Source organism: Deltaproteobacteria bacterium, assembly GCA_026129095.1.
Classification (GTDB): domain Bacteria; phylum JAGRBM01; class JAGRBM01; order JAGRBM01; family JAHCIT01; genus JAHCIT01.
In genome coordinates, this window is record JAHCIT010000014.1 from 1 (window position 1) to 43,297 (window position 43,297).

General features: G+C 62.2%; 33 protein-coding genes, 1 tRNA gene and 1 CRISPR repeat array. Of the genes, 25 read left to right on the top strand and 9 right to left on the bottom strand.

Going from position 1 to position 43,297, the window contains the following annotated elements; genetic code table 11:
- Window positions 1-541: chaperonin GroEL (groEL, locus tag KIT79_15145; GenBank protein MCW5830642.1), on the top strand; the 541-nt coding region annotated here is incomplete at its 5' end.
- A 137-nt stretch (window positions 542-678) separates the two neighbouring features.
- Window positions 679-1,299 (top strand): carboxymuconolactone decarboxylase family protein, encoded by a 621-nt coding sequence (locus tag KIT79_15150; GenBank protein MCW5830643.1) that lies wholly within the window; start codon window positions 679-681, stop codon window positions 1,297-1,299.
- Window positions 1,300-1,591: 292 nt separating this feature from the next.
- Here the strand turns inward: KIT79_15150 and amt are convergent, their stop codons facing one another.
- Window positions 1,592-2,971 carry an ammonium transporter gene (gene amt / locus KIT79_15155; protein MCW5830644.1) on the bottom strand — a complete coding sequence of 460 codons (1,380 nt, stop codon included), beginning with the start codon at window positions 2,969-2,971 and terminating at the stop codon, window positions 1,592-1,594.
- A 1,062-nt stretch (window positions 2,972-4,033) separates the two neighbouring features.
- Here amt and KIT79_15160 point away from each other — a divergent pair.
- The 23 genes from KIT79_15160 to KIT79_15270 all read left to right on the top strand — a co-directional run bounded on the left by KIT79_15160 (window position 4,034) and on the right by KIT79_15270 (window position 36,982).
- Window positions 4,034-4,372: a P-II family nitrogen regulator gene (locus KIT79_15160; protein ID MCW5830645.1), complete on the top strand. Its 339-nt coding sequence runs from the start codon at window positions 4,034-4,036 to the stop codon at window positions 4,370-4,372.
- 164 nt (window positions 4,373-4,536) lie between these two features.
- Complete coding sequence (gene glnA, locus KIT79_15165; GenBank protein ID MCW5830646.1) at window positions 4,537-5,955, top strand: type I glutamate--ammonia ligase; 1,419 nt, start codon at window positions 4,537-4,539, stop codon at window positions 5,953-5,955.
- A gap of 133 nt (window positions 5,956-6,088) precedes the next feature.
- Window positions 6,089-7,138 (top strand): glycosyltransferase, encoded by a 1,050-nt coding sequence (locus tag KIT79_15170; protein MCW5830647.1) that lies wholly within the window; start codon window positions 6,089-6,091, stop codon window positions 7,136-7,138.
- Window positions 7,122-7,646, top strand: coding sequence for a chemotaxis protein CheW (locus KIT79_15175; GenBank protein MCW5830648.1), 525 nt, complete (start codon window positions 7,122-7,124; stop codon window positions 7,644-7,646). Before KIT79_15170 ends, KIT79_15175 begins: the two co-directional genes overlap by 17 nt.
- Complete coding sequence (locus KIT79_15180) at window positions 7,643-8,089, top strand: hypothetical protein (protein MCW5830649.1); 447 nt, start codon at window positions 7,643-7,645, stop codon at window positions 8,087-8,089. Before KIT79_15175 ends, KIT79_15180 begins: the two co-directional genes overlap by 4 nt.
- 102 nt (window positions 8,090-8,191) lie before the next feature.
- Complete coding sequence (locus KIT79_15185; GenBank protein MCW5830650.1) at window positions 8,192-9,433, top strand: response regulator; 1,242 nt, start codon at window positions 8,192-8,194, stop codon at window positions 9,431-9,433.
- A gap of 95 nt (window positions 9,434-9,528) precedes the next feature.
- Window positions 9,529-12,183: a valine--tRNA ligase gene (locus KIT79_15190; GenBank protein ID MCW5830651.1), complete on the top strand. Its 2,655-nt coding sequence runs from the start codon at window positions 9,529-9,531 to the stop codon at window positions 12,181-12,183.
- A 27-nt stretch (window positions 12,184-12,210) separates the two neighbouring features.
- A complete protein-coding gene (locus tag KIT79_15195) occupies window positions 12,211-13,206 on the top strand; it encodes a biotin--[acetyl-CoA-carboxylase] ligase (GenBank protein MCW5830652.1) in 996 nt (331 codons plus the stop codon).
- A gap of 36 nt (window positions 13,207-13,242) precedes the next feature.
- Entirely contained in the window at window positions 13,243-14,013 is a 771-nt protein-coding gene (locus tag KIT79_15200; protein ID MCW5830653.1) for a type III pantothenate kinase, read from the top strand.
- A 71-nt stretch (window positions 14,014-14,084) separates the two neighbouring features.
- Window positions 14,085-14,546, top strand: coding sequence for a hypothetical protein (locus tag KIT79_15205; GenBank protein MCW5830654.1), 462 nt, complete (start codon window positions 14,085-14,087; stop codon window positions 14,544-14,546).
- Between the two features lie 233 nt (window positions 14,547-14,779).
- Complete coding sequence (locus KIT79_15210; GenBank protein MCW5830655.1) at window positions 14,780-15,904, top strand: SPOR domain-containing protein; 1,125 nt, start codon at window positions 14,780-14,782, stop codon at window positions 15,902-15,904.
- 219 nt (window positions 15,905-16,123) lie between these two features.
- The gene (locus tag KIT79_15215; GenBank protein ID MCW5830656.1) at window positions 16,124-17,257 is read left to right on the top strand and encodes a hypothetical protein; all 1,134 of its coding nucleotides are present in this window, start codon (window positions 16,124-16,126) and stop codon (window positions 17,255-17,257) included.
- 27 nt (window positions 17,258-17,284) lie between these two features.
- A complete protein-coding gene (locus KIT79_15220; protein MCW5830657.1) occupies window positions 17,285-18,322 on the top strand; it encodes a GTPase domain-containing protein in 1,038 nt (345 codons plus the stop codon).
- Window positions 18,323-18,448: 126 nt separating this feature from the next.
- Window positions 18,449-20,257, top strand: coding sequence for an aspartate--tRNA ligase (aspS, locus tag KIT79_15225; protein MCW5830658.1), 1,809 nt, complete (start codon window positions 18,449-18,451; stop codon window positions 20,255-20,257).
- A gap of 565 nt (window positions 20,258-20,822) precedes the next feature.
- Window positions 20,823-27,350 (top strand): hypothetical protein, encoded by a 6,528-nt coding sequence (locus KIT79_15230; protein ID MCW5830659.1) that lies wholly within the window; start codon window positions 20,823-20,825, stop codon window positions 27,348-27,350.
- Complete coding sequence (locus KIT79_15235; protein ID MCW5830660.1) at window positions 27,347-28,666, top strand: outer membrane protein transport protein; 1,320 nt, start codon at window positions 27,347-27,349, stop codon at window positions 28,664-28,666. The genes KIT79_15230 and KIT79_15235 overlap by 4 nt, the downstream gene beginning before the upstream one ends.
- Before the next feature lie 11 nt (window positions 28,667-28,677).
- Window positions 28,678-30,621, top strand: a complete 1,944-nt coding sequence (locus KIT79_15240; protein ID MCW5830661.1) for a hypothetical protein — start codon at window positions 28,678-28,680, stop codon at window positions 30,619-30,621.
- 86 nt (window positions 30,622-30,707) lie between these two features.
- Complete coding sequence (locus KIT79_15245) at window positions 30,708-32,633, top strand: arginine--tRNA ligase (GenBank protein ID MCW5830662.1); 1,926 nt, start codon at window positions 30,708-30,710, stop codon at window positions 32,631-32,633.
- Window positions 32,634-32,654: 21 nt separating this feature from the next.
- Window positions 32,655-33,497, top strand: a complete 843-nt coding sequence (locus KIT79_15250; protein ID MCW5830663.1) for an SPOR domain-containing protein — start codon at window positions 32,655-32,657, stop codon at window positions 33,495-33,497.
- A gap of 139 nt (window positions 33,498-33,636) precedes the next feature.
- Window positions 33,637-35,436, top strand: a complete 1,800-nt coding sequence (gene lepA, locus KIT79_15255) for a translation elongation factor 4 (GenBank protein MCW5830664.1) — start codon at window positions 33,637-33,639, stop codon at window positions 35,434-35,436.
- A 172-nt stretch (window positions 35,437-35,608) separates the two neighbouring features.
- Window positions 35,609-36,337, top strand: a complete 729-nt coding sequence (gene lepB, locus KIT79_15260; protein ID MCW5830665.1) for a signal peptidase I — start codon at window positions 35,609-35,611, stop codon at window positions 36,335-36,337.
- 82 nt (window positions 36,338-36,419) lie between these two features.
- On the top strand, window positions 36,420-36,866 hold the full coding sequence (locus KIT79_15265; protein MCW5830666.1) for a nucleoside deaminase: 447 nt from the start codon (window positions 36,420-36,422) through the stop codon (window positions 36,864-36,866).
- 26 nt (window positions 36,867-36,892) lie between these two features.
- Window positions 36,893-36,982: transfer RNA gene (locus tag KIT79_15270), tRNA-Ser, on the top strand.
- On the opposite strand, the gene KIT79_15275 is transcribed toward KIT79_15270, so the two are convergent.
- From KIT79_15275 to KIT79_15310, 8 genes are all read right to left on the bottom strand, one after another.
- Window positions 36,950-38,452 carry a recombinase family protein gene (locus KIT79_15275; protein ID MCW5830667.1) on the bottom strand — a complete coding sequence of 501 codons (1,503 nt, stop codon included), beginning with the start codon at window positions 38,450-38,452 and terminating at the stop codon, window positions 36,950-36,952. The genes KIT79_15270 and KIT79_15275 overlap by 33 nt on opposite strands.
- 55 nt (window positions 38,453-38,507) lie before the next feature.
- On the bottom strand, window positions 38,508-38,702 hold the full coding sequence (locus tag KIT79_15280) for a hypothetical protein (protein MCW5830668.1): 195 nt from the start codon (window positions 38,700-38,702) through the stop codon (window positions 38,508-38,510).
- 84 nt (window positions 38,703-38,786) lie between these two features.
- A complete protein-coding gene (locus KIT79_15285) occupies window positions 38,787-39,008 on the bottom strand; it encodes a hypothetical protein (protein ID MCW5830669.1) in 222 nt (73 codons plus the stop codon).
- A 16-nt stretch (window positions 39,009-39,024) separates the two neighbouring features.
- Window positions 39,025-39,288, bottom strand: a complete 264-nt coding sequence (locus KIT79_15290) for a hypothetical protein (protein MCW5830670.1) — start codon at window positions 39,286-39,288, stop codon at window positions 39,025-39,027.
- Window positions 39,275-39,730, bottom strand: coding sequence for a hypothetical protein (locus tag KIT79_15295; GenBank protein ID MCW5830671.1), 456 nt, complete (start codon window positions 39,728-39,730; stop codon window positions 39,275-39,277). The genes KIT79_15290 and KIT79_15295 overlap by 14 nt, the downstream gene beginning before the upstream one ends.
- Window positions 39,731-40,007: 277 nt before the next feature.
- Window positions 40,008-40,370: a hypothetical protein gene (locus tag KIT79_15300; protein MCW5830672.1), complete on the bottom strand. Its 363-nt coding sequence runs from the start codon at window positions 40,368-40,370 to the stop codon at window positions 40,008-40,010.
- 33 nt (window positions 40,371-40,403) lie between these two features.
- Complete coding sequence (locus KIT79_15305; GenBank protein ID MCW5830673.1) at window positions 40,404-40,874, bottom strand: ASCH domain-containing protein; 471 nt, start codon at window positions 40,872-40,874, stop codon at window positions 40,404-40,406.
- Window positions 40,874-41,467: a hypothetical protein gene (locus KIT79_15310; GenBank protein MCW5830674.1), complete on the bottom strand. Its 594-nt coding sequence runs from the start codon at window positions 41,465-41,467 to the stop codon at window positions 40,874-40,876. Before KIT79_15310 ends, KIT79_15305 begins: the two co-directional genes overlap by 1 nt.
- An 89-nt stretch (window positions 41,468-41,556) precedes the next feature.
- Window positions 41,557-43,296: a CRISPR direct-repeat array (repeat unit 36 nt; unit sequence GTGTCAGTTGATCAGGTCCGCGTCGGCTCCGGCGGC).
- The last annotated feature ends 1 nt before the right edge of the window (window position 43,297 follow it).

Consider the following 43,297-nt stretch of genomic DNA (forward strand, 5'->3'; position numbering starts at 1 on the left):
AGGCGGTGTGGCTGTGATCCGCGTCGGTGCAGCCACCGAGGTCGAGATGAAGGAGAAGAAGGCCCGCGTGGAGGATGCGCTTCATGCAACCCGCGCGGCGGTGGAGGAAGGCGTCGTTCCCGGCGGCGGTGTCGCGCTGCTCCGCGCCCTGCCGGCGGTCCGCAAGGTCACGGCCAAGGGCGACCGCAAGTTCGGCGTGTCGATCGTCGAGCGTGCCCTTGAGGAACCGGCCCGGCAGATCGCCCAGAACGCCGGCGTGGACGGCTCGATCGTCATCTCCAAGATCATGGAGGGCAAGGACGACTTCGGCTTCGACGCACAGGAAGAAACGTACGGCAACCTTATCCAGAAGGGCATTCTGGATCCGACCAAGGTTACCCGCCAGGCGATCACCAATGCCTGCTCGGTGTCGGGGCTGATGCTTACGACCGAGTGCATGATCAGCGAAATCCCCAAGAAGGATGACGGCCCGCCGATGGGTGGCGGCATGGGTGGAATGGGCGGCATGGGCGGCATGGGTGGAATGGGCGGCATGATGTAAGCCGTCGGTTAGCCTGCGACCGTAACCCCGCCAGCGCCCGCGCCTTCCAGGAGGCCCGCGGGCGCTGGCTTTCGGATAGGCGGGGTACGGGATGGGCGGTTTGCCCAGCCGCTGTGTTTCCGTTCATCCTTGTGTCCATGCCTTTTAGCAAGCGCACTCCAGGCTCCCTCCGTGAATACGCATACTGGCTGTGGGAAACGGCGCAGCGCGTCCCGTCTCTGGTCCGGACCGAATCTGGGGCAGACGGGATTGACGGCCGGTTCCGCGAGGAGGTGATGCTCGCGGTGACGGCGGTGAACGACTGCCGCTATTGCCGCTTTGTGCACGGCTCGCTGGCGGAGTACGAAGGCGTCGAACTGGACGAGATCCAGAAGATGATGAAAACGGACTGGGAGCCGGGGGATCAGCGCCTGGCGGCTGCCGTCCATTATGCCCGGGAATGTGCCGAAGCGGGGAAACTGCCGCCTTCGAAGGCGAGCCGTGCGGCACTGGGCAGGCTGTTTGATGAAAAGGAAGTTCGCGCCATTGAGGCATCGATTGCCGGGATCATGGTGGGGAATCTGACCGGCAACACATTCGATGCCCTTCTTGCCCGCTTTACCGGTGAGCGCCGGTTTCGCGAGGAAGGCTGGGTCAGGGAGGCCGTCATCGCCAGCGCGGCACTCGCTGGTGGCCTGTCCGCCCTGGCCATGGGCGCGGCGGCCCGGGGTGCCGCCCGGCTGCCATTCCGCCGCCGGCTCCGTGCGGCGCAACGCTAGCAGTCAGGAAAACGGAGGGCCGGAACCCGGTCAGGGATTGGGAAATCCGGGCGCAGTGCCGTCTGTGGGTCTTGCCAGCCAGGTCTGCCAGCGGCAGGCCTGGCGATCCCGTGGCTATCCCCGGCACCGGCTCCCGGAGGAGGAAACCCGCCGCCGGGTTCCGGCTTCTCCGAGCATTGTAACCGCGGGCCGGACAGGCCGAGGCTCCCGGGGTGCCGGACCGGCGATATTTGTATCGAACGCCGGATCCGGAACCCATGGGAGCCTCTCCCCCTTCCCGGGTGAAACGTGGTCAGCGGTTGGCGTGGATTGTGTCGCCTACGTAGGCCTCGACGCCGATTTCCATGTAGTCGAGACCCTCGACCTCTTCTTCCTCGGTAACCCGGGCACCGATCGTCACCTTGATGACCGTCCACAGGATGAGGCTTGCAGTCAGGGTGAACGCTCCTACCGAGACGATGCCGATGATCTGGGGTATCACCTGCCCCATGCCGCCGCCATAGAACAGCCCAAGACCGGGCTGAGCGTCGCCTCCGGCAAAGCCGGGTGCGGCGAACAGGCCCACGGCGAGTGTGCCCCAGATGCCGTTCACCAGATGAACGGAGAGTGCGCCCACGGGGTCGTCAATCTTGATCTTGTCCCAGAACAGGATGCTGAAAACGCAGAGCACGCCGCCAATGGCGCCGATCAGGAAAGCGCCGCCCGGAGTCACCCAGGCGCAGGGCGCAGTAATGGCGACCAGGCCTGCCAGGGCGCCGTTCAGCGACATGTTGATGTCGGGCTTGCCGAACTTCAGGGCGGCAACTCCGGTTGCGGCCAGCAGGCCGGCGGCCGCGGCGATATTGGTTGTCATGGCGATGTGGGCGATGGCGTTGAAGTCAGCTCCCATCGTGGAGCCCGGGTTGAACCCGAACCAGCCGAGCCACAGGATCAGCGTTCCCAGAACGGCGAGCGGGATCGAGTGGCCGGGGATTGGATGTACCTTGCCATCGGTGCCGTATTTGCCGATGCGCGGTCCGATGATGAGAATGCCCGCCAGACCGGCCCAGCCGCCCACCGAGTGAACTACCGTCGAGCCGGCGAAATCCCAGAAGCCCTTGTCAGCCAGCCAGCCGGCGCCCCAGATCCACTTGCCGGGGAACGGATAGACGAGAATCGTCAGCAGGAACGAAAACACGATGAAGGAGCCGTACTTGTTCCGTTCGTCCACACAGCCGGAGACAATCGTGGCGGCGGTGGCGGCGAAGGCGAGCTGGAAGAAGAACTTGGCCTCAATGGGTATGGAGGTCCAGCTCAGTGATTCGTAGAGTGATGCATCGCCGACAAATGGTGACAGCGCGCCCAGGAAGCTGCTCCCGTTTCCGAACATGAGCGAAAACCCCAGCAGCCAGTAAGCGATGGTTGCCGCTCCGAATACCGTGAAGTTCTTGCCAAGGATTGTCGCGGCATTCTTCTTCCGGCACAGGCCGCTCTCGAGGAGAGCAAAACCGGCGTTCATGAAGAAAACCAGAAAGCCGGCGATCATCGTCCAGATGGTATCGGCGGCGATCTTCAGGTCGGCGGCCTGCTGCTCCAGGGCAGCCAGCTTGTCTTCAGCGCCGCCTGTCCCGGCTGCTTCAGCTTCGGGCGGCGGTGCTTCGGGAGCCGGGACTGCTTCGGTTGCGGCCGGCATTTCATCGGCTACCAGGACCGATGGCGCGGCGACCGCTACCGCGAAGAACAACAACATGGACCAGCTCAAAATTTTTCTCATGGCTTTCCTGCCTCTCCCATATTCATATTTGTTCAGCTCCGGTTCGCATGTGTCCCGTACCTTGTTGCCGGAACATGTGCGGACGGAACGCCAATTGGAGCCGTTAGCTCTCAAACGAGGTTTGTCTCTCAGGCGAGACGGGCCGGGCCCGGTGGATCAGACGGCACGGCAGTCTTTCCCGCATGGCGTTGTGCATCACGCGGGCCAACTTGGGATGGTCCATCAAAGTTTGGTCTGGAACCACGAGATCTGGAGGCCGGGAAGAAGCATATCAATGGAGTTCCGGAGCGAACATGCAAACCGGGGATAGTCTATTGAGATTACAGGGCTTACTGCGGGTTTAGCCGGATCACTTCTGGCGTCAGCCATGCCATGAGGGAAAGAGACTTCTTCAGCGGTTGCTTCTGGTATACGCCCGTACCTGATCTCCACCCTGGTGCCCACTCCTGAGGCGACTAGCGAACGAACTGCCTAATCCGTAGGCGCGCCTGGTTGGCAATCACGGGCTAATTCCCCGTCAAGGGTATTGGTGTCATCTGTGGATAAGCGGGAAATCACAATAAAATAAGCGGGTTATTTGCATGATGCAGTCATTGGGCAGTTTCGGGATGTCGCTTGGTTTCTTCCTTGCAGTCAACCGGGCGTCTTGGCTGGAAACGGCCACACCAGATGAACTGGTGGCCCCATTGGGGTGGATGGCCAAGGCTCCGTATGGGGCCGTAGCCAGCAGGGCATTACGTAATGTGACGGATTGCCGCAGGCGGGAAGGGTTCCTGCCGGTGGCAGGTGGATCCCGCCAGACTACCTGTAGCTGCCTTGTGCATGTGCGGCCTGGATCTCATGTGGGGTTCCGGCCGGGACTGGATACTAGAAGAAATATTTTTCCCCGGGCCGGTTCCGTCCGGTTTTCCCGTAGCAACCGGCAAATCCGATGGCTAGGGTAAGCGCCGCCTGGGGTCGTTTGGATACTGGAGCTGATGCATGAAAAAAGTCGAAACGATCATCAAGCCATTCAAGCTCGATGAAGTGAAGGAAGCCCTTTCGGGTATCGGTATCAAGGGGATGACCGTGGGAGAAGTGAAGGGGTTCGGCCGCCAGAAGGGGCATACCGAACTGTACCGCGGCGCCGAATATGTCGTCGATTTCCTGCCGAAAGTACGGCTGGAAGTCGTCGTTGATGACGAGAAGGTTGATGAAGTCGTGGATACGATCAAGCGTACGGCCAATACCGGACGTATCGGCGACGGCAAGATTTTCGTGACTCCCCTGGAACAGGTGGTCCGTATCCGCACCGGCGAGACCGGAAAGGACGCCATCTAGCCGGCGGGAGTCAGCAATAAGGAATTCAGGTGGGCGGACGCTGGATCCCGGGCGGCCGCCAGCCGGAAAAGAGGGGAAGTGGCGCCTTTAACACAGGCCCGGCTTCCCTGAAGCGCAGGAAACCAAAGCAGGGAAAATAACACCCAAGGAGAATTGGTGTCACCATGACGACAGCCAAAGATGTTCTCAAGATGATCAAGGACCACGGGGTTGAGATGGTTGATCTCAAGTTCGTGGACTTTCTCGGGACCTGGCAGCACAAGTCCCATCCCATCAACATGATCGATGAAGATGTATTCGTGAGCGGCCTCGGTTTCGACGGCAGCTCGATCCGCGGATGGCAGGGTATCCAGGAGTCTGACATGCTTCAGGTTCCGGACCCGGCGACGGCACGGATTGATCCGTTCATGCAGCACCCGACGCTTTCGATGATCTGCGACATCGTGGATCCGATCACGAAGGAGCCCTATTCACGGGATCCGCGCAACATCGCCAAGAAGGCTGAGGCATATCTCAAGGCTTCCGGCGTGGGCGATATTGCCTACTTCGGTCCCGAACCCGAGTTCTTTATCTTCGATGATGCCCGTTACGAAGTGCAGCATCACAAGGCGTCGTTCTCGGTCGATTCGGGCGAAGCCCACTGGAACTCGAACCGGGACGAGGGCGGAAACCTTGGCTACAAGATCCGCCAGAAGGAAGGGTATTTCCCTGTAGCTCCGTACGATACCCAGCAGGATATCCGGACGGAGATGTGCCTGGTTATGCAGAAGGTCGGCATCGCCATCGAAACGCATCACCACGAGGTGGCCACCGCTGGCCAGGCCGAGATCGACATGGTGTTCGACCAGATGCTTCCCATGGCCGACAAGGTCATGTGGTACAAGTATATCTGCCGCAACGTGGCGCGCCGGCACGGCAAGGTCGTGACCTTCATGCCGAAGCCGATCTCGGGCGACAACGGATCGGGCATGCATACCCACCAGTCGATCTGGAAGGGCGGGAAGAACCTGTTTGCCGGCGACGGCTACGGCGGACTCTCCCAGTTCGGCCTGCACTACATTGGCGGCATCCTGAAGCATGCCAAGGCGCTCAACGCCTTCACGAACCCGACGCTGAACTCCTACCGGCGTCTGGTTCCGGGCTTCGAGGCGCCGGTGTCCCTGGCGTACTCGTGCCGTAACCGGTCGGCTTCCTGCCGTATCCCGATGTACAGCCAGAACCCGAAATCCAAGCGGGTCGAGGTGCGGTTCCCCGACGCCGCCTGCAACCCGTACATTGCCTTCGCGGCGATGCTCATGGCTGGACTCGATGGCGTGCAGAACAAGATCGATCCGGGTGACGCGCTCGACAAGAACCTCTACGACCTGCCGCCGGAGGAACTGGCCAACGTGCCGCAGGCCTGCGGCTCGCTGGAAGAGGCGCTCGAGGCGCTTGAGAAGGACCACAAGTTCCTGCTCAAGGGCGACGTGTTCACCAAGGACGTGGTCGAAACGCAGATCGCCTGGAAGCAGCAGAACGAACTCGATACGGCCCGCTTCGCGGTGCCGCCGATCGAGCACAAGCTGTATTTCGACGTGGGCTGATTTTCAGTCTCCCGTCCGGCCTTTTAGGGGCCAGGTTCGTGCGCCCTTCTGGAAACAGGGGGCGCGCGGCCTTTTTCGGGTCCATGTCCACCCCTTTTCCTGCCCGTCCCCGGACCGGCTACGCTGCCGGTCTATGCCGGAAGTCTCGGTCCTTATTCCTGTCTATAATGGTGAAGCACATGTCGAGGTGGCGCTGGAGACCGTACTTGCCCAGCGGGGACCGTCGTTTGAGGCCGTGGTGGTTGATGACGGCTCCACCGACTCCACGCCGGCCATACTGGAACGGTTCGGTCGGTACCCCAGGGTCCGGGTCCTGACCGTTCCGCATGACGGAATTGCATCGGCGCTCAGGTCCGGAATGCAGGCATGCAGTGGCGAGTTTATCTGCCGGATGGACTCCGACGATCTCATGCCGCCGGACCGTATCGCCGTCCAGACGGACTACCTGCGGTCGCACCCGGAGATCGGCCTCGTCGGCGGACAGGTCCGGCACGAACCGGCAGAGGGGGGGGCGGGTTTTCCTGCCGGTTTGGACGGCATGGCTCGCTATGTGGACTGGATGAACAGCCAGCGGACCCATGACGAGATGTTTGAGGCCATCTGGACCGATTCGCCGCTTGCCCATCCTTCGGTGATGTTCCGCAAGCCGCTGGCCGAACAGGCAGGGGGATACCGGATGGTCCCTTGGGCCGAAGATACGGACCTGTGGTACCGGCTCTTCCTTGCCGGAGCTGGATTTGCCAAGGTCGATGCCGAGACGGTTGTCTGGCGGGACCGTCCGGACCGGCTCACCCGGACCGATCCGGACCACTATGGACAGGAACGGCTCGCCGTGATGAAAGCGCACTATCTCCCCCGGTTTTTCCGGCGGGCCCGGCAGGGTGGTGTGACGTTGCTCGGTGCGGGACCGTTCGGCCGCCGGATCGCCCGTGCGCTCCGGTCGGAAGGCGTTGCAGTCAACCGGTTCGTGGATGTTGATCCCGCCAAGATCGGCCGGACCCGGTCGGGAGTGCCGGTCGTGCCCGTGACGGAACTCGGTGCAGGAGACAGTGACCTGCTGGTGGCGGCGGTTGGCCAGCGCGGTGCCCGTCAGGAAATCGTTGCCGCGCTGGGGAACCGGGGTATTCCTTACCCGGAACCCGGCCGGCCCAGGGAGGAGACCCGCGTTGTCTTCTGCCACTGATGCCACTGAAATGACCGGGGGAGCGAGGCAGTCCCGTGATGACCGGTGGCTCGTGGTCGAGACTGCCGGTTTCCAGTTTGCCATACCGATGGAAATCCTCGATGCGGTGGTGGAAATACAGTCATCGCGGATCAAGCGGAGCCAGGGCCGCCGCCGGCCGGGTTATCTGGGAATTGTCGAATGGGCGGGTGATGAACGCGAACTCCGCTCGCTCGCCGAACAGGTCGGCCTCCAGTCACGGGTAGCGGAAGCCTATCCGACGCTCGTGACGACGATCGAAGGGGTGGGCGCAGGCGGCGGTACCGGTGAGCCATACTTCTGGGCAGTCGAGAGGGTTGTGGCATCAGTGGAAAACGGCTCCGTGCAGGTCGAGCCGGCTCCGGCCAGGTGGTGGGCCGGCGGCGAGACGGTTTTTACCGGTTTGTGGTGGCATGGGGGGGCACCCGTGTGGGTCGTGGACCTGGCGCGAGTGGTACGCCGGGCGGGCGGGGGAGAATCGGCCGCATGAGCAGCATCCGCGGTTATTCCGATCCGGGCCGGGCGATCGAAGGGCTCGATGTGCTGGTTTCCGGCGGCGGGGTCCGGTGGGTATTTCCGCTTACCGGCGCAGCGGTCTTCTTCGAGATGGAGCGCCTGTTTCGGCTTCCTCCTCCCGCCGCATGGGATGGAATTACCCGTGTTGAAGGCCGTACCTATTGCGTCCGGTACCTGCGTCCGTCACCGGATATGCAGCTCCCGATGACCAGGCCGGGTTCGCCGCTCCGGGGCTGCGTGGTCAGTGCGGGCGATTTGCCGGTGGCGCTGGTATTCGACCGGTTCCTGACCGGCTCCAGGCGGCCGGAATTCGAGCCCTTGGGACAGTCCAGTGCCCCGTTTCCCGGTGTCACCGGGCACGGGCAACTGGACGGTGTCGCCTGCTACCGGGTCGACACGGCCAAACTCATCGTTTAAAGTCCCCCGTGGTCCAGCCTTCAGCAGGTGAGCGACGCCGGTTGCCCCCAGCCAGCGCCGGATGCTACGGACGGGAAAAGCCGGGAATTCAGGTAGCTACGCATGCCCAAAAAAGTTCTGGTCGCTGACGATTCAATTACCATCCAGCGGGCCGTACAGATTTCCTTTGCGAATCATCCGGATTTCGTTCTGGAGTTCGCCAGGGATGGCGACGAAGCGCTTGCCAAGGCCAAGGCGGCGAAGCCTGATGTCGTGGTAGCTGACGTCGTGATGCCCAAGAAGTCCGGTTATGATGTGGCGGACGCGCTGAAGGGGCAGGGAATCCCGGTTGTTCTGCTCAAGGTCGGCTCTGAGGCCTATAATGAGGCCCGTGCCACCGCCGCCGGTGTGGCGGGCGCCATCCAGAAACCATTTGAAACGACCGCGCTTGTTGAATTGGTCACTGCCGCTTCATCCGGCACTGCCCCCAAGGCTGCAGCCGCACCAGCAGCGGCAAAGCCGGTGGCTGCCCCGAAACCGGCGGCTCCACCACCGCCCAAGGCCGCGCCGGTATCCCTGGAAGACGAAACCGACTCATGGGATCTGGGTGAACCAGAAGCCGCTCCAGCTCCCGTGAAGGCTTCGCCGCCGCCAGCCCCGGCGCCCAAGCCTGCGGCGGCACCTGTAGCGCCGAAACCGCCGCCTGCTCCGGCACCGAAGGCACCTCCCGCCCCGCCGCCAGCCGCGGTGGAGGAAGAGGCGTGGGATCTGGGAGAACCCGAAGCGGCTCCTCTGTCTGCCACCTCGCTGGAGGCCGACGTGGAAGTTTCGGTCGAGACGGCTTCCGAATCGGAAGCATGGGATATGGGTGAACCGGAAGCGGCTCCCGCCACCGTCGAGGTCGAAGCCGAGTCTGCCGGAGAAACCTGGGATCTGGGCGAACCGGAGGCGGCTCCAGCCGCGGCAGCCGAAGCACTGATGGCTGGTGGCGGTTCCGAGATCGAAGTGGAACTGTCCGCCGACTCCGGAGATGCGTGGGATCTGGGAGAGCCCGAAGCGGCTCCGGCAAGCACTCCACCGCCGGCAGTAAAGATTCCGGTCACGGCTCCTCCTCCCCCTCCGGCTCCGAAGGCTGCCCCGGCTCCTTCCATGCCTCCGCCTGCAATTGCCGCACCGGCTGCTCGGGCTCCGGCTCCGGTCGATCCCGCACAGATCGAAGCGGCCGTCCGGCAGGCAGTCGAGCTGGCCCTGCGGCCCATGATCGACGAATCGGTGAAGCGGATCGCCAAGGCGATTTCCGAGGAGTTCCCGAAGATCGCCGAGCGCCTTATCCAGAACGAAATCGACCGTCTCAAGGAAGGGTGACAGGCGGGGGCAGAGCCCCGGTCTGACCGGGGGACAGCCCCGGCCCGGTTTCTGTTTGCCTCCCTGTCCGGTTCGCGTTAGCCACTCTGCCGGATATGAGCACGACCCACGAAATCCCCACGACCTTTGACCCCGGCACCTATGAGGAAAACTGGCTCAGGCGCTGGCTTGAGTCCGGCATTTTCGCAGCCGATCCCGGTGCGCCCGGCGAGCCGTTTTCCATCGTGATCCCTCCACCGAATGTCACCGGCGCGCTGCATATGGGCCATGCGCTGAACAACACGGTCATGGACATCCTCTGCCGGTATCACCGGATGCGGGGACGCAACGTGCTCTGGCTTCCCGGCACCGACCACGCCGGTATTGCCACGCAATCCGTGGTTGAGCGCGAACTGGCGAAGGAGAAAAAAACCCGCCATGACATCGGGCGCGAACAGTTCGTCATCCGTGTCTGGAAGTGGAAGGAAGAGTACGGCTCGCGGATCATCCATCAGCTCAAGCGGCTGGGATCATCCTGCGACTGGTCACGCGAACGGTTCACGATGGACGAGGGCCTGAGCCTCGCCGTCCGGGAAGTATTCGTCCGGCTCTACCGGGAAGGCCTGATCTACAAGGGCGAGTATCTTGTCAACTGGTGTCCGGCGTCGCGGTCGGCCATCAGCGATCTCGAAGTCGAATACCGGGAAGAAAACGGCAATCTCTGGCATATCCGGTATCCCCTGGCTGACGGTTCGGGCCATCTCGTCGTGGCGACCACCCGGCCTGAGACGATGCTCGGCGACACAGCCGTTGCCGTGAATCCCGAAGACGACCGCTATCGCCATCTCCACGGGAAAAGCGTCCGGCTTCCGCTCATGGACCGGGAGATTCCCGTCATCACCGACGGGATGGTGGACCGGGAGTTTGGTACCGGCGCCGTGAAAATCACCCCGGCGCATGATCCGAACGACTACCGCGCTGGGCACCGCCACAAGCTGCCGATGATCAACGTGATGAACCCCGATGGTACGATCAACGGGAACGGCGGGCCGTACCAGGGGCTGGATCGCTATGAGGCGCGAAAGCGGATCGTGGCTGACCTGGAAGCGCAGGGGCTTCTGGAAAAGGTCGGGAAGCACCGGAACCGGGTGGGCTACTCCCAGCGTCATGGTGTGCCGGTGGAACCACTTATCTCGGAACAGTGGTTCGTGAAAACGGGGCCGCTGGCCGCCGAGGCGCTGAAGGCCGTCAAGGACGGGCGGACCACGTTTCATCCGGCCCAGTGGGCCAATACCTACTATGCCTGGATGGAGCGTATCGAGGACTGGTGCATTTCGCGCCAGCTCTGGTGGGGTCACCAGATCCCTGCCTGGTACTGCGGGGACTGCGGACACATCAACGTCGAGATGTCCGCGCCGGTAAAATGCACCAAATGCGGGTCGAAGAACCTCCGGCAGGACGAGGACGTTCTGGATACCTGGTTTTCGTCAGGGCTCTGGCCGTTTTCGACGATGGGATGGCCCGACGAAACCGAAACGTTGCGGAAATACTACCCGACCTCGGTTCTGGTCACGGCCCACGACATTATCTTTTTCTGGGTTGCCCGCATGATGATGATGGGTCTGCACTTCATGGGCGAGGTGCCGTTCCGCAATGTTTATATTCATGCACTGGTGCGGGATGCCGAAGGGCAGAAGATGTCCAAGACCAAGGGGAACGTCATTGATCCCCTGTCGGTCGTCGATGAGGTCGGAGCCGATTCGGTCCGGTTCACGCTGGCGGCATTTGCCGCGCAGGGGCGGGATATCCGGCTCTCGCGGGACCGGATCGAGGGCTACCGGAAATTCATCACCAAGCTCTGGAATGCGGCCCGGTTTGTCCAGATGAAGCTGGGCGGACCGGTGCCGGAACTGGTGCCGGAATCGAAAATGTCGCCGGCTGACCTGTGGGTCCGCCGGGAGCTGGGCATTGCCTCCAGGGAAGTCGCCCGGGCCATCGAGGCATACGAGTTCGACAAGGCCGCGCTCGCCGCCTACCACTTCGTCTGGGGTACCTACTGCGACTGGTACATCGAGTTCGTGAAGCAGGATCTGGCTGAAGGCGCCGACCCGGCACGCAGCGAGGTGGCCAGAAGCGTCCTGGGCAACACGCTGCTGGATACACTGAAACTGCTGCACCCGTTTGTCCCGTTTGTGACGGACGAACTGGCCTCACGCCTGAAACCCGGCGGAGAGTTCCTGATGAAGGGAAATTTCCCCGCCACGGAAGTCCCCGAAGCGAGCGAGGCCATCCGGCAGGTCGAGAACCTGCGGCTGGCCATTACCGCCGTCCGGAACATTCGTGGCGAGCTGAACGTGAAGCCCTCCGGGTTTGTCGATGTGCAGGTCCGGGGCGAGGGCGCGGCGCTTCTTCTTGGACAGTTCCGGGGCCAGTTCACCGCGCTTGCCCGCATACGCACCCTGTCGGAGCTTGCCGCCGGTGCCGCCCGGCCAAAGGCGTCAGCGCAGGCGGCCGTCGGCAGGCTGGAAATCATTGTTACCTTCCCCGATGGTATCGAGGTGGAGAAGGAGCGTGACCGGCTGGTGAAGCAGATCGCAGGCCGCGAGGATGAACTGAAAAAGCTGACCCAGAAACTGTCGAACCAGGGATTTGTGGCCAATGCGGATCCGGACCTTGTGGACGAATACCGCGAGCGGGAATCCGGACTGAAGCTGGAACTGGAAAAACTGAAGCAGTCGCTCGCCCGGCTGGCTGATTTCGGGGCAGCCTGATGCACTGATTGCCGCTGATTATCACCGATGGCCGGCCTTACCCACACGGAACTGTCCATGCTGGACCTGCTGAGAAGCGGCGGGGGATTCCATTCGTCGGCGGAGCTGACGGAAAAGCTGGGCGTCACGCGGGCGGCGATGTCAAAGGCCGTGGCGCGTCTCCGGGACCGGGGCTATGGCATAGAGTCAAAGGCGTCGGTCGGTTATGCGCTGGAGAGTCTTCCCGACCGGCTGTACCCAGAACTGATCCAGCACGGCCTGGAGACCCAGTTTGCGGGGCAGGAGATCGTCTGGTTCGAGAAGACCGACTCCACCAATACCCAGGCCGCCCGGCTCGCAGACAAGGGTGCAGCCGAGGGGGTTCTCGTCGTGGCCGAATCCCAGTCGGCCGGTCGCGGACGGCTCGGCAGATCCTGGGTATCTCCGGCCGGGCTCAACTTTTACGGCAGTTTCGTGTTGCGCCCTTCGCTTGCGCCGGTGGCTGCCGCGCAGGTGACGTTGCTGTCGGGGCTCTGCGTGGCCCGGTCGATCGAGGCGGTGTCCGGCGTGCGCCCCCGGATCAAATGGCCCAATGACGTGCTGATCGGTGACCGGAAAGTGTCCGGCGTGCTGACCGAATCGTCCAGCGAGCTGGACCGGATCAACTGGATCGTGCTGGGCATTGGCGTGAACCTGAACGTGGAAAAGTTCCCTGCCGAACTGAAGGATATCGCAACGAGTGTGCGGATCGAGTCGGGAAACCGGGTGGACCGGGCCGCCTTCGCCCGGCGGCTCTGCATGGAACTGGAGGCCCACTATCTCCGGTTCGTGACGCAGGGGTTTGCGCCGTTCCGTGACGACTGGGAGCGGTTCGCACGGATGGCGGGCGAGGAGGTCCGGGTCGGTACCGGGACAGAGACTGTTGAGGGCCGGTCGCTCGGTCTTGATTCGGACGGATTCCTGCAAGTAGAAACGGCGGAGCGCCGCGTGGTGCGGATCGTCGCCGGTGACGTCACGCTGATCCGGGGTCAGAACCGGCGCTAGTTTTCCGGTCCGCACTGCAATTCAGGTGAAACATCCATGCTGCTAGTGATCGATGTCGGCAATACCAATATCGTTTTCGGCGTTTATGACGGCGACGAGCTGGCCGGGCACTGGCGGATTGCCACCAATCCCGACCGTACGACCGATGAGACTGGCATCCTGCTTCACGAGATTTTCAACTTCGCGGGAATCGATATCCGCAAGATCCGGGGTTCGGTAATCTCGTCGGTCGTGCCGCCTGTGCTCCACCCGGTGACGCGCATGTGCGAACGCTACTTCCGCCATGCGCCGCTGGTGGTGGGACCGGGCATCAAGACCGGTATCAGCATCCTGTACGACAATCCCAAGGAGGTCGGGGCTGACCGGATCGTTAATGCCGTAGCCGCGCACCACATGTACCCCGGCGACAACTGCGTCGTGGTGGATTTCGGGACGGCGACGACTTTCGATTACGTGACGCGCAAGGGAGAGTATCTGGGCGGGGTGATCTCGCCGGGCCTTCAGGTGGCCCTGAACGGCCTCTTTTCGGCGGCCTCAAAACTGCCCCGCGTCGAAATCGCCAAGCCAACGAAAATACTGGGGAAAAACACTGTTCACGCGATTCAGGCGGGGATTTTCTATGGCTACGTCGGCCTTGTGGACGGGATCGTCAACCGCCTGCGGGAAGAGCAGGGTGATCTCAAGGCCCGGGTTCTGGCTACCGGGGGGCTTTCGTCGCTGATTGCCCAGGAATCGAAGACAATTGAAGAAGTAGATGCCTTCCTCACGCTTTTTGGGTTAAAATTGATCTACGAAATGAATCGTTGAACTGCGGCCTCCAAGCCCGTCTTCTGGATGCCGCACGCCCGGATTGCCGGATGAGGGTGAGTGGCATGGACATGGACGATCTGAGACGCCGCCGGAAGGCAGCGGTCGAGATGCTCGACGCCGGGCGGGTGGAAGATGCACTCGTTGAACTGAAGAAACTGAAATCCGAGGCTCCCGAGGACATGCTTGTGCTCTCGTATCTCGGACTCGCGCTTGCCCGGGAAGGGGCCGATACCGGCCGTGCGATCGAGGCGTGCAGCAAGGCCGCCCAGATCGAGTTTTTCCGCCCGGAATGTTTCCTGAACATGGCGAAGGTCTATCTCCAGCTTGGGAAAAAACCTCAGGCCATTGAGGCGATCTACAAGGGGCTCACGGTGGATCCCGAGCACGATGAACTCCGGCAACTGGCCTATTCGCTGGGTATCCGGCGCAAGCCGGCCCTGGGATTTCTCCCGCGAAACCATCCTGTAAACAAGTGGATTGGAAGACTGACCTGGTGGTTGTCCGGCGAAAGCCACGCTTCAGCCGGGTAAGCTCCGCTGGCCCGCGGCGATGCTTATGGAACTCCCCTGCTCTTGACAGTCTGTTCCGTTAACCGCAAAATGGCGAAAATGTTGAGCTTTCCGGCTGTCCCACACAGCATGATCCGGTAGCTCCGCCTGGCACCTCGTCCGTTGTTCCCGGGAATCAGGAATAACAGATCAAGGATGAAGTGGCCCTAAGCGCGGTCCCAGGCGGCATCCGGTCAAGGGAGTTCCTCTCCAACATGGCGAAAGATGGCAGCGGCGGCGACGGAATGGATGAAGCGTCGCTGGACGATTTCTTCCAGCCCCCCACGCAGGATGAAGGCGGCGATGTAGTCGACGCGGAACTGTTTGCTCCGCCAGCACCTCTTCCTGCAGCGAAAAAAAATGCGCCGGCTGGCGCGAAAAAGACCCCGGTGCTTCAGGACCACGAGGCGGTTCAGCCATTCGGTACGGCTGAAGAAGCTCCCCTTGAAATGACGCCGGACGATGATGTGACCGACCTATTCGGTGATACGTCCGGTCCGGGTGAACCGGCCCAGGCGGTTGAAGACCTCGATTTTTCCGATGGAGCGCCGGACAAGGCCAAAAAACGGAAAAAGATGATACTGATTGGCGGCGCCGTCCTCGGATTGCTGCTGCTCATCGGTGCCGGCTTCATGCTGTTTGGCGGATCAGCGACTCCGCCTCCTCCTCCGCCCCGGCCGGTCGCAGCCGAGCCGTCTCCGCCGGTGGAGGCTCCGCCGCCCGCGCCGAAGATTGTGGATCCGTTTCCGGGTCCGTTTGCCATGCTGGGCGACATAGATCGCCGGCCCGATGGGGCGAACGTGCTGACGCGGACACTGTTCAACGCTTCCGGCGATGCCGATGAAGCGGCCCGCTCGGCGCTTCCCCGGCTGGCCAAAAACCAGTTCCTCAGTTTCTATTTCGGCACCTACGTCGTGCCGGCCCATCTGGATGGAGCCAAGGAACGGGTCCGCCAGTGGGGCATCAAGCCCATCCAGCGCACCGCCGATGCCCGCATCGACATGCTGCGGCTCAGGGTGGCCGAGTTCCCCCAGCGTGCGACCTCGGAGAAGCTGGCCCGCGAACTGAAAGGCAAGGGCTTCGACGCCTTTGTCATCAAGAACTCGCCATCCAGCTATACGGTCTATGCAGGCAGCTTTTTCACCCAGGCCAAATATGCCGAATATGCCGCAAAGCTGGGGCCTGCGGGATATCCACCGGGCACCCAGGAACGGGTTCAACTAACCAAGCGGGTATATGATCTCTGGGGTGGCCAGTACAAGACCGTTCCCGAAGCCGAAACGGCCATGACCAGCATGTTGAAGGCCGGCTGGAATCCCCGGCTGTATCTGGCGGACTGACGTTTTTTGCCAATCTAAAGGCCCTGCTTCTTTTTCCATCGTGGCATGACTGGCTAGACTGTGTGCCGGAAGGTTTAGCCAGCAGGGGGCATTCGCCCCATGCGGCCTGCCCGGTGCACTGCAGGCCATGATCGGAAATGAGTGCCGTGTCATGGGCACGGTGCATGGAAACCGGTCCCATGAGCGGGACGCGGCGCTGTTTTTGGGACGAGGGCAGACGTGGAAATTCCCCAGGTACTCCGGAAATTCGTCGGGCCTGACGCCCCGGAGAAAACACGTCTCATGGCGGCCAGGGGGCTGGTGCCGCTCAAGCCCGAAGACCTGCTGATCGCCCTGTATTTCCTGTCGAGCGATCCGGTGGATGCCGTCCGGGAGGCTGCGGCCAAGGCGGCCGGCGAACTTCCGGCGCCGATGGTCGCCTCCACTGTTTCAAAAATCGAGGCCCCTGAAGTGCTCGATTACCTGGCGAAGATTGGGCTGCCGGACGAAGTCATGGAGCGGATCATCACTTCCAAGCGAATATCCGACGAGACGTTGATGCATGTGGCGCGGACAGGCGACCGCATGCTCGTGGATATCATCTCGCAGAACCAGGAACGGATGATTGATAACGCCCAGATCACTGTTGCGCTGCTGGAAAACCCGAAGCTGGATATCGACATTCGCGCCCGGGTGATCGAGTTCCGTCACATCTTCCTCGGGATCAAGGACGAAACTCCCCCCGGTCCCGTGGCCCGGACAGCCACACTTGCGGACGCCGGTGGTGACGTCGAGATGCTCGAACTGGATGACGATGCCATTTCGGATGCTCCCAAGGCTGATGAATTCGCCGACATGGACTTCCCTGAAGAATGGCTGAGCGATGCACCGGCCGAGGGCGGGGCCGAAGAAGAAGCCAATCTGTTCGAGCTGGCCAAGACCAATGTCTATGCTGCCATCGCCAAGATGTCGATCGCCCAGAAGATGCGGCTTGCTTCGCAGGGAAACAAGGCTGTCCGGGCCCTGCTGGTCCGCGACCCAAACCGGCTGGTGTCGATGTCGGTCATGAAAAACCCGCAGCTCACCGAACCGGAAGTCGAGGCATTTGCCGCGGACAAGAACATCGACGCATTCGTGCTGGGATCCATTGCCCAGAGCAAGACCCACTCGAAGCTGTATGGGGTTCGTTACTCCATCGTGAACAATCCGAAGGCTCCGCTCGACCAGGCCATGAAATTTCTTGCAACGCTGATGCCTTCCGACCAGAAGGAAGTCAGCAAGAACAAGAATGCCTCGGCATCGGTCCGGGGTGCTGCACGCCGGATATTGCAGCTCCGCGAGGAAGAAGAACGGCGCAAGAAAGAAAAGAAATAGCGCGAAAGGCAGTCCGGACTCCGAAACGTGGCAACCTTCAACAACACCACCCGCGACATTCGCGCGAAGATTGTCTATTACGGGCCGGGGCAGTCCGGGAAAACCACGAATATCCAGTACATCCACGCCAAGCTGAAGGAAGACCTGCGTGGCGACCTGATGACGCTGGCGACCGAACAGGACCGGACGCTGTTTTTCGACTATCTGCCGGTGGACCTTGGGGAGATCAGCGGGTTCAAGACCCGGATACAGGTCTACACCGTACCGGGCCAGGTTTTCTACAATTCGACGCGGAAACTCGTCCTGAAGAACGCCGATGGAATAGTGTTCGTTGCCGATTCCTCGCGCCGGTTCCTCAAGGACAACCTGGAAAGCTTTCAGAACCTTATCGACAACCTGCGGGACTATGGACTGAAGGTGACGGACCTGCCGCTGGTTGTCCAGTTCAACAAACGTGACGCTCCCGACGCAATGCCGGTCGCCGAGTTGCAGGAAAAACTCAACCGTGCCGGGTTTCCGCAGTTCGAGGCGGTGGCCAGTTCGGGCCAGGGAGTGCTTCCGACCTTTCAGGGGCTCACCAAGCTGGTCCTGAAGCACATCAAGGATACCACCATCGGGGGAATGCCTCCGCTTCCAGGGAGCCAGCGCCCGGTTCCGCGGCCGGCGCTTCGGATCTCACCCGCGCCTTCCGCGCCGGTTCCGTCGCTCGAAGGCGAGCAGCAGCTTGACGCCGACGAGGAGGCCCTGCTGGACAGTCTGGGGCCGCCGTCGACCGGGTCTGTGGCACCAGCAGCCTCCGCGCCACAAAAACCTGATGCCGTGCCGACGGCGGCGATACTGGCTGCTGCCGGCATCCCGGCGCCTGCGGCGAAGAATGTCGCGCCGGAAACGGTTTCCAAGATCGATCCGGTTCCCACGCGGCTTGCTGTAACCGGAATTGGTTCCATCGAGACCGCGCCCGGTGGCGGTATTCTGGTCACGGTCCGGCTCAAGGATCCCCTTACCGGAAAGACCTACGAGGCCAAGATCGACCTGTCGGTCCGGGCTCCTGCCGGAGGGAAATAGGCCCGCTTTTGCCTAAGTGTATCATAATGCTAGGCTCGCTGCCCCGCATGGACCTGTTGTGCGGTACCTGAACCGGCGGCCGGATATCCCCGGCGCCGGCATGAAAGCGACTCTGGCCCTAACCCTATGGAACCCTCATCACGCTCCCTCAGGCTGCAGCCCCTTGATGGCTGGCAGCGAACCCACCGTAATCATGAATTGACCGCAAAGGATGCGGGGCAGGAAGTGGTCCTGTTCGGCTGGGCGCATTCAAACCGTGACCACGGCGGCGTCATCTTTATTGATCTCAGGGATCGTTGGGGGATCACGCAGGTGGTGGCTGATCCGGCCCACAGCAAGGAAGCGCATGCCCATGCCGATCTTGTCCGCGGCGAATTCGTGCTGGCGGTAAGGGGCCGTGTCCGGTCCCGGCCAAAGGACATGATCAACCCGCGCCTTCCGACCGGCGAGATCGAGGTGCTGGTGGACGAACTCCGGATCCTGAACACCAGTGCGCCGCCGCCGTTCCAGATAGACGACAAGAGCGAGGTGAACGAGAACACTCGTCTCAAGTACAGGTATCTCGACCTCCGCCGTCCCGTGGTGCAGAGGCCATTTGTGCTCCGGCACGAGATCATGGCGGCCACCCGGCAGTATTTGAACCGGAACGGGTTTCTGGATCTGGAAACACCGATGCTCACCAAGTCGACGCCGGAAGGCGCACGGGATTTTCTCGTTCCCTCACGGGTCAATCCTGGCCGCTTTTATGCCCTGCCCCAGTCACCGCAGCTGTTCAAGCAGATACTGATGGTGTCGGGCTTCGATGCGTACTACCAGATCGTCAAATGCTTCCGCGACGAGGATTTGCGGGCCGACCGGCAGCCTGAATTTACGCAGATCGATATCGAAAAGAGCTTCCTTACCTGCGAACAGATGTACGCCCTCATCGAGGGGCTCCTGAAGGAACTGGTGAAGGTCTCCCGGGGCTATGACATTTCCACTCCTTTCCCGCGGCTCACTTACGCCGAGGTGATGGAGCGATATGGCTCCGACAAGCCAGACACCCGGTTCGGCCTTGAGCATCTCACGGTGACCGACCTGTTCAGGGGGTCCGGCGTCAAGGTATTCGCCGCGCAGGTGGAGTCTGGCGGCATCGTCAAGGCGATGAATGCCAAGGGCGGCGGCCAGCTCTCGCGGAGCGAGATCGACTCGTTGACGGACCTGGTGAAGATACACGGAGCCAAGGGGCTTGCGTGGATCAAGATCAACGAGGGCGGTGCGTGGCAATCGCCAATAGAGAAGTTCCTCTCGCCTGCCGAGAAGGACGGACTCAGGGAACGGCTGAAACCCGAAGTCGGCGACATCCTTTTCTTCATGGCCGACAAACCGGCGGTTGCTCACGCGGCCCTGTCGGCCGTGCGGCTGCATCTGGGAGCGAAGCTGAACCTCATTGACCAGGCGAAGCTGAACTTCCTGTGGGTGACCGACTTCCCCATGTTCGAATTCGACGAGGCGGAAAAGCGGTATGTGGCGCTCCACCATCCGTTCACCGCGCCGCGGGACGAGGACATTCCACTCCTTGACACCGACCCGCTCAAGGCGACGGCCCAGGCATACGATATCGTGCTGAATGGCCTGGAACTGGGCGGCGGCTCGATCCGTATCCACCGGCAGGATATCCAGCAGAAGGTTTTCAGCGCGCTCGGACTGACGGCCGAGGAGTCACAGGCAAAGTTCGGGTTCCTTCTTGACGCGCTGCAGTTCGGAACGCCGCCCCATGGGGGGCTGGCGCTGGGTCTTGACCGGACCGTCATGCTGCTGGCCGGAATGCACTCGATCCGGGATGTGATCACCTTCCCCAAGACCCAGAAGGGGGTAGATCTCATGACCGACGCCCCGGGGGAAGTAGATGCAAAACAGCTTCTGGAGCTCTCGATCCGTATCCACCGGCCCTGAAATTATTGAGAAAATCCGTTTTTCCCCAGTCAGAGCTATCTGCTGACGTAGCGCGTCATCGTGTTCAGGCTTTATTCGCACACTGAACTTGGGCCAGTCACGGCTCGAAAATCCGTCAGAAACAACCCTGTCCCTGTTGAACGTAAAGAGATGTAAATGCCTGTAATTCAAGGGTAATTTGGCAATATCTCGTTGCGCCCAATGGCCGGTTCTAAGTAGTCTTTAATTCGCATCACGGCACCAAAAACTCGCCCCGCCTGGGGCGGGTTTTTAACGGATCAGAGGGCACTGGCGGGGACCGATCTGGCTCCGCCCGCTGCCCGTGGTCCGTTCGGGGAGTCGGAGAGGGCTTGTCTGTCTCGCGAGCGGACCGGCTTTCTCTCTCTGTTGCGGTGGGGTGATAGCCGAAGCACGCCTGGCTGGGGTGATCCCATGGCCGGTTTGTGGGGTGTGGACGTTGCAGGACGAGGCGAGACGGACAGTTCCCGTGCGGGCGAGTGCGCACCGCCGTGACGGGAGACCGAAGCCGGGGCATGGCAGCGGCCGGAAGCAATTCCTGTCGGCCGTGTTCCGTGCCGTCCTGCTCGCCTGCCTGCTTCTCCCTGCGGCGGCCTGTGAAAACACGAACAAGGCCAAGCCGCTTGCCGACTCAATTCCTCCGGGGGAGCAGTTCACCCGGTCGCCACCGGCAGCAGATATCCTGGTGCAGTTCACGGAACTGGCGCGGGCCGGGCAACTCGACGCGCTGGTGATCTCGTTCCAGCAGATTTACCGGACCGGCGGCCTGAAGGAGCTGGTCGATGCGTTGTCGATCATCCTGAACGCGCAGCGGGTGGAAGAGCTGTCGCGGGTGCTGAACGCCCTGATCGACCGGGGGACGATATTCCAGTTCACGCCGATCTCGACCGACCTGCTGAACGTGCTCGCAGCTGACCGCGATCCTTCCCAGCCGGGCATCCAGTCCTCGTGGGATCTGGTGTCGGTCCTGTTTGAAAGCGGCGCGATTCAGGACTTTCTGCCTGCACTCCGGAACCTGCTGGCGCCGGAGTTTCGCAGCGACGATCCCCGGTTCTCCGATCCGCGTGTGGAAGTGGTCGGGATACTGCTCGAACTGAACGACAAGCTGGGTTCGGATGGCCTGCAGAACATCCTGGACCAGCTCAACCTGGGACTCGTTCCCTACTCCCGGGTCCTTCCTCCGGACCAGGCATTCCTGGACCGCGGCGTGAACGGCGTTTTTGCCGTGCTCGCAGGCACGGGAACGACGCAGGCCTACGCGGCCGATGGAACGCTGAACTCGGCGGCTTCGACGTTCCGCCTCATGAACACAAACCTGATTCCCACGCTGCCGAACGCCTGCACGCCGCAGCCGTCTGTCAACCCGGCCTTCCCGCAGGCGGTCCCGCTGGATAACTACCGGCTCTCGTTCCGGGTCCGGTTCCTTACCGGCCGCAATGCAGGCCGCTCGTTCAACATCGCTTCCGTGAACAGCGTGAACTCGCTGACGATCTGCCAGAACGCCTTTGTCCCCGGTGCCGTGGACATTGCCGAAGTGGGTCCTGTGCTGGAGGATGACACCAACTTCCGGTTCCAGATCCTCGTGCCGACGAATGTCCGCGCAACCGATGTGGAGCTGGACGACTTCAGCGTATTCCCGCCCGTGTTGAACGAGACATTCGACTACGCCGTCGATTCCGCTGCTGCCGGCGGCGTCGTATACAGCTTCCATGATCCGGCGGACTTCACGACCCGCGACTTCGCCGAAGCTGGCATCCAGGCAGGGGACGAGATCCGGTTCAAGAGCGGAGTCAATTCGGGACTCGACTTCAGGGTGGTCGCCCCCGCCCGCCGCGAACTCAAGGTGAAGCCGCGCTTCCTGGTGCAGGAAATGGCTGATGCGCTGGTCTTTGACCAGACCTACAACGACAGTTTTGCCGAGCGGAAGAAGCACCGGCGGCTGTCTGTCCTGTTGCCGGCGACACCGCTCGCGGGCGATATTCTTTATCTGGCACCGCAGTCGACAACGGGCCGGTTCCCGCGCGGCAACGACCTGAATTCCAGCAGCGGTTTCTATATCGCGGACCGGGCGGACACGACCCTGGCATACCGGTTTGGACAGCTGAACATCGTGCGCGATGCCCTGCCGGTGATCGAACGGGTGGTCAGCGGCAAGCTGACGCCCGATTCGCGCACGATTCTTGACCTGTTCCTGCTGACCGATCTCATGCCAGGCAACCGTTTCTACGGCGACGACTTCGTGAGCCCCATCGAGCTGCTCGCGCTGACAAGCGTCCGCACCGACCAGAACCGGGACGGCGTGTTCAACGCCTTCGATAACCTGGACCGCAACGGCGACGGCTCCTGCATGATCGCCAAGGATATCGTCGAGACCATCAATGTCCCGGCCAACCGGCGCATCCAGGTCGCCAAGACCGTGGACTACCAGTTCGACTTCCTGAGCGGAACCCCCCAGTGCCAGCTCGACTTCCTCGACCTGAACAATGACGGCACGGTTTCGGATGGCGAGAACTTCGACGTGAATGGCGACGGCATTTTCGACATCCGGGATTTTTCCTTCGATGTGCTCACGAACCCGCTTTACGCCGCCCGCGCATTCCATTTTGACAAGGATGGCGACGGTTTCCCCGACTGCCGCCTGTTTACCGAGCCGCTGGACTGCCGGCTGTTCGACACCAATCTCGACGGCGTTCTGGACGATCAGGATCTGCTGCCGGCGGTCGTTGACCGGAACGGCCGGGTGAATCTGGTGAACGGGTTCTCGATACAGGACCGGTTCCCGGACGGGGCCCCCGACGGCGTGATCGACTATCGCGACATCCTGAACACCGTCACCATCACGCCTGATAATTTCTACCAGCCCGATGACGCCAATCCGTTCACGCTGAACGACAATCTTCCCCGCCTGCTGGAAGCCACACTGGACGGCGTGGAACTGGCATACAGCTCGGGCCTGGGGCCGTCGCTGGAGCGCGGAGCCTTCGCGCTGGCCGAGGGGTTGCGCAACCCGCTCCGGCTGTTCATCAACCGCGAGGACCAGAATGGCCAGGTCGTCAAGGAAGGCCTGCCGACGGTGATTATCCAGGACATCGGCTATGCGCTGCTGACGCAGGATCTGGTGAGTAACGAGTACGTGCTGGGCCCCGCGATCAAGGCGCTCTACGCGCTGCTGACCGACGGTCCCCTCGGATACCAGTCGTTCCGTGGTTCCTTCGAAACCCGGTACGCTGCTGAACTCCGGAAGGAATACAACCTGACGAGCGGCCAGTTTATCGAGGAGTATTTCGACCGGACGAGAGTTGCCGACGGTTCGACCTTCCTCCAGGCGCAGGCGCCCGTGAACCTGCTGACCCAGCCGGTCACGATCCGGATTCCCAACGATTTCGATAATCCTTTTGGGCGCGTTTTCCCGTATGGCACGCTGGAGTTCATTCTCCGCAATGCGCTGGGCAACATTGCGAACGATCCACTCGCATCGGTGGACGCCCTTTTCATACGCACCGCCCACAACTACCGGATGGAACCGCTTTGCCAGGGTCCGGATGGCTGTCTGGCGGTGCCGGTCCAGCGGGTGCTTCCCGACGGCAGTCCGATCGACCTGACCGAAGTCGCACTGGCGACTACCAGCGGCGATCCCGGCCAGGATCTGGTTCCGGGCAATGGACTGCGGATGTTCGGGTTCACCCGTGCAGAGGCACTTCTGGCCTGGGAGACACCGAAGGCAGTGTCCTGCGACATCGAGGCAAACGGACTTCCCCTGGCGACGGTGGCTGGAACGGGAGGATCCCTGAACCTCTCGCCAGATCCTCTCGACCTGGCAACTACCTATTCCGTGACATGCCAGGGTACCGATGGCCCCGTGGAAGGCTCGCTGACGGTGGAGCAGCCGGTAGTGGGCGAGTTCCAGGTCCCCATCCGGGTGTTTGCGGCGACTCCATTCATCAAGACCGCACCCCAGTTCACCTCGCTTGGCTGGGATACCAGCGGCGTCACCGGGTGTTCGATCGACAATGGTATCGGAGCGGTCAATATCCCGTTCGGGCAGGTGTCGGTGAACCCCCCTGCCACGACGACCTATACGCTGACCTGTGATTCGGTGACCGGACCGGTGACCGCATCGACGACGGTTGTCATCGGAACGCCCGGCACAAGCGTGGGACTGAGCAGCATTGAACTTGATGTCGCATCGGCAGCGAACGTGATCGATTTCAGCTTCGCGGTTCCGGGCGACATCATGGTGGTGGCTCGCCAGCCACTGCACTATGCCATTTGCGCGCCTGCTCTGGACGATCTTCCCAACGCCCCATCGGTCCTCGACCTGAGGCGGATGGCGGCGCCGGAAGTCGATGCCAGCGGGATTCCGCTGAACCCGGATATCCTGGACCCTGACAACTGCGATCAGTACCAGGTCTGGGATATCGATTCCCGGCCCGGGTATCCGGCTTACCGGGACAATACGATTGAAATCGAATCCCTGGAACCCACACCGGGGCTCCGTTTCGCCGACCGGCGCCGGATGGTGGACCTTATCTGCAGCAAGGAGACGGTCGATTGCTATCGGGTGATGCAGGTGATCGGCGAGAGCGGCATCTATCTGGCGGCCGAGGAGGGGCTGGATGACGATATCCTGCCGGGTGATGACATCGAAACCCGGCTTTCCGGCGGTGGGCTGTATCTGGGCACGATGGCAAACTACCTTGAAAGACTGCCCCATCAGCTGTTCCAGATTTACAACTTCCACCAGGAAGACGGACGGATCCCGACGTTTGACGGCCTGCCGCCGAACTTCGACTTCTCCAACATCGACCTTTCCCGCGCCCAGGCCAACGGTTCCCCGGAGTTCCGCCCCTCCATTGCGCAACAGATGACTCGTGCGCTGCCGATTTTCGACATCCAGGGCGAGTTCACGCTGCACTACGGGAGCGATCTGAGGCGTCTCAATCCGGTTTCGACGACGGCGTACTCCGGCCAGCCACTTTCAAACCTGTGCCCGGTGAATTCGGTACCGGTTCTTTCCTGTAGCGGGGATTTCAGCGGCAACCCGTATACTGAAATCAATCACGATGGCACCGAGGACGATCTGGTGCTTCAGATCGGGACTGTGCAGGAACGGTTCCGCGTCAAGGCCGTGAAGGCGGACCAGATACTCTGCGTGAGCACCATATCCGTTAATGGCACGTCGCTGCCGGCCAGCATACCCGTTGTGGGAAGCGCCGGGTTCTCGCCGGATCTCAACTTCTACGATCCGTTCGCGAGTTTCGTGCCCGGCAGTCCGAACAATCCGCCTGACGAACTGAATGTGCGCGACGCGGCGGCCACGATATGCAAGCGGCAGGAACCGCCCACGGCGACTGTCTGCTCGGCATATCCGGCCTTTGTGCCGGGTGATCCGGTGCCGATCGTGCCGCGGAACTTCTGCACGGTAGAGAGCACATCGGTGTACCGGTGTAACGCCCCGCATCCCGGTGTCGATCCAAGCTGCCTGGTCAACGACACGGCTCCGCCGTCCGGTTCGGTTACCAGTTACAGCATTCGCCGGTCGGTGAACGTGCTGGCGCAACTGCTTCCCCAGGTTTCACGGGTTCGCACGGCGACCGCCCGCCAGATGATCGAGGACACCAGCGCGATGACGGCTCCGCTGCTGGAGGGGTCGCTGGTGAGCGAATCCGACAAGCAGGCGATCCGCGAGTCGCTGAAGGCAATCGAGGCGCTGGCCCGGAACGGAATTCTTCCGGTGGGGGTCCGTCTGGCGCAGGGACTGATCCGGCCCAATGGCCAGAACCTGAACGTCAATGACGCCATCATCACGGCGAGCCGATCGCTAACCCGGTCCCGGCAGATGGATAACGGGGAGATCACCAACAACCGGATCGTTCTCCAGCAGCTGGAACCCCTGCTGGCGGCGCTGCTGAATCCGGATAACCCCCTGGTCCGGGACGCGCTCGACTTCCTGAACGCGTTCGATGAAGTCACCATCCAGAGCGTCAACAATCCGATCGTGATTCCTCCGATGCATTCGGCCTCTGACCCGGTGATCTACCGTGACATCATCGGGATTCCATGCAGTCTGGAGGAGATCGGCGTCGGGGCGTTCCCATGCGAGAACCGTACCGATGGTATCTCGCTGCTGGTGGACTTTGTCCGGGCGGCGACGGCAGCGGTTCCGCTACGGACCAAGGCAGGAGCAGTGCAGTATGATGCTTCCGGCAATCCCATCCTCATGCGGCCTGGCGATTTTCTCACGCAGGGGGCCGATGATCTCATGGCGCTCCTGGTTGACTGTATTGTCGGGGATGTGCCGCCGATCGGCATCGGCGCGCCGGTTTTCAACTGCAGTTCGCTGGAAGAACCTGCCCAACTGACGCTTTTTGGCGACATCATTGTCCAGGCGGCGCTTACGTTCGGAGCCATCGGGACCGATCCGGAGTTCGACACCGAGCTGGTCCCGTTCACGGCCACGCTGCTCGGCACGATCGGGGATCTGCTTGCCACGCCGCGGGGACAGCGCAAGGAGGATCCCCTTCTCTCGACGTTGCGGTTGTTCGCCGCTGAGCAGAGCCTGGCTGCGCTGGGTGAGGCCAACGACGCATTCCAGTCGCTGAACCATTCGGACCGCCAGAAGCTGCTTTCCTTCATCATCGACCAGTTTGACCCGAATACCGGCGCCGTCGCCGGATTTATCGACGCTACCATCCCGCTGATCGAGGCGGACGCGAAACTGGTGTTCCAGAAGGGCCTTTCGGAATTTTTCCAGGTCAATGTGGACCTGCCGCCTGTGCTCTGTTCCGCCGCGCCGTCGCTGGCCGGCCGGGTTATTGAATGCATGACGCGGGTACTGGGCGATGTCCCGGAGCAGGACATCCGGTTTTTATATGATACGCTGGTCGAACTGATTGATACAGGGGTGGCGGACGTACTGGTGGGCGTCATCTCCCAGCTGGTAACGACGGGGGCACTTGAGCGCCTGACGCCGACGCTGGTGCTGATGTCTCAGGAAAACGTGACCGACGAGATGGTTATTTTTGTCAGCATTCTGCTGAATAATGGGGTGCTGGGGGTGGACAGGCCGAGATGAATCCTCGCAACTTGAGCGGAGGGCTGCCCGGCGGACGGTGGAGACACCGGCTCGCGGCGATGGCTTTCCTGTCCGCGGCCCTGCTGCTGCCGGCCGCTGCACGGGCCCAGTCGCCTGCCATCCAGTTCGGCCTCGGTTCGAAGTCGATGGCGCTGGGCGGTGCAGTGTCCGCGCATGCGGATGATTTCGCCGCCGTGTTCTACAACCCCGCCGGACTTGCGAACAAGACCGACCTCCAGCTTTCGGCCGGCCCGCAGCTGGTCATTCCCAGCTTCCGGATCCAGAGCTTTTCCGGTACCCGGAAGGGGAGCACCAAGACATTCCTTGCCAACAATTTCGGCGGTGTTGTGCCGATTGGCGGTCCGTTCGAACGCAAGCTCGCCATCGGACTGGCTGCCTACACACCGTTCCCGACCATCGTTTCTATACGTATCCGCACACCCGAGGAACCCTCGTTTGTTTTCAGCGAGGACCAGCTCCAGACGCCGGTGATTGCCTTTGGTGCCGCATACCGGGTGAACCAGTATTTCTCGTTTGGCGCCGGCGGGCAGCTCCTCGTGACGGCGAAGGGCAAGATACGGACATCTGTGGACCTCGCCAACGCCGCGATACGCCAGCGCGATACGTCGATCACCATTGCGCCGACGCTTGCTCCCATTCTGGGTGTGCAGATCACCCCGATCCGGTACCTGAAGCTGGGCATGTTCTACAGGGGCAAGGTGAAGCCCGATTTCGACCTGCCGATCGACGTGGACGCCGACATTATCGGGTTCTCGTCGTCGTTCACGAGTTCGATCCTGTTCTCCCCGGCCCAGCTTGGTGGCGGTCTCTCTTTCGAGGTGCTTGAGAAACTGATCCTTTCGACCGACTTCGTGTACGTGTTCTCGTCAGAAACACCGAGCCCCGGCATCGCGCTGCGGATCACGCCGACCGCGCTGGTTGCGCCGATCGTCACCATCGATCCGGACCCGAACTTCAGCAACACCTACGAACTGCGTGCCGGTGTCGAGTACAAGCTGAACGAGGATATCCGGTTCAGGGCGGGGTATTTCCGGCGTACAAGCCCCGCTCCCGAGCAGGTTTTCGACACGAGCTTCCTGGACTCCACTGCCAACGGTTTCTCCATTGGCACCGGTGTCACGCTGAAGGATCCGACGGAAATACTCCAGAAGCCGTTCACGATTGACAACCATTTCCAGTGGACCCAGTACCAGCGTCGGACGTACCAGCGTGAATCACCGCTGCACCCGATCGGTGATCTCCGCTTCAAGGGCCGGGTATTCAACATCGGCGCGACATTTACGGTGAGGTTCTGAGAACGATGCGTATGCACCGGAAACTGACGATAGGGGTGATACTGGTGGCTGCGGCCGGATTCTGGCTGGGGCCGCAGGGCTGCACCGATCCGTTCCTTCCCGATCCGTTCCCCACTGATCCGCAGGTGGGCTACCTTGCCACGCTGGGCAAGGTGCCCCTGTTCGCATCGGACACGACACAGTCCGGCTTTGTCTACACGTTCGACGATTACGGCGTCGGCAGTCCCTACGTGCTGATCAATCCGGATGGCACGTATTCAATGTATTTCCAGGGCGATGACCAGCCCGACAGCGCCAGCGACCGGAACGTGACTTTCGCCATTGGCCGCTCAGATTCCGACACCGAGGGGCAGACCTGGGGCCCCCGGGAAGTCATTCTCGTGAGGCGCAATCTGGCCGACGATCCGGGGCTCGTCCCGTTCGATCCGCCGGTGCCGGCGGTGGCAGGATGCGGCCCCAACGGCCTGATCGAGAACTGTTACGATTCAAATGGCGTGACCGACCCGATGGTGGCTGATGGGTTCCTTTACTATGCGGGGCCTGGGCTTCCGGATCCGATTCTCCGGTTCGACGGCGCCGAAGTTCCCGAAGTCCCGCCGGCAATCGGCCGGGCGCAGTTGCCCCCGGTAAACCAGATTGGCCGCAATGGGGTACCGCTTCTGATCGCCAACAAGGCGATGACGGCTGGCGACCCGGTGATCACGACAGAGGAAGACGCGTTCTTCAACTCACTGGCCGATTCGTTCGATCCCTACACGCTGCCGTGCGACCGGAAATCGTTCCTGCCGGACGAGTTTGGCAGTGCATCGGTCACGGAACTGAATTCGCGGAATTCGGCGCGGGCCACGGGAGTCCGGGCGGGGCCTTACCCTTGGGAATCGGGCGGCGTCAGCTCGCCCTTTGTCATCCAGAGTCCGTATGAACGGAACCGGGTTCTCATGTATTATACCTGCACCGAGGAGTTCGGGCGGATTGTCCAGGGGGACTGCGAGGTCCGGAAGATCGACCGGATCTGTGTTGCCGAGATGAGGACCACCAGTGACGGGCGGATGGTTGCCGAGCGGCTCATCCGGTCCGATTCCGACGTGGTATATGCGACGCCATACGCCCCGAACCGGCCCCTTGCCAACAACATCGTCGTCAACAACGGCAACTTCCCCGGCTTTGACGACGTAGGCAGCGGTGACCCGACTATCGAGCTCTCAACCACCATCACCGGCCGGGTGGTCATGCGGATGTGGTACACCGGCACGAGCGAGATCGGCGCCCAGCGAGTGGGCATCACGGGATCATTCGATGGTTTCGACTGGGATGCCGACGACCAGGTGCTCCGTATCTCGACCATCATTCCGACCAATCCCGTCCTGGTCCAGGCGGCCAAGTCGGCCAAGCCGGCCTCGACATTCGATTCCAGTGATGTGCTTCGTGTGTTCTATGAGTCGACTAGCAAGGGGCTCGCCTCGATCAACATGGCGACGATCGTCCGGCTGGACGACACGATTCCTCCCACGATCCAGTTCCTTTCGCCGCAGGGCTCCAGCCTGGTGTTTTCCCAGGGCGGGTCGGTCACGTTCCGCCTCCGCTTCGAGGATTTCGGCGGTTCGGGTATCGACCAGTCCACGTTCCAGATCCGTATTACCGGTATCCAGACAACTGCCGGTGCCGGCACTGCGATTACTGCCACCAACCAGACCACCAATGGTGCCGTCGGCAGCGGATCGCCGCCGACCCTCAAGCTGAACGAGGATTTCAACGAGGAGTTCCCGGCCTTCCGGTTCGACGTGGCTGACCGGGCGGAAGTGGCCCTGACGCTCCAGGATTTCCTGATATCGCCGCCCCTCAGTGCCGGACAATCGGCCCAGGTGTCGGTCGAGGCGGTGATTTTCGACCGCGCTGATATCGGGCGGCAGCGTCCGGCCCGCAGCGGCGTGACGTTTACGGTCGTCCAGCAGTAGTTTTACTTCTGCACCACCGGTGGCTATCCCTTGCCGCACGGACCGGATTTTTCGCGTCCGCATGCCGGGTTTCCCGGGCCTGAACTATGAAGAATGCGATACGGTTTCATGTCCTCAAGACGCTGGCGCGTGTGACGGGTACGGGTGAGCTGCCGGTCCGGCTGGATGACGATGTGCTCGTAACGGCCGGTAATGTCCGGATCCCCGTCGAAATCATGCTCCCGAAGGACAAGGGACATGGGGATTTTGCACTGAATCTGGCGATGCAGCTCGCCAAGCCGCTCAGGGCAAATCCCCGGAAACTGGGTGAAGACCTGAAGCGCTGGCTCGACGACGGCCGGCCGGAGTGGCTTGATCCGGCAGAAGTGGCCGGACCCGGCTTCCTGAACTTCCGTATCCGGCCGGAGGGCTGGCACGGACTGGTTGACGAGATGCTCGCCGCCGGGCCCCTTGCCCTGTCAGGCGGCCAGTACAGGGGCTTCGGAGCGGTTCACGTCCCGTCCAACGAGAAGATCAACATCGAGTTCGTGAGTGCCAACCCTACCGGCCCGATGCATGTCGGGCACGGCCGTGGAGCGGCCTTCGGCGACACGATGGCGCGGATACTCCGGGCGACGGGGAACGATGTCACGGCCGAGTTTTACGTGAACGACGCGGGGCTCCAGGTGGATAACCTCGGAGAGTCGCTTTTCTACCATGCCCGCCAGCTTGCCGGACTGCACGTGAACGACCTGGAGGTAAAATACCAGGGCGAATACGTGAAGATCCTCTCGGTTATCCTGCTGGTCGAGGCGCTTGCGCCAGACCGGGTCGATGCGCTCGTCAACGGATCGGCGGATGATGAGTTCCCTGATCTCCTTCCGCGGACCGGCCGGGTGCTGGAAGTATACGAACTGGCAGCAAAAGGCGGCGAAGCCCCGCCGCTCAAGGAAGATCTCCACGAGAAGGCCCGGGAGTTCCTGAACGACCACGCGAAAGCGCTCGCGTTCTTCAAGGCTGCAGGCAGCGCCATTCTTCTGGGGCATATCCGGCGCACGCTTCGCCGGTTCAACGTCGTATTCGACCGGTATTTCTCGGAACGCCAGATGGTCGAGTCGGGTGTCGTGGACCAGACCATCGAGCAGATGAAGGCCAGAGGCGTGCTGGTGCTCAAGGACAGCGCCTGGCAGCTGGAAAAGGATTCGCTGGAGGACGAGAAGGACCGGGTCGTCGTCCGGAGCAATGGGGTCAAGACCTATTTCGCGAGCGACATCGCCTATCACGAGGACAAGTTCAGCCGGGGCTATCAGCGGCTCATCAATGTCTGGGGCGCCGACCATCACGGCTATATCCCGCGTGTCCGGGGGGCGATGAAGCTCCTGGGACATGATCCCGAGCGGCTGATTTTCCGGATTCTCCAGTTTGTGCTGCTGATGGAAGGCGGACAGCAGGGGAAGATGTCTAAGCGGCAGGGCAATTTTGTCACGCTTGAGGAAGTCATGACCGACGTGGGGGTGGATGCCTGCCGGTGGTTTTTCCTCTCCCGCAGCCACGACCAGACCATCGAGTTCGACCTCGAACTTGCACGGAAGCAGTCGAACGAGAACCCCGTTTACTATGTGCAGTACGGGTATGCCCGGATCGCCAGCATACTGAGAAAGGCAGCGGGAGAGGGCGTGCCGTTCGATCCGGCCGCGCCAGCCAAACTGGGACTGCTGGTGGCACCGGAGGAGATCGCCCTCATCCGCAAGGCAGCCGAATTCCCTGACGTGGTACTCGACTGCGCCCGGGCCCTGGAGCCCCACCATCTGACCTTCTACCTGATTGAGCTTGTCAGGACATTCAGTAACTACTACTCTGCAAAAAGTCCGTCCGGCGAAACCTTATATAAGGTCGTGGACGCGGCGCAGCCGGAACTGTCCCGGGCGCGGCTCAAGCTGTCCGCCGCCATGGCGATAGTGATCCGGGGAGGTCTCGAACTGCTCGGGATCTCGGCGCCGGACCGGATGGACAGCCCAGCGGGTGAGGGCTGACGACAGCGAACGGAGAGAGCCATGCGCTCCTTCAAGGACGTCGCAGACCGTCACCAGGTCTCCCTCGACAACAAGCAACTGGCCATGCTCACATCCGCTGCGGTGGTCGCGGCAGGACTCTTTTTCCTGACCGGTGTCCTGTACGGAACACGGGTTTCGATCCCGGCGCCGCCGGGCAGTTCCGGACAGAACTCGCTTGCACTCCGGCTGGACAAGGACGAAGACGACGTGCTCCCGGCGGTTCAGGCTCCCCAGGGCAGTGCATCGACGGTCGTCCCCGTTACTCCGGATGCGAAATCCCGCAAGAACCGTGCGGAGCTTCTGGATCAGTATTCCCGCGAATCAGTGGTGGTGGAGCAGCCTGTGGCTCCACCAGCGGCTGCGGCTCCGGCGCCGAAATCGGGTTCCGGTGCTTCCCAGCCGGCAAAACCGATCGCCCAGGTACGGCCGGAAGCGCCCAAGCCTGCCGCTGTGAAACCGGTGGCAGAGGTCCAGCCAGCGAAGCCAGTTCCCGAAAAGTCCGGAGCCAAGCCCGCTACCCAGGTCGCTTCCGCCAGTCCCGCCGTATCCGCAAAGGATCCGGGCCAGCCGCTTCTGAGAGGGCGGCCTCTTTCTGGCATGAAGGGGCCACTGTCCATTCAGGTCGCCGCCTTTACCGATAAGGCGAGCGCGCAGAAGGAACTGGAGCGGTGGGAGAAGGGACGCTTCCCTGCCTTCATGGGGCTGGATACGGTCGGCGGAAAACGGATTTACCGTATTCAGGTGGGCCGGTTCAGCGACCGCGCAGAGGCCGAGCGTGCCCGCACAGCCCTTGAGCGGGACATGAAGGTCGTAGGCCCCCGGATTATCGATGCAGTAAAGTGAGAGAGGCCTAAACGCACCTTAATTCAGCAGGTTAGGCTTTTCGGCTGGCCGCTGTTTCCCGGTTTGTTAGCCCCCTTGGGACCGTCTATACCCTCCCGTTCCGGGGCCGCCTGAAGCGGCCTGCGGTAACTGTGCTCCTATGCCCACTCCCCAGGAACTGATCCGCAACTTCTGCATTATCGCCCATATCGACCACGGAAAGTCGACGCTGGCCGACCGTATTCTGGATACGACAGGGGCGATGACGGACCGTGACCGGCGGGAGCAGACCCTCGATTCCATGGACCTGGAGCGTGAGCGCGGGATCACGATCAAGGCATCCTCGGTCCGGCTTCACTACCGGGCCGCAGACGGCAAGACGTACGAATTCAACCTGATCGACACGCCCGGCCATGTGGATTTCAACTATGAGGTCAGCCGTTCGCTGAAGGCCTGCGAAGGAGCGGTGCTCGTCGTGGACGCCAGCCAGGGGGTCGAGGCGCAGACGCTCGCCAACGTATATCTGGCCGTCGATCAGGGGCTAGAAATCGTCCCCGCCATCAACAAGATCGACCTTCCATCGGCGAGGCCGGATGCAGTCCGGCAGGAGATAGAAGAGATCATCGGTATCGAGGCATCCACGGCCACGGCGGTCTCGGCCAAGCTGGGGACGGGCGTACCGGAACTACTGGAGCGCGTGGTCCGGCAGGTGCCGCCACCGAAAGGTGATCCGTCTGCGCCACTCAAGGCACTCATTTTCGATTCGTGGTTCGACGAGTACCAGGGTGTCATCTGTCTCGTTCGCGTCGTGGACGGGCAGATTGTTCCCGGCACGAAGATCAAGATGATGAGCACCGGATCAATGTATGAGGTTCTGAAGGTGGGCGCCTTCTCGCCGAAGGCCTCGGAACTGGATGGCCTCTATACCGGGGAAGTGGGCTTCGTCATAGCCAATATCAAGGCGCTGGCGGATGCCCGGGTGGGCGATACGCTGACCACCGTCACGGGCGGATCGACCGAAGCCTTGCCGGGGTTCAAGAAGATACAGCCGATGGTTTTTGCCGGGGTCTACCCGATCAATTCCGACGACTACGGACGGCTCAAGGAGGCACTCCAGAAACTCCAGCTCAACGACAGTTCCATCACCTTCGAGCCGGAAACCTCCTCGGCGCTCGGGTTCGGGTTCCGGTGCGGGTTCCTCGGCCTGCTCCACATGGATATCATCCAGGAGCGGCTTGAACGCGAGTATAACCTCGACCTGATCACGACGGCTCCATCGGTGGTCTACCGGATCAAGAAGCATGACGGCTCTGTGACTGAGATCGACAATCCGTCGATGCTTCCCGACCAGGGAGTCGAATCGATCGAGGAGCCGATGATGGAGGTGAACGTCTACACGCCGTCCGACTACATCGGGGTTGCGGTCAAGCTCTGTGTCGAACGCCGCGGGCGTCAGAAAGAGATCAAGTACATCACGCCACAGCGGGCGCAGGTGATCTTCGACCTGCCGATGAACGAGATCGTGCTCGACTTCCACGACCGCCTCAAGTCCGCCACCAAGGGTTACGCCTCGTTCGACTACCGGCTTTCGGGCTACGAGGAGAGCGATCTCGTCCGGCTCAATATCCTCGTCAATGGCGAGCCGGTGGACGCCCTCAGCGTGATCGTCCATCGGGAGAAGGCGTTCCACAAGGGGCGCGACCTGTGCGAGAAGCTGAAGGAACTGATCCCGCGCCAGATGTACGAAGTCGCCATTCAGGCGGCGATTGGCGGCCGGGTGATCGCCCGGTCGACGGTGAAGGCGCTCCGCAAGGACGTGCTCGCCAAATGCTACGGTGGGGATATCACCCGCAAGCGCAAGCTCCTCGAAAAACAGAAAGAGGGCAAGAAGCGCATGAAGTCGGTGGGTGCCGTGGATATCCCGCAGGAAGCGTTCCTCGCGGTGCTCAAGGTGGATTGACATGACCGATGAAGTTTCCGCCGGTCTTGAGGGCCTTTCCGGCGCGCACTTGAAGGAAGCCGCCCGGTCCTATGTGGCCGAGTCGCGCTGGATTCGCCGCAAGCACCGGAAGGTGCTGGCCCCGGCCGTTCTGGAACGGCTGGAGGCGATGGAGACTGCCGTCTCGGACCGGATGGACGGAGATGCCGGCGCCCTGAAAACGGCTCTTGGTGATCTGGTGCAGTCGATCGAGGTGGATCTCGCCCACTACCGCCGGTCGCGGACGGTGGAGTTCCTGGAATTGCTGGGTTTTGCGTTCCTGCTGGCGCTCCTGATCCGGACGTTCATCGTGCAGGCCTATGTGATCCCGTCCGAGAGCATGGTGCCGACGCTGCTCAGGAACGACTATCTGCTGGTCTGGAAGCCGGCCTACGGGATCAAGGTGCCGTTCCGGCATGACTGGCTGGTGAGGTGGGGCCGGCCGAAGCGGTGGGACGTGGTGGTGTTCGTTCCCCCCCAGGAACTCGGAAAGAAATATCTCGACCAGGAGGATTTCATCAAGCGGGTGGTGGGGCTCCCAGGCGACCGGGTAGAACTGGTCGACCGCGTTCTGTATCTCAATGGCGAACCGGTGCGTGACGAGTGGGCCCACTGGATTGACGGCGAACTGAGCGGGCACGGGGAGTTCGGACCGTTCGTGATTCCGCCCGGCCACTATTTCATGATGGGCGACAACCGGGACCGCTCGCTTGATTCCAGGAGCTGGGGGACCGTGCCTGAAGATGCTCTCGTGGGCCCGGCGGCATTCATCTACTTTTCGACCGACAGCACCTCTCCCGGTGGCCTGACCGGTCTGGTGCAGGGGATCGTCCGGTTCCCGTTCGATACCCGCTGGCGGCGTCTCGGCCGGATCATACGCTGAGACTGGCCTGCCGCCGCATGGCCGGAGCATCCTGATGGCTGCTGTAACGCACAAGGGGTTTACGCCAGAGGATCATCGCTGGATGGGCCGTGCGCTCGCGGCCGCCCGCCGGGCTGCCGCTGCCGGGGAGGTCCCCGTGGGGGCTGTCATAGTGTCCCGCTCGGGGAAGTTTCTGGGTTCCGGACGGAATCGCCGGGAACAGGACAGCGATCCCACCGCTCACGCGGAACTGGTGGCCCTGCGCCGTGCCTGCCGGCGGAGCCGGAACTGGCGGCTTCCGGGTGCGACGGTCTATGTGACCCTGGAGCCGTGCCTCATGTGCCTGATGGCACTGAAGAATGCCCGCGTCGCACGGGTAGTATATGGGGCGAGCGACCCCAAGCGCGGGGCCGCCCGCTGGGGGGGCCTGGACATCCCCGAAGACGGGAACCTGAACCCGGTCCGCTGCGAGGGCGGGCTTGACGCAGACGCCGCCGGGCCGCTACTCAAGGCCTTCTTCAGGGACCGCCGGCGCAAGGCCGGTTCCTGACCGGCACTTCCCTTCAAGGGTGCTTCGGAGAGTTGGCCGAGTGGCTGAAGGCGCACGCTTGGAAAGCGTGTATAGGGGAAACCCTATCGTGGGTTCGAATCCCACACTCTCCGCCAGTCACCGCCCTTGTTTCCTTCGGCGATCAGATCGAACGGAAACGCCAAGGAATATTCGACGGTTCCGTTCCTCACCTGAAGGTTTGTACACAGGATTTTCGAGATTCTCGCGAGCGCCCTGGGGCTCGCCGAATCCAGCGTGGTTTCGAGCTCTTCGGCGAGTTTGTACGCCGCCTCGACCTGGTCTGCTGCCGCGTGCGTCTCTTCGCGCTCCAGCTCCCTCAGCCCGATCTCGGCCCTGTCCCGTTCGGCCCTTAGCGCCCCGGTTTGTTCACGGTAGGTGGCGGAATCGACATCGCCACTGGTCATGGCCTCAAACGCCCTCGCCAGCTTGCGTTTCAGAACATCCAGACGCGCTTCCAGCGCGGCCCGTTTCGCCGCCCTGACCTCATGGGCCTTGCTCCGGAATTCGTCGAGTCCGGCCATCAGAAGTCCGGCGGCGGCGGGGGGCAGGATCGCCCGGCGGGCGATCCCGTCCAGCCGCCTCAGGGCCTCGCTCTCTGCGAGGAAAGCGTGCCTGTTGCCGTTGCGCTTGCAGGTCCCGCAGAACCCGTAGGTGTATTTTCCTTTCTTGGCGGCAAAGAACGTCACCGAATGGCCGCATTCGGCACACTGGAAGACGCCGCTCAGGGGCCTGGGTTCCCGGATCTTCTTCTCCGTCCGGCGCGTGTCCGAAAGACGGAGCCTGATGCGTTCGTGCGTCTCCATGTCGATGAGCGGCTCGTGCTGGAAGTTCGTGACCAGCTTCCCTTTGGCATAAAACGGCCCGGCAAAGACAGGATCGACCAGCCACCGGTGAAGCGCCGAACGTGAAATGGGCTTATCCTGATACGTAATTCCGAGTCTCTTGGACTCTTTGACCAGTACGTCGAGGGAGTAGTTGCCGGTGGCGGCGGCTTCGAGAAGCTCCCTCACCAGCGGCCCCTGCACCGGGTCGGGTTCGATGCCGGTACGGGGCACCTTCCGGTATCCGGGCGGTGCCTTGTAGCTCCAGTATCCAAGGCTCGTCTGCTGCCTGATGCAGGACTTGACGCGGGCCGACAGATGCCGCGTCTCGCTCCGGGCGAACATCGCCATCATCTCGAACCGGTCCCACTCGGACGGAGGGGCATCGGCATGGAGATGAAAACGGTCCAGCGCGGCATGAAGGTGCTTGCCGTGCCTTTTCACCAGGTCCTCCAGCCGCGCATGGTCCCAGGAGTTGCGGTTCGAGCGGTCCACCTTGTGGAAGACCAGATGGGGCACGTCGCCGGAGGCGGCAAACTCCCTCAGCATCGCCTGGAACTCCACCCGCTCGTCGTCGAAGGTGGCCGTTTCGGCCACCTCCCACGTTTTGACGAGATCGAGGCCGTTCGCGTCGCAATAGGCCCTGATCGAACCGGTCTGGAGGCCGAGCGAGATGCCGCCCCGTGCCTGGTCCTCGGAACTCACGCGGGCGAAGCCGAAGGCTCTTGAAGATATCGTTGCCATGAATGTTTCGCCTCCCAAAGTCAGCCTGCGAGCATCCGGCAGTTCCGGCCAAACGTCAACCGGTTTTTCGCCTCTGGCACGGAACAGCCATTTTCTCGCGGCGCATCCCGTTGCGGCCGTCCCGGATATCCTGAATCACTTCAAGCAGTTCCCTGACGCGCCGTCGGGCTTCGCCCGTTTCCTTTTCCGTCGGCATCCGGCCCGTGATGCGGACCAGCGCCCGGCGGAATTCGCTCCGGTCTGTTTCCATGGGGGACGCTCACGCGGCCTCTGCCGCCCGTGCCGTTCGTTCCAGTGACAGGAATCGGTGGTGTTTCCATCTGGCGCTCCCGTGTCAGGAGTCGCACGCCTGGCCTTCCGGGGCCTTCGGGTGGATCAGGAACCGGTAGCTCTTTCCGGCCCTGACCGTGACGCACCGGATACCGCCCCTCACGATCTCCCCGGTGACCGAATAGTCGAAAAACCCGTGATCGAGCCCCTCTTCCAGAACCTCGACGAGTTTCCGGATGGCTTGCTCCAGCTCGGTCCTGTCCAGGTGGGGGTTCCGGTGCGGCATGACGGGGGGTATCCAGTCAGGTCAGCCTGAGGTTCTGGAACCTGCGCACCGGAACCAGCCCGATGGCGTCCCGGCGGACCTGGAATCGCACGAGACCGCTTTTGTGAAGCTCGGCGATGATCTCGCCGAACTCGTCGCCCGTGATGAAGTAGCCAGCGGCATCGAAGGACTGCTTGACGGCCCTGATGAACCTGCCGGCCTGCGGGTGGCCGTTCCACCGCTCGCACAGCAGCCGGTAGACGGTCATCGCGCCCGGGGAGAGCTGTTCAGCGTTTTCCACGGCGCTTCCTCCTCACCCACTCGAACGGAAGGGAATAAACCTCCATCTGCCGGGCGACCTCGCCGTCGATCTTGATGGTCTTTTCCTTCCCCGTAATCGTCATTCCTCCCTCGTGGTAGATGCAGAGGTAACCCATGAACGGTTCGCCGGTTTTCGGTTTTCCCAATTCGCCGACCCACATGGGGAGGTATCCGGATTCGAAATAGCCCCAGAACCGGTCCAGAAGCATCGGGATATCCTCGTGCCGGGCACCGATCTCGACAAGCTTGTTGGCGATCTCCGCCCGCCGGATATCATTCCGGGTCCACCAGACGGGCGTGCGTGGCTTGCCTGTCCAGGTGGCTGGCTGGACATAGCCCGCCCGCACCAGGCGCATGAGCTTCGGATAGCTGATATCCAGAATTCTGGAGACCGTCTCGCTGTCCAGGAGGGTTTCGGTCATTTGGGGCCTGTCCTCATAGTTTCACCACCGGAAATATAGCCCGCCTCCGGAATAGTTTCAAGATCGAAATTATGCCCGGCCGCTTTTTCCGCGGAATTCACACGGGCGGGTCTTGCCCCCGCCACGCCCGAACCGCCGGAATCCAGGCGCTTCCCGGACTCACACCGGAGCTGCGTCGCCCCTTGCCGGAACCGTGACGGCCTGCGGCCGGCTGCAGGGCGCTTTTCGCCGGGTACACAACCTGGGGCGAGGCATGAAGCTGCTACCCCCGGCGTGCTCATTGCGCGACTGGCTGCCGGAGTTTCCCATGCCCGGATGCCCCAGGCATGTTGATCCGGCGAACCACCCCTGACCTGGAGACTGGAACACCGGATGCGGATGTCATCGTGACGACGGCCGCCGAATCACCAGGAATTGCAGCGGACGGCCAACCCGGATCGTCCCGGTTCCCGCACGGTACAAGGACATCCAGCGATTCCGGCCGAACTTCGACCTCGTGGAACTCCGGCCGAACTCCGACCTCCATAAGAGATCGAACTTCGGCCTTTACAGGCCGTTCGAACGGCCTTAAATTGATGTTCAGCCGGGCGTGCGCGACACGGTGAATCTCCCTGCCGTGGCCTACGAGAGTAGGCAGCATGTAGGGGTGGGAGTCCTACCGTGCGTCCGGCATTCATATTGAGACAACCTCATCCAGCGTCCACAATCCGAGCATCCCCTTGCACGCCGGGCCGTCCACTCTCCGGACGTTCGCCAAAACCCAGCCAAATAAGACTTCACCGACAGCGGGTTCCGTTAATCCATAGAGGAGCACCCGTTTCCTTTCCGCTGGGCTTGTCCTCCAGCTTCCGGTGATCCTATGGCAGCCAACTAGGTCGGCGACGGCCACGATGCGACCAATAGGTAGGTCAGTCCGGTCGAAGTAGCAGGCTGCCTTGGTGAATTCTGGATTTACGGTCCTGGCCATCCAGGTCCGCAGCGCTTCGGCGTTGGCCGTACGAGCCTGCTTCGTCAGTTTTCCGCGACCTGCGTGGATCAGCAACTGACCACGATAGCTCGTGGGCCACGAGCGCATCTCCCATGATTTGAAACCATCGGCGATAAGTGATGCCCAAGGCTGGACGATAGTGAGAGCCTTGGGCATCACCCACCCTGCTTTCGGTATAGGACTGTCCCGTCACGGAGCAGCCGTTGAACGTCGATATCTCGTGATCTGCGGAATGAAACGACAAAAGTCGCCTGTCCGCTTTTCTCGGCACGGACCACGGCCATATAGGTCTTACCGCTGGACCTGATCACAGCTACACGCTCCCCCTTACCATCAGTCGCCTTCTGCCTGACAATAAAGTCGGGGTGTTCACCCAGCTCCGGTAGAATCCGGTAGTCCTCTATCTTGAGTTCAGGATGCTTCTCGCGCTGCTTCCAAGATATACCACTGTTGATAGCCGCCACACGATGGCGTGCGCCGATCGCTTGGGCGGCTTCATCCGACAGGCGGAGCACCGGAAATTCCCCTTTCGGGAACTCCGAATGGAACCAGTCGTCGAAGAGCCGTCCGTTCACCACGTCCCGGATTGCCACCTGGGCGATCATCGCAGGCGCGCCCTCGAGCTTGTCGGTGAGAAGGCGGTAGGCCGACTCGACGCGCAGCTTGCCGGGATTGGTGTCGAAGCCCGGGGTCACTCCCCTGGGGACCAGCTCCACGTCGCCGGTCCGCTTGTTCTTCCATTCGGCCATCGGTGACGGCGGGCGCGCTGTTTTAACGGGAACGGAGCGCCGCTGCCGGTGGCCGGTGAGCCGCCCGCCGGGATCGCGGCGAAGCTGGGGTGTCAGTTGATCAGGTCCGCGTCGGCTCCGGCGGCGAGGGAACTGGAGCAGACGACGGTCCGGAGACAGGTGTCAGTTGATCAGGTCCGCGTCGGCTCCGGCGGCGGCAAAAACAGTTTGCAGCGGCCCCGATCCCGTGGTGTCAGTTGATCAGGTCCGCGTCGGCTCCGGCGGCCCGTCCTCCGTGGAGGCCCCTGCGTCCAGCTCGACGTGTCAGTTGATCAGGTCCGCGTCGGCTCCGGCGGCGATCAGTGCCAGCTCGCGGGGGTGCCGTTCTTCTTGTGTCAGTTGATCAGGTCCGCGTCGGCTCCGGCGGCGGGAGTTGATGGTAGTGGCCCCTGTGCTAGTCGGGTGTGTCAGTTGATCAGGTCCGCGTCGGCTCCGGCGGCATTTCGCCCTTCAGGGTGGCGATCAGCCCGTCGTCGTGTCAGTTGATCAGGTCCGCGTCGGCTCCGGCGGCACCGGATTCTGATCCCCTTCGACGTGATGAGCCGCCTGTGTCAGTTGATCAGGTCCGCGTCGGCTCCGGCGGCGTCGACGAAGGAGAACGCCGTCCACGTCCGGGCGTGTCAGTTGATCAGGTCCGCGTCGGCTCCGGCGGCTCTCCCGGCGATGCTGCACGCGATACGGACACAGGGTGTCAGTTGATCAGGTCCGCGTCGGCTCCGGCGGCGGTCGCCCACCTGATCGCCCACGGGCAGTGGGACCTGGTGTCAGTTGATCAGGTCCGCGTCGGCTCCGGCGGCCATCCAGTCCTACCAGCGCGGCGCAGACGGGAAAAGTGTCAGTTGATCAGGTCCGCGTCGGCTCCGGCGGCCTCTACCCCTTTCGTCACGGGTATACTCGTAACAAGTGTCAGTTGATCAGGTCCGCGTCGGCTCCGGCGGCGGGCGACGAGCGTGCCGCCGCCGGGCCAGTCGGCGTGTCAGTTGATCAGGTCCGCGTCGGCTCCGGCGGCGACGGTCGAGGAGCGCGTGTAGCATGTATTGGCGGTGTCAGTTGATCAGGTCCGCGTCGGCTCCGGCGGCACTCGCAACTGGTTGATCAGATCGGGCGACATGAAGTGTCAGTTGATCAGGTCCGCGTCGGCTCCGGCGGCGCCGGGAAATCGCCAACAAACGGGAAAAACAAATGTGTCAGTTGATCAGGTCCGCGTCGGCTCCGGCGGCCATTTCAACCCGCTTGCGCTGTTTAACGACGAGAAGTGTCAGTTGATCAGGTCCGCGTCGGCTCCGGCGGCGGCGCCCGGCGTCTCCGCCTCGATCTCCAGGGCGTCCGTGTCAGTTGATCAGGTCCGCGTCGGCTCCGGCGGCTGACACTGGAGCAGATGCACGTGGAGCTTTCCGTCGTGTCAGTTGATCAGGTCCGCGTCGGCTCCGGCGGCCAGGCGGCGCTCTTCGCCGAGATGCTCGACGGCGGGTGTCAGTTGATCAGGTCCGCGTCGGCTCCGGCGGCGTTAAACAGCGCAAGCGGGTTGAAATGGGCCTGATAGTGTCAGTTGATCAGGTCCGCGTCGGCTCCGGCGGCGCTCCACAGGTGGACGGTCAACGTAGCCAATAACGTGTCAGTTGATCAGGTCCGCGTCGGCTCCGGCGGCACTCTATTTCCCATTCACGGCTACGCCTTATTATAGTGTCAGTTGATCAGGTCCGCGTCGGCTCCGGCGGCTCAAGAGGCTCCAGATTGGCGAAGCGCCGAAGCTGGTGTCAGTTGATCAGGTCCGCGTCGGCTCCGGCGGCT

What these genes read in the sequence shown, in the direction of transcription:
- aspS (MCW5830658.1), top strand. Translation starts at nt 18,449, where the DNA reads ATGGAACCCTCATCACGCTCCCTCAGGCTGCAGCCCCTTGATGGCTGG.
- KIT79_15200 (MCW5830653.1), top strand. Translation starts at nt 13,243, where the DNA reads ATGCTGCTAGTGATCGATGTCGGCAATACCAATATCGTTTTCGGCGTT.
- KIT79_15295 (MCW5830671.1), bottom strand. Translation starts at nt 39,730, where the DNA reads ATGACCGAAACCCTCCTGGACAGCGAGACGGTCTCCAGAATTCTGGAT.
- KIT79_15235 (MCW5830660.1), top strand. Translation starts at nt 27,347, where the DNA reads ATGAATCCTCGCAACTTGAGCGGAGGGCTGCCCGGCGGACGGTGGAGA.
- KIT79_15265 (MCW5830666.1), top strand. Translation starts at nt 36,420, where the DNA reads ATGGGCCGTGCGCTCGCGGCCGCCCGCCGGGCTGCCGCTGCCGGGGAG.
- KIT79_15310 (MCW5830674.1), bottom strand. Translation starts at nt 41,467, where the DNA reads ATGGCCGAATGGAAGAACAAGCGGACCGGCGACGTGGAGCTGGTCCCC.
- KIT79_15300 (MCW5830672.1), bottom strand. Translation starts at nt 40,370, where the DNA reads ATGCTGCCTACTCTCGTAGGCCACGGCAGGGAGATTCACCGTGTCGCG.
- KIT79_15185 (MCW5830650.1), top strand. Translation starts at nt 8,192, where the DNA reads ATGCCCAAAAAAGTTCTGGTCGCTGACGATTCAATTACCATCCAGCGG.
- lepA (MCW5830664.1), top strand. Translation starts at nt 33,637, where the DNA reads ATGCCCACTCCCCAGGAACTGATCCGCAACTTCTGCATTATCGCCCAT.
- KIT79_15170 (MCW5830647.1), top strand. Translation starts at nt 6,089, where the DNA reads ATGCCGGAAGTCTCGGTCCTTATTCCTGTCTATAATGGTGAAGCACAT.
- KIT79_15245 (MCW5830662.1), top strand. Translation starts at nt 30,708, where the DNA reads ATGAAGAATGCGATACGGTTTCATGTCCTCAAGACGCTGGCGCGTGTG.
- KIT79_15285 (MCW5830669.1), bottom strand. Translation starts at nt 39,008, where the DNA reads ATGCCGCACCGGAACCCCCACCTGGACAGGACCGAGCTGGAGCAAGCC.
- KIT79_15305 (MCW5830673.1), bottom strand. Translation starts at nt 40,874, where the DNA reads ATGCCCAAGGCTCTCACTATCGTCCAGCCTTGGGCATCACTTATCGCC.
- amt (MCW5830644.1), bottom strand. Translation starts at nt 2,971, where the DNA reads ATGCCGGCCGCAACCGAAGCAGTCCCGGCTCCCGAAGCACCGCCGCCC.
- KIT79_15280 (MCW5830668.1), bottom strand. Translation starts at nt 38,702, where the DNA reads ATGGAAACAGACCGGAGCGAATTCCGCCGGGCGCTGGTCCGCATCACG.
- lepB (MCW5830665.1), top strand. Translation starts at nt 35,609, where the DNA reads ATGGACGGAGATGCCGGCGCCCTGAAAACGGCTCTTGGTGATCTGGTG.
- KIT79_15250 (MCW5830663.1), top strand. Translation starts at nt 32,655, where the DNA reads ATGCGCTCCTTCAAGGACGTCGCAGACCGTCACCAGGTCTCCCTCGAC.
- KIT79_15160 (MCW5830645.1), top strand. Translation starts at nt 4,034, where the DNA reads ATGAAAAAAGTCGAAACGATCATCAAGCCATTCAAGCTCGATGAAGTG.
- KIT79_15195 (MCW5830652.1), top strand. Translation starts at nt 12,211, where the DNA reads ATGGCCGGCCTTACCCACACGGAACTGTCCATGCTGGACCTGCTGAGA.
- KIT79_15240 (MCW5830661.1), top strand. Translation starts at nt 28,678, where the DNA reads ATGCACCGGAAACTGACGATAGGGGTGATACTGGTGGCTGCGGCCGGA.
- KIT79_15150 (MCW5830643.1), top strand. Translation starts at nt 679, where the DNA reads ATGCCTTTTAGCAAGCGCACTCCAGGCTCCCTCCGTGAATACGCATAC.
- KIT79_15275 (MCW5830667.1), bottom strand. Translation starts at nt 38,452, where the DNA reads ATGGCAACGATATCTTCAAGAGCCTTCGGCTTCGCCCGCGTGAGTTCC.
- KIT79_15210 (MCW5830655.1), top strand. Translation starts at nt 14,780, where the DNA reads ATGGCGAAAGATGGCAGCGGCGGCGACGGAATGGATGAAGCGTCGCTG.
- glnA (MCW5830646.1), top strand. Translation starts at nt 4,537, where the DNA reads ATGACGACAGCCAAAGATGTTCTCAAGATGATCAAGGACCACGGGGTT.
- KIT79_15190 (MCW5830651.1), top strand. Translation starts at nt 9,529, where the DNA reads ATGAGCACGACCCACGAAATCCCCACGACCTTTGACCCCGGCACCTAT.
- KIT79_15205 (MCW5830654.1), top strand. Translation starts at nt 14,085, where the DNA reads ATGGACGATCTGAGACGCCGCCGGAAGGCAGCGGTCGAGATGCTCGAC.
- KIT79_15180 (MCW5830649.1), top strand. Translation starts at nt 7,643, where the DNA reads ATGAGCAGCATCCGCGGTTATTCCGATCCGGGCCGGGCGATCGAAGGG.